Source organism: Pseudomonas sp. FW507-12TSA, assembly GCF_058781435.1.
This window is the reverse complement of the sequence record NZ_JBYSWT010000016.1, coordinates 1-54723: the sequence shown is the minus strand read 5'-3', so window position 1 is coordinate 54723 and position 54723 is coordinate 1. Positions and strand designations below refer to the sequence as shown.

The 54723-nt window shown below is 58.6% G+C and carries 59 protein-coding genes and 1 pseudogene (1 of these 60 only partly in view); 26 read left to right on the top strand and 34 right to left on the bottom strand.

Features of this window, described 5'->3' with window-relative positions:
• The 5 genes from arnD to AC3WK8_RS16585 form a co-directional block, all read right to left on the bottom strand.
• Nucleotides 1-491, bottom strand: the 5' portion of a protein-coding gene (gene arnD / locus AC3WK8_RS16605) for a 4-deoxy-4-formamido-L-arabinose-phosphoundecaprenol deformylase (RefSeq protein ID WP_103325285.1). The gene continues 394 nt to the left of window position 1, outside the view; only the first 491 of its 885 coding nucleotides appear in the window; its start codon is at nt 489-491; the stop codon falls past the left edge of the window.
• Nucleotides 491-2497, bottom strand: a complete 2007-nt coding sequence (gene arnA, locus AC3WK8_RS16600; RefSeq protein WP_103325284.1) for a bifunctional UDP-4-amino-4-deoxy-L-arabinose formyltransferase/UDP-glucuronic acid oxidase ArnA — start codon at nt 2495-2497, stop codon at nt 491-493. The genes arnD and arnA overlap by 1 nt, the downstream gene beginning before the upstream one ends.
• On the bottom strand, nt 2494-3513 hold the full coding sequence (gene arnC / locus AC3WK8_RS16595) for an undecaprenyl-phosphate 4-deoxy-4-formamido-L-arabinose transferase (RefSeq protein ID WP_085597620.1): 1020 nt from the start codon (nt 3511-3513) through the stop codon (nt 2494-2496). Before arnC ends, arnA begins: the two co-directional genes overlap by 4 nt.
• A 5-nt stretch (nt 3514-3518) precedes the next feature.
• Entirely contained in the window at nt 3519-4658 is a 1140-nt protein-coding gene (arnB, locus tag AC3WK8_RS16590; RefSeq protein WP_085597621.1) for a UDP-4-amino-4-deoxy-L-arabinose aminotransferase, read from the bottom strand.
• 495 nt (nt 4659-5153) lie between these two features.
• Entirely contained in the window at nt 5154-5366 is a 213-nt protein-coding gene (locus AC3WK8_RS16585; protein ID WP_085597622.1) for a FecR/PupR family sigma factor regulator, read from the bottom strand.
• A gap of 348 nt (nt 5367-5714) precedes the next feature.
• Here AC3WK8_RS16585 and AC3WK8_RS16580 point away from each other — a divergent pair, with 348 nt between their 5' ends.
• On the top strand, nt 5715-6170 hold the full coding sequence (locus AC3WK8_RS16580) for a glucosaminidase domain-containing protein (RefSeq protein WP_085597623.1): 456 nt from the start codon (nt 5715-5717) through the stop codon (nt 6168-6170).
• Nucleotides 6164-6634 carry a hypothetical protein gene (locus tag AC3WK8_RS16575; RefSeq protein WP_085597624.1) on the top strand — a complete coding sequence of 157 codons (471 nt, stop codon included), beginning with the start codon at nt 6164-6166 and terminating at the stop codon, nt 6632-6634. Before AC3WK8_RS16580 ends, AC3WK8_RS16575 begins: the two co-directional genes overlap by 7 nt.
• 67 nt (nt 6635-6701) lie before the next feature.
• On the opposite strand, the gene AC3WK8_RS16570 is transcribed toward AC3WK8_RS16575, so the two are convergent.
• Together AC3WK8_RS16570 and AC3WK8_RS16565 are read right to left on the bottom strand one after the other, a co-directional pair.
• Nucleotides 6702-8147, bottom strand: a complete 1446-nt coding sequence (locus tag AC3WK8_RS16570; RefSeq protein ID WP_103325283.1) for an alpha/beta hydrolase — start codon at nt 8145-8147, stop codon at nt 6702-6704.
• Entirely contained in the window at nt 8144-8806 is a 663-nt protein-coding gene (locus AC3WK8_RS16565; protein WP_103325282.1) for a helix-turn-helix transcriptional regulator, read from the bottom strand. Before AC3WK8_RS16565 ends, AC3WK8_RS16570 begins: the two co-directional genes overlap by 4 nt.
• 226 nt (nt 8807-9032) lie before the next feature.
• Between AC3WK8_RS16565 and AC3WK8_RS16560 the strand changes: the two genes are divergently transcribed.
• On the top strand, nt 9033-10442 hold the full coding sequence (locus AC3WK8_RS16560; protein WP_103325281.1) for an MFS transporter: 1410 nt from the start codon (nt 9033-9035) through the stop codon (nt 10440-10442).
• A gap of 78 nt (nt 10443-10520) precedes the next feature.
• Nucleotides 10521-11141 carry a class I SAM-dependent methyltransferase gene (locus AC3WK8_RS16555; RefSeq protein WP_085597627.1) on the top strand — a complete coding sequence of 207 codons (621 nt, stop codon included), beginning with the start codon at nt 10521-10523 and terminating at the stop codon, nt 11139-11141.
• Nucleotides 11142-11144: 3 nt separating this feature from the next.
• Here AC3WK8_RS16555 and AC3WK8_RS16550 read toward each other — a convergent pair whose 3' ends face one another.
• The 9 genes from AC3WK8_RS16550 to AC3WK8_RS16510 all read right to left on the bottom strand — a co-directional run bounded on the left by AC3WK8_RS16550 (nt 11145) and on the right by AC3WK8_RS16510 (nt 18929).
• Entirely contained in the window at nt 11145-12131 is a 987-nt protein-coding gene (locus AC3WK8_RS16550; protein ID WP_146043267.1) for a hypothetical protein, read from the bottom strand.
• The gene (locus tag AC3WK8_RS16545; RefSeq protein WP_207255077.1) at nt 12079-13695 is read right to left on the bottom strand and encodes an AAA family ATPase; all 1617 of its coding nucleotides are present in this window, start codon (nt 13693-13695) and stop codon (nt 12079-12081) included. The genes AC3WK8_RS16550 and AC3WK8_RS16545 overlap by 53 nt, the downstream gene beginning before the upstream one ends.
• Nucleotides 13696-13913: 218 nt before the next feature.
• The gene (locus AC3WK8_RS16540; RefSeq protein ID WP_103325278.1) at nt 13914-14453 is read right to left on the bottom strand and encodes a copper chaperone PCu(A)C; all 540 of its coding nucleotides are present in this window, start codon (nt 14451-14453) and stop codon (nt 13914-13916) included.
• The gene (locus AC3WK8_RS16535) at nt 14453-15058 is read right to left on the bottom strand and encodes an SCO family protein (RefSeq protein ID WP_031321714.1); all 606 of its coding nucleotides are present in this window, start codon (nt 15056-15058) and stop codon (nt 14453-14455) included. The genes AC3WK8_RS16540 and AC3WK8_RS16535 overlap by 1 nt, the downstream gene beginning before the upstream one ends.
• A gap of 79 nt (nt 15059-15137) precedes the next feature.
• On the bottom strand, nt 15138-16142 hold the full coding sequence (locus AC3WK8_RS16530) for an alpha/beta hydrolase (RefSeq protein ID WP_146043265.1): 1005 nt from the start codon (nt 16140-16142) through the stop codon (nt 15138-15140).
• Complete coding sequence (locus AC3WK8_RS16525; protein WP_103325275.1) at nt 16139-16555, bottom strand: NUDIX hydrolase; 417 nt, start codon at nt 16553-16555, stop codon at nt 16139-16141. The genes AC3WK8_RS16530 and AC3WK8_RS16525 overlap by 4 nt, the downstream gene beginning before the upstream one ends.
• Nucleotides 16556-16681: 126 nt before the next feature.
• Nucleotides 16682-17338, bottom strand: coding sequence for a LysE family translocator (locus AC3WK8_RS16520; protein ID WP_103325274.1), 657 nt, complete (start codon nt 17336-17338; stop codon nt 16682-16684).
• Between the two features lie 82 nt (nt 17339-17420).
• A complete protein-coding gene (locus tag AC3WK8_RS16515; RefSeq protein WP_103325340.1) occupies nt 17421-18230 on the bottom strand; it encodes a helix-turn-helix transcriptional regulator in 810 nt (269 codons plus the stop codon).
• Between the two features lie 93 nt (nt 18231-18323).
• Nucleotides 18324-18929 carry a TetR/AcrR family transcriptional regulator gene (locus AC3WK8_RS16510; RefSeq protein ID WP_178088022.1) on the bottom strand — a complete coding sequence of 202 codons (606 nt, stop codon included), beginning with the start codon at nt 18927-18929 and terminating at the stop codon, nt 18324-18326.
• A 98-nt stretch (nt 18930-19027) separates the two neighbouring features.
• Here AC3WK8_RS16510 and AC3WK8_RS16505 point away from each other — a divergent pair, with 98 nt between their 5' ends.
• Together AC3WK8_RS16505 and AC3WK8_RS16500 are read left to right on the top strand one after the other, a co-directional pair.
• A complete protein-coding gene (locus tag AC3WK8_RS16505; protein WP_085597635.1) occupies nt 19028-19252 on the top strand; it encodes a DUF1272 domain-containing protein in 225 nt (74 codons plus the stop codon).
• Entirely contained in the window at nt 19249-20085 is an 837-nt protein-coding gene (locus AC3WK8_RS16500; RefSeq protein WP_103325271.1) for an alpha/beta hydrolase family protein, read from the top strand. The genes AC3WK8_RS16505 and AC3WK8_RS16500 overlap by 4 nt, the downstream gene beginning before the upstream one ends.
• Here the strand turns inward: AC3WK8_RS16500 and AC3WK8_RS16495 are convergent.
• The gene (locus AC3WK8_RS16495; protein ID WP_085597637.1) at nt 20082-20546 is read right to left on the bottom strand and encodes a GNAT family N-acetyltransferase; all 465 of its coding nucleotides are present in this window, start codon (nt 20544-20546) and stop codon (nt 20082-20084) included. The genes AC3WK8_RS16500 and AC3WK8_RS16495 overlap by 4 nt on opposite strands.
• A gap of 504 nt (nt 20547-21050) precedes the next feature.
• Here AC3WK8_RS16495 and AC3WK8_RS16490 point away from each other — a divergent pair.
• The 7 genes from AC3WK8_RS16490 to AC3WK8_RS16460 all read left to right on the top strand — a co-directional run bounded on the left by AC3WK8_RS16490 (nt 21051) and on the right by AC3WK8_RS16460 (nt 27140).
• Nucleotides 21051-21536, top strand: coding sequence for a MaoC family dehydratase (locus AC3WK8_RS16490; protein WP_085597638.1), 486 nt, complete (start codon nt 21051-21053; stop codon nt 21534-21536).
• A gap of 109 nt (nt 21537-21645) precedes the next feature.
• Nucleotides 21646-21954 carry a hypothetical protein gene (locus tag AC3WK8_RS16485; RefSeq protein ID WP_085597639.1) on the top strand — a complete coding sequence of 103 codons (309 nt, stop codon included), beginning with the start codon at nt 21646-21648 and terminating at the stop codon, nt 21952-21954.
• Between the two features lie 9 nt (nt 21955-21963).
• Complete coding sequence (locus AC3WK8_RS16480) at nt 21964-22659, top strand: SDR family NAD(P)-dependent oxidoreductase (RefSeq protein ID WP_103325270.1); 696 nt, start codon at nt 21964-21966, stop codon at nt 22657-22659.
• Nucleotides 22656-24011, top strand: a complete 1356-nt coding sequence (locus AC3WK8_RS16475) for an ANL family adenylate-forming protein (protein WP_103325268.1) — start codon at nt 22656-22658, stop codon at nt 24009-24011. Before AC3WK8_RS16480 ends, AC3WK8_RS16475 begins: the two co-directional genes overlap by 4 nt.
• A gap of 23 nt (nt 24012-24034) precedes the next feature.
• A complete protein-coding gene (cmlS, locus tag AC3WK8_RS16470) occupies nt 24035-25747 on the top strand; it encodes a chloramphenicol-biosynthetic FADH2-dependent halogenase CmlS (RefSeq protein WP_103325267.1) in 1713 nt (570 codons plus the stop codon).
• A 95-nt stretch (nt 25748-25842) separates the two neighbouring features.
• On the top strand, nt 25843-26673 hold the full coding sequence (locus tag AC3WK8_RS16465) for a class I SAM-dependent methyltransferase (RefSeq protein ID WP_085597643.1): 831 nt from the start codon (nt 25843-25845) through the stop codon (nt 26671-26673).
• Between the two features lie 8 nt (nt 26674-26681).
• Nucleotides 26682-27140, top strand: coding sequence for a MaoC/PaaZ C-terminal domain-containing protein (locus AC3WK8_RS16460; RefSeq protein WP_103325265.1), 459 nt, complete (start codon nt 26682-26684; stop codon nt 27138-27140).
• 41 nt (nt 27141-27181) lie between these two features.
• Here AC3WK8_RS16460 and AC3WK8_RS16455 read toward each other — a convergent pair whose 3' ends face one another.
• The 5 genes from AC3WK8_RS16455 to AC3WK8_RS16435 form a co-directional block, all read right to left on the bottom strand.
• Nucleotides 27182-27637, bottom strand: coding sequence for a GNAT family N-acetyltransferase (locus AC3WK8_RS16455; protein WP_207245026.1), 456 nt, complete (start codon nt 27635-27637; stop codon nt 27182-27184).
• Nucleotides 27638-27682: 45 nt separating this feature from the next.
• Entirely contained in the window at nt 27683-28666 is a 984-nt protein-coding gene (locus AC3WK8_RS16450; protein ID WP_085597644.1) for a fatty acid desaturase family protein, read from the bottom strand.
• A 48-nt stretch (nt 28667-28714) separates the two neighbouring features.
• Nucleotides 28715-29758 carry a GNAT family N-acetyltransferase gene (locus tag AC3WK8_RS16445; RefSeq protein WP_256592284.1) on the bottom strand — a complete coding sequence of 348 codons (1044 nt, stop codon included), beginning with the start codon at nt 29756-29758 and terminating at the stop codon, nt 28715-28717.
• A 126-nt stretch (nt 29759-29884) separates the two neighbouring features.
• A complete protein-coding gene (locus tag AC3WK8_RS16440) occupies nt 29885-30007 on the bottom strand; it encodes a hypothetical protein (protein ID WP_256578597.1) in 123 nt (40 codons plus the stop codon).
• A 517-nt stretch (nt 30008-30524) separates the two neighbouring features.
• Nucleotides 30525-30794: a hypothetical protein gene (locus tag AC3WK8_RS16435; RefSeq protein ID WP_103325260.1), complete on the bottom strand. Its 270-nt coding sequence runs from the start codon at nt 30792-30794 to the stop codon at nt 30525-30527.
• Between the two features lie 320 nt (nt 30795-31114).
• On the opposite strand from AC3WK8_RS16435, the gene AC3WK8_RS16430 reads away from it, so the two are divergent.
• From AC3WK8_RS16430 to AC3WK8_RS16415, 4 genes are all read left to right on the top strand, one after another.
• The gene (locus tag AC3WK8_RS16430; RefSeq protein ID WP_103325259.1) at nt 31115-31696 is read left to right on the top strand and encodes a hypothetical protein; all 582 of its coding nucleotides are present in this window, start codon (nt 31115-31117) and stop codon (nt 31694-31696) included.
• A 195-nt stretch (nt 31697-31891) separates the two neighbouring features.
• Entirely contained in the window at nt 31892-32296 is a 405-nt protein-coding gene (locus AC3WK8_RS16425; RefSeq protein WP_103325257.1) for a DUF2251 domain-containing protein, read from the top strand.
• Nucleotides 32297-32703: 407 nt separating this feature from the next.
• Nucleotides 32704-33870, top strand: a complete 1167-nt coding sequence (locus AC3WK8_RS16420; protein ID WP_146043264.1) for a site-specific integrase — start codon at nt 32704-32706, stop codon at nt 33868-33870.
• 266 nt (nt 33871-34136) lie between these two features.
• Nucleotides 34137-34424 (top strand): AAA family ATPase, encoded by a 288-nt coding sequence (locus tag AC3WK8_RS16415; protein WP_310650573.1) that lies wholly within the window; start codon nt 34137-34139, stop codon nt 34422-34424.
• 23 nt (nt 34425-34447) lie between these two features.
• Here the strand turns inward: AC3WK8_RS16415 and AC3WK8_RS16410 are convergent, their stop codons facing one another.
• The gene (locus tag AC3WK8_RS16410; RefSeq protein ID WP_103325256.1) at nt 34448-34744 is read right to left on the bottom strand and encodes a helix-turn-helix domain-containing protein; all 297 of its coding nucleotides are present in this window, start codon (nt 34742-34744) and stop codon (nt 34448-34450) included.
• Between the two features lie 84 nt (nt 34745-34828).
• On the opposite strand from AC3WK8_RS16410, the gene AC3WK8_RS16405 reads away from it, so the two are divergent.
• Entirely contained in the window at nt 34829-35275 is a 447-nt protein-coding gene (locus AC3WK8_RS16405) for a hypothetical protein (RefSeq protein ID WP_103325255.1), read from the top strand.
• A gap of 300 nt (nt 35276-35575) precedes the next feature.
• On the opposite strand, the gene AC3WK8_RS16400 is transcribed toward AC3WK8_RS16405, so the two are convergent.
• From AC3WK8_RS16400 to AC3WK8_RS16390, 3 genes are all read right to left on the bottom strand, one after another.
• Nucleotides 35576-35857 carry a hypothetical protein gene (locus tag AC3WK8_RS16400; RefSeq protein WP_103325253.1) on the bottom strand — a complete coding sequence of 94 codons (282 nt, stop codon included), beginning with the start codon at nt 35855-35857 and terminating at the stop codon, nt 35576-35578.
• Nucleotides 35854-36255 (bottom strand): hypothetical protein, encoded by a 402-nt coding sequence (locus AC3WK8_RS16395; RefSeq protein WP_103325251.1) that lies wholly within the window; start codon nt 36253-36255, stop codon nt 35854-35856. The genes AC3WK8_RS16400 and AC3WK8_RS16395 overlap by 4 nt, the downstream gene beginning before the upstream one ends.
• 188 nt (nt 36256-36443) lie before the next feature.
• The gene (locus AC3WK8_RS16390) at nt 36444-37385 is read right to left on the bottom strand and encodes a DNA-binding protein (protein WP_256592283.1); all 942 of its coding nucleotides are present in this window, start codon (nt 37383-37385) and stop codon (nt 36444-36446) included.
• A gap of 344 nt (nt 37386-37729) precedes the next feature.
• Here AC3WK8_RS16390 and AC3WK8_RS16385 point away from each other — a divergent pair, with 344 nt between their 5' ends.
• Both AC3WK8_RS16385 and AC3WK8_RS16380 read left to right on the top strand, forming a co-directional pair.
• Nucleotides 37730-38131, top strand: coding sequence for a hypothetical protein (locus tag AC3WK8_RS16385; protein ID WP_103325250.1), 402 nt, complete (start codon nt 37730-37732; stop codon nt 38129-38131).
• Nucleotides 38128-38445 carry a hypothetical protein gene (locus AC3WK8_RS16380; protein ID WP_103325248.1) on the top strand — a complete coding sequence of 106 codons (318 nt, stop codon included), beginning with the start codon at nt 38128-38130 and terminating at the stop codon, nt 38443-38445. The genes AC3WK8_RS16385 and AC3WK8_RS16380 overlap by 4 nt, the downstream gene beginning before the upstream one ends.
• Nucleotides 38446-38747: 302 nt before the next feature.
• Here the strand turns inward: AC3WK8_RS16380 and AC3WK8_RS16375 are convergent, their stop codons facing one another.
• Nucleotides 38748-40466, bottom strand: coding sequence for a UvrD-helicase domain-containing protein (locus AC3WK8_RS16375; protein ID WP_103325246.1), 1719 nt, complete (start codon nt 40464-40466; stop codon nt 38748-38750).
• A gap of 3 nt (nt 40467-40469) precedes the next feature.
• Nucleotides 40470-42281 (bottom strand): ATP-dependent nuclease, encoded by a 1812-nt coding sequence (locus AC3WK8_RS16370; RefSeq protein WP_103325245.1) that lies wholly within the window; start codon nt 42279-42281, stop codon nt 40470-40472.
• Between the two features lie 437 nt (nt 42282-42718).
• On the opposite strand from AC3WK8_RS16370, the gene AC3WK8_RS16365 reads away from it, so the two are divergent.
• From AC3WK8_RS16365 to AC3WK8_RS16350, 4 genes are read left to right on the top strand one after another with little or no spacing between them, the layout of a single operon-like run.
• Nucleotides 42719-42922 (top strand): hypothetical protein, encoded by a 204-nt coding sequence (locus AC3WK8_RS16365; RefSeq protein WP_103325243.1) that lies wholly within the window; start codon nt 42719-42721, stop codon nt 42920-42922.
• 49 nt (nt 42923-42971) lie between these two features.
• Nucleotides 42972-46784, top strand: a complete 3813-nt coding sequence (locus AC3WK8_RS16360) for an NACHT domain-containing protein (RefSeq protein WP_103325241.1) — start codon at nt 42972-42974, stop codon at nt 46782-46784.
• The gene (locus AC3WK8_RS16355; RefSeq protein ID WP_103325240.1) at nt 46771-49071 is read left to right on the top strand and encodes an AAA family ATPase; all 2301 of its coding nucleotides are present in this window, start codon (nt 46771-46773) and stop codon (nt 49069-49071) included. Before AC3WK8_RS16360 ends, AC3WK8_RS16355 begins: the two co-directional genes overlap by 14 nt.
• 2 nt (nt 49072-49073) lie before the next feature.
• Nucleotides 49074-50009: an HNH endonuclease family protein gene (locus tag AC3WK8_RS16350; protein WP_103325238.1), complete on the top strand. Its 936-nt coding sequence runs from the start codon at nt 49074-49076 to the stop codon at nt 50007-50009.
• Nucleotides 50010-50092: 83 nt separating this feature from the next.
• Here the strand turns inward: AC3WK8_RS16350 and AC3WK8_RS16345 are convergent, their stop codons facing one another.
• Nucleotides 50093-50653: a hypothetical protein gene (locus AC3WK8_RS16345; RefSeq protein WP_146043263.1), complete on the bottom strand. Its 561-nt coding sequence runs from the start codon at nt 50651-50653 to the stop codon at nt 50093-50095.
• A 94-nt stretch (nt 50654-50747) separates the two neighbouring features.
• The gene (locus AC3WK8_RS16340; RefSeq protein ID WP_103325235.1) at nt 50748-51716 is read right to left on the bottom strand and encodes a DNA-binding protein; all 969 of its coding nucleotides are present in this window, start codon (nt 51714-51716) and stop codon (nt 50748-50750) included.
• A 201-nt stretch (nt 51717-51917) separates the two neighbouring features.
• On the opposite strand from AC3WK8_RS16340, the gene AC3WK8_RS16335 reads away from it, so the two are divergent.
• Both AC3WK8_RS16335 and AC3WK8_RS16330 read left to right on the top strand, forming a co-directional pair.
• A complete protein-coding gene (locus AC3WK8_RS16335) occupies nt 51918-52502 on the top strand; it encodes a hypothetical protein (RefSeq protein ID WP_143494838.1) in 585 nt (194 codons plus the stop codon).
• 9 nt (nt 52503-52511) lie between these two features.
• Complete coding sequence (locus AC3WK8_RS16330) at nt 52512-52862, top strand: PAS domain-containing protein (protein ID WP_085600215.1); 351 nt, start codon at nt 52512-52514, stop codon at nt 52860-52862.
• A 215-nt stretch (nt 52863-53077) separates the two neighbouring features.
• Here the strand turns inward: AC3WK8_RS16330 and AC3WK8_RS16325 are convergent, their stop codons facing one another.
• The 4 genes and pseudogenes from AC3WK8_RS16325 to AC3WK8_RS16310 form a co-directional block, all read right to left on the bottom strand.
• Nucleotides 53078-53512 (bottom strand): alpha/beta hydrolase family protein, encoded by a 435-nt coding sequence (locus AC3WK8_RS16325; protein WP_256578805.1) that lies wholly within the window; start codon nt 53510-53512, stop codon nt 53078-53080.
• Nucleotides 53490-54002 carry an alpha/beta hydrolase gene (locus AC3WK8_RS16320; protein WP_256578806.1) on the bottom strand — a complete coding sequence of 171 codons (513 nt, stop codon included), beginning with the start codon at nt 54000-54002 and terminating at the stop codon, nt 53490-53492. The genes AC3WK8_RS16325 and AC3WK8_RS16320 overlap by 23 nt, the downstream gene beginning before the upstream one ends.
• A 39-nt stretch (nt 54003-54041) precedes the next feature.
• Nucleotides 54042-54422: an NAD(P)H-binding protein gene (locus tag AC3WK8_RS16315; protein ID WP_256592289.1), complete on the bottom strand. Its 381-nt coding sequence runs from the start codon at nt 54420-54422 to the stop codon at nt 54042-54044.
• A 62-nt stretch (nt 54423-54484) separates the two neighbouring features.
• A pseudogene (locus AC3WK8_RS16310) lies at nt 54485-54691 on the bottom strand (paraquat-inducible protein A); the annotation flags it as partial.
• Between the last annotated feature and the right edge of the window lie 32 nt (nt 54692-54723).

Sequence of the window (54723 nt, the reverse complement as noted above, 5' to 3'; positions counted from 1 at the left end):
TGTTGCTTGGCTTCGATGACCCGCTCATCGGCTCGCCAACCGGCGGATGCCGAGCAGCTCACCGCTTGCCCGAGAATATCGTTGAGGCTGTCGACGCCACGGCGGATCTGTTCGATCAGCTGGGCCTGGCTCCAGCGCCCGGTGTTGGCCTGCCAGCCGTGGTGATCCCAGGCGTGCAGGCCGACTTCATGTCCGGCAGCCAGGGCCTGGCGCATCAAGTGCCCCAGGTCCCGGCCAATGGGTTTGCCTGGCCAGGCGGTGCCGGCCAGGAGAATGTCCCAGCCATACAGGCCGGCAGCATTGGACCGCAGCATTTTCCAGAGGAACTGCGGACGGATCAGGCGCCACAGGTGGCGCCCCATGTTGTCCGGCCCGACGCTGAAGAAGAACGTGGCCTTGACCCCGGCCTCATCCAGCGTTTCGAGCAGCCGTGGCACCCCCTCCCGGGTGCCGCGGTAGGTATCGACATCAATGCGCAGACCTGCCTGCATCAGCGTGCTTCTTCTTTGGTGCGATCGGCGATTTCCAGCATGGCTTCGCGCAGGAAGAAGTCCAGGGTGTTGCCGATGGTCTGGCTCATCTCCACGGTCGGTTCCCAGTCCAGCAGGCGCTTGGCGTTCTCGATGCTTGGCTTGCGGTGCTCCACGTCCTGGTAGCCGGCGCCGTAGAAGGCCTTGCTTTCCACTTCGCGGAAACCGGCGAACGGTGGGAAGTTGCCACGCAGCGGGTGGGCCTCGAACTGACGCAACAGCTCTTCGCCCAACTGGCGGATGCTGGCTTCGTTGTCCGGGTTGCCGATGTTGATGATCTGGCCGTTGCAGCAGTCGTTCTCGTTGTCGACGATGCGGGCCAGGGCCTCGATGCCGTCGGCGATATCGGTGAAGCAGCGTTTCTGCTCGCCACCGTCGAACAGGCGGATCGGGGTGCCCTCCACCAGGTTGAGGATCAGCTGGGTGATGGCCCGGGAGCTGCCGATACGCGCCGAGTCCAGGCGGTCCAGCCGCGGCCCCATCCAGTTGAATGGACGGAACAGGGTGAAGTTCAGGCCCTTGGCGCCGTAGGCCCAGATCACGCGGTCCAGCAGTTGCTTGGAGACCGAGTAGATCCAGCGCTGCTTGTTGATCGGGCCGACGATCAGGTTGGAGTTGTCTTCGTCGAAATTCTTGTCCTGGCACATGCCATAGACTTCCGAAGTCGACGGGAAGATCACCCGCTTGTTGTACTTCACGCAGTAGCGGACCAGCTTCAGGTTCTCTTCGAAGTCCAGTTCGAATACCCGCAGTGGGTTACGGGTGTATTCGATCGGGGTAGCGATGGCCACCAGGGGCAGCACCACGTCGCACTTCTTGATGTGGTACTCGATCCACTCGGAGTGAATGCTGATATCGCCTTCGACGAAGTGGAAGTTCGGGTGGCTGCGCAGGCGCTCGATGGCGTCGCAGCCGATGTCCAGGCCGTAGACTTCGTACTTGTCGTCGCGCAGCAGGCGCTCGGACAGGTGGTTACCGATGAAACCGTTGACGCCGAGGATCAGCACCCGGGTACGACGGGGCTTGCGGCCGGACTCGGCGCCGCGCAGCAGGGAACCGTCCACCAGGCCCAGTTCGTTGGCCAGTTGCGGGCCGCTCAGGTACAGGCCGTTGGCGTTGCGCTGGCCGGAGGTGATGACCAGGGAGTCTTCGCCACAGGCGATGCGCAGCGGATCGACGCTGATGACCCGGCCTGGAGCCTGGCCTTCGTTGCCCTTGGCCACTTCGGCGCTCCAGACGATCAGCTTGTGCTCGCCGACGGCGCAGAAGGCGCCAGGGTAGGGCTGGGTCACGGCACGCACCAGGTTGAACAGTTCTTCTGCCGGGCGTTTCCAGTCCAGCTTGCCGTCCGCAGCGGTACGCCGGCCAAAGTAGCTGGCCTTGGATTCGTCCTGGACGGTTTCGCTGATCTTGCCCTGGGCCAGTGCCGGCAGGGTGTCGCGCAGCAGGCTGGCAGCGGCATCACGCAGCTTGTGGTGCAGGCTCAGCGCCGTGTCGCTGCGCTCGATGGCTACGCGTTCCTGGGCAATGATCGCGCCGGCGTCGGCGCGCTTGACCATGCGGTGCAGGGTGACGCCGGTCTCGGTCTCGCCCTTGATCAGGACCCAGTTGGCCGGTGCGCGGCCACGGTAGCGTGGCAGCAGGGAGCCGTGCAGGTTGAACGCGCCCTTGCTGGCGGTGGCCAGCAGTTGCTCGCTCAACAGGTTGCGGTAGTAGAAGGAGAACAGGTAGTCGGGATTGAGCTTGGCGATGCGCTCGATCCACAGCGGGTGGTTGGCATCTTCCGGGGCATGCACGGCGATACCCTTGCGGGCGCACAGTTGCGCGACAGAACCATAGAAGGTGTTTTCCTTCGGGTCATCGGCATGGGTGAATACCGCGGCGATCTCATAACCTGCGTTGAGCAGGGCTTCGATGCCAGCACAGCCAATATCGTGGTAGGCGAAGACGACAGCTTTATTGCTCATTGGGAAACCTGATCAGTATGGGTGGAAGTTAAACCGTCGACAGTCACCGCCGGGGCCGGGACCGCCGGGTGGCTGCGCAAGATTTTTTCGATGAAGAAGCGTGGGCGTGCCCGCACATCGCTGTACATGCGCCCCAGGTATTCACCCAAGAGGCCCATGCCGATGAACTGGCCGCCGGTGAACACGAAGAGCACCGCGAACAGGACGAAGGTGCCGTCGCCGGCCCAGGTGGCGCCGAAGATCAACCGCAGGACGATCAGCATCAGGGCGAACAGTGCGCCCAGGCCGGCCATGCCGAAGCCGATGATGCTCAGCAGGCGCAGGGGCGTGGTGGTCATGCAGGTGATGAGGTCGAACATCAGGTTGACCAGGCGCATCGGGCTGTACTTGGAGTCGCCGTGCTCGCGCTCGGCGTGCTCCACCAGCACCTCGGTGGTATGCCGGGCGAAACTGTTGGCCAGGATCGGGATGAAGGTGCTGCGCTCGGTGCAGGCCAGCATCGCGTCGATGATGGTCCGGCGATAGGCACGCAGCATGCAGCCGTAGTCGCTCATGGCTACCCCGGTGGAGCGCTGCACCGCCAGGTTGATCAGCTTCGACGGCCAGCGGCGGAAAGCCGAATCCTGGCGGTTGTTGCGCACGGTGCCGACCACGTCGTAGCCCAGTTCGGCCTGGGCCACCAGGCGTGGAATCTCTTCCGGTGGGTTCTGCAGGTCGGCATCGAGGGTGATCACCACATCACCGCGGCACTGCTCGAAACCGGCCATGATCGCTGCGTGCTGGCCGTAGTTGCGGTTGAGGATCACCGCCACCACCGGGCTGCCTTCGCGTTCGGCGGCGGCTTGCAGGATGTTGGCCGACTCGTCGCGACTGCCATCGTCCACCAGGACGATTTCAAAGTCGTGCTTGAGCAGGCGACAAGCCGCTTCGGTACGTCGCAACAGCTCGGGAAGGCTCTGTTCTTCGTTGTAGACCGGGATGACGATCGACACGAACTGAATTGGGTAAGGTTTCAAGGGGGTCAGTCCAGGAGGTTTTCAATGGCGCCGGCGACCCGCTCGACATCATCGAGGGTCATGTCCGGAAACAGTGGGATCGAGCACAGTCGCGCGGAGTTCCACTCGGTATGCGGCAGGTGCACATCGGGGAAACGCTGGCGGTAGTAGGTATGCATGTGGGTCGCGATGAAGTGGATGCCGGTACCGATGTTCTGCTCTTGCAGGCCCTTCATGAAGGCTTCGCGATCCAGTCCGCAACGCTCGGCATCGATGCGCAGGATGAACAGGTGCCAGCTGTGCTGCTGCGGATACTGCGGCAGGTGCAGCGGTTGCACCGGCAGGCCGGCCAGGCGCTCCAGGTAGGCCTTGGCCAGGACTTCGCGACGGGCGTTGATCTGGTCCAGGCGCTGCAGTTGCACCAGGGCGATGGCCGCGTTCATGTCCGCCAGGTTGTACTTGAAGCCGGGCTCGATCACCTGGGCCTGGGGCTTGCGGCCATGGGTCAGGCGGTCGTAGGCATCCACTCCCAGGCCATGGAACTTGAGCATGCGCACCCGGTTGGCCAGGGCCTCGTCATCGCTGACGAACATCGCGCCCTCGGCGCAGGTCATGTTCTTGATCGCATGGAAGGAAAAGATCGCCGTGCCCCGGGCGCCGATCTCGCGGCCGCGGTAGGTGGTGCCGGCGGCGTGGGCGGCGTCTTCGATCACCGCGATGCCGTGCTTGTCCGCCAGGGCATAGAGCGGGTCGAGGTCGAAGGCGGCACCCGCGTAGTGCACCGGAATGATCGCCTTGGTCCTGGGAGTGATCGCGGCCTCGATGGTCGCTGCGTCGCTCATCAGGGTGTCGGGATCGACATCGACGAACACTGGGGTCGCCCCCAGCAGGCAGATCATGTTGGCGGTGGAAACCCAGGTCTGGGAGGGGGTGATGACTTCATCGCCGGGGCCGATGCCCAGGGCCAGCAGGGTGATGTGCATGGCGCCGGTGGCCGAGGACAGGGCCACGGCATGGCGGGCACCGACACGTTCGGCGAAGAGCTGTTCGAGTTCCTGGTTTTTCGGGCCGGTGGTGATCCAGCCGGAGCGCAGAACCTGCTCTACAGCGGCCACTTCTTCGTCGCCAATACTCGGACGCGAGAAAGGAAGGAAAGCCTGGTTCATGGTTACCTCGGGTCTACACAATGCTAAAGCTGGGGGTATGGGTGGAGCGTGCGAACAACGTTCATGGAGCGCGGGAGGCGGTGGTCATCGGGCACATCCGGTTGATTGGGCCAGCGTGGCGTTCCATGCAGCAAATGAGTAAAGACGATGTTCGTGAAAAGTAAATGTGGATCAAGGCGTTACCCGTGCAAGTTGCCAAACGACTGCACCAGGCCCCTTGTTCGTCGGTGGCTGAGATTAAGCGCAAAAATGTGAAACGAATATGAAAAAGAAGCCAAAACTCCGTTTTTCTGCGAGCTAGACAGCTAGGGTTCAGTTTGTTTAAAAAGTGTTGGGCAAATGGCCGTAGACCGCCGGTTTCAGCGGCTTTGCGGTGAAATCCGAAGCGCATGGCGAAGGCTGTTTCTGAACCTCGCGATGGTATCAATCTGGACAACCAGGCAACTTGGCGCCGCCATCAAGCGACTGCCCGGCAGCGCGATCAACGCGCCCTGGTCAAGGCGCCGTGGTGGTGGGCGAGAGTTGCCCGGTCAGGTCCCAGACTTCCAGCATCCTGGCATATTCCAGGGCATGGCCCGGGTCGCCCTGCAGCCAGTCCTTGAAGGCCTGGCGCTCCTGGGCAGTGCAGTCGGCCTCGCGCAGGCGCATGCACCAGTGCGCGGCCTGCATCATCACGTATTCGTCTGCTTCACTGGCAGAGTCAGTCATTGCTTCGATCCTTGTTCAGGTGGTGCTCAGCGCGTCCTTGCAGGACGACATCCCAGCAGTATCGGATTGAAACTCGCCCGGGGCCAAGATCGGCGTTCGGTTGCGTCCGCGAACCCTGGTACGGGGTACTGCAGGAGGAGGACAATCTAAGGCAACGAGCGAGAAAAAATCGTCAAGACAGCGACCATGGGAGGCCTTGCCAGTCGATGGGAGCCAACAACTGTGACCTGGGCCACAGCCTGCGGGTTCAGTGCAGTTGAGGCCGCAGGCAGCGGCCAGTGGTTGCTTTATACTGCGCGCGGCAAATACCCATGAAATGGAATCCACCGATCAAGCGAGGGAAGCAACGTGAGCGCCAAGCTGTGCAACAACATCAGTGCCGTCACCTTTGTCAGCAAATACAAGGTGGTGTGCCAGCCGATCGCCGATCAACTCGACCTTCCGGTGGAGAACATCCTTGGCCTCGCGGCCCAGGAGAGCCAGTACGGCACCGGGCGGATCGCCCGTGACCTGAACAACTTCTTTTCCATGCACGCACCGGCCCCGCTGCAGATCGGTGCCGAGGCCCCCCGGGGCAATGCGGCGATCAAGGTGGCCAAGTTCGCCTCGTTCCAGCAGTCGGCCCAGTCCTTCGCGCAAAGCTTCGGCGCCTCGGTACGCGGCAAGCGCGAGCCGATGGAGTTCGCCCAGGCCCTGGTACGCAGCGGCTATAACAGCGGCGATGCGGCCACCGGCGGGCGCAACGGCTTCGCAAAGTACCTGGCGGACATCATCATTGCGGTCAGGGGACGCATGGCATGCTGAACCACGATCTGCTGTCCCGGATGCTCGGCCTGGCCTTGGCTTGCGCTGCCTTCAGCGCCTGTGCCTCGGCTGGTTTGCAGCCTGCCCAAGTCCAGCATTCCGGCCTGACCCGCGAGCAGGCGCAGCAGGTGCTGCTGGTGGCCCTCAAGCACCAGGATTACCAGATGGATCGGCCCGGAGTGTTCGTCGATGGCAACCTGCAGGATGAAAGCGGCAAGCCGCCGCACCCGGGCTACTTCGACTTCAGCCTGGGCTACGAGGATCCCAAGGCCGGCGCCACCGAATACTGGGGGCTGTTCTCGGTCAGCACGGCCACCGGCGATGTCTGGGAAATCAACAGCTGCAAGCGCCTCGATGGCGGCGAGCTGCGCGCCCTGCAGGGCCAGATCATGGGCCGTACCGGCAAGACCCTGGTGGATGAGGAGCCACAACGCCGGGGCTTGGGTTGCGAGGACGAGAAGTAGTTCGGCGGGCGAGCAGGCTGGACGGCTTGCCCCCTTGGCGTTGCTCCCGTCTGGTGTACCTGGCGGGCTAGTCCATATCCGCTTCGATACGCTGGATCAGGTAGGGATAGAAGGGATTGGAGGTCAGGCGCATCAATTCATCCATGGGCAGGACCAGCACCCCCCGTTCGCCACGGGCGGCCAGGGTCCCCAGGTGCACGCCAAAACTCTCGGTGCTGGTGGGCTGGGTGCCATACAGCGCATCGTCCACGGGGAAGGGCAGCGCCACATGGGATAGCGAGAACACTTCCGGCGGGTAGGCCAGGTCCAGGGGCTGCCGGCTTTCTTGCCAGCTGCCGGCAGCGGTGCTCAACAGCTGCACCGTGCTGTTGCCGGTGCCTTGGTTGCTCAGGATCCGCGTGCTGTAGTTGCGTGGCGGCGGTGGTAGCAGTCTGGCCGCGGAGGTGGCGCTGGCTGGATCCAGCAGCCCCTCGAAGTCCCGGGCGCGGTTGAGGTCCAAGAGCACCAGTTCGCTGCCGTTGGCCGGCAGTTGCCGATACAACCCGTTGACCAGCGCCGGCGTGCTGACGGTGGAGTCCACCAGCGACTGGAACGCCAGGATCGGCGGCATCTGGGCCAGGCGCGGGTCGTCCGCCAAGGCCTGCAGCTGGCTTTGCAAGGCGTCGGTGAGCAGCCAGGACTGGCGGGCACCGTTGACCGGGAACGAGTTGTACTTGAACGGGTTGTATTCCGGGCGCAGGTTCAGCCAAGCCGTCTTGCTGAAGGCCGGGAACACCGCCGGCCAGGCAGCCACCCCGGCGAAGCGCGCGGAGGCCGCGACCCCGATCATCGGCGAGACCAGTACCAGGCGCTGGGCCTTGGGCAATTGCGGATCGAGCAGGGCATCCAGGGCGTACTTGACCGCCAGGGCGCCACCGTTGGAGTAACCCACCAGGTGCAGTGGCGCCGGTGCCGGGACTTCGACCCGGGCGGTGCGCAGGGCCAGGCGCGTGGCGGCCAGCCAGTCTTGCCAGCGGGCATCGGTCAGGCCCGCTGGTACCGTGCCGTGGCCGGGCAGGCGCAGGCCGATGGCCAGGTAGCCGTGCTCGACATAGCGCTGGGCGATGTGCCGCAGGCTGTAGGGCGAGTCGGTAAGGCCATGCACCAGCACCACCACGCCCCGAGGCTGCCCTTGCGGGCGCAACAGGTAGGAGCGGTTCCAATCGGTGGCGAACCCCGGGGGGTAGACCCGGCTGTCCTGGCGGTAGCGATTGAACGGTGGCACCCGGGTCGGATCCAGGGTGGCGCTGACTGCTTGCTCGACCTCGGCGAATACCCGGTCCTCGGCCTTGAGCCAGCCGGCCCAATCGCTGCGGTCGAGCTCCTCGGCGTCCAGTTCGTGAGGGACATACAGGTGCCAGGGTTGCAGCGCCGGGCCGCGTTCGCTGTCGTAGATCCGCCAGGCCGAGAGGGCCAGGGCCGCGACCGTGAGCACCAGCGCGCCTTGTTTGAGCAGCCAGGCGAGCTTGCTCATGAGTCGGCGCCCGGGGCGCTGATGCGGTATACGCAACGCCGGTCACCGGTGATCAGGTGTTCCATGCGCTGTACTTCGCCCAATTCGCCGATGGCCGCCTGGAACACTTGCAGTTCGGAGCGGCAGAAACCCTGGCATTGCCGCGCGGCGACACAGATCGGGCAGTGGCTTTCGATCAGCAACCAGTCATCGCCTGCGCTTTCCACATGGGCCATGTAGCCGGCCAGGTCACGGATTTGCGCCAGGGCGCGGACCCGTTCCTCCAGCGTCGACAGCGGTGCGCAGGTAGCCAGGTACTCGGCACTGTTGATCCGCTCCATGTCGCTGACGATGCGCTCGACGCCGTCGGCACCGAATACCGCGCGGATCGAGTCGATCAACTGCAAGGTCAGGTTGGCGTGGGTATCGGGGAAGCGCGCCTGGGCCTGTTCGGTCAGCACCCATTTCTGCGAGGGACGCCCGGCGCCCTGGGCCGGCATCAGCTGGCCGGCGATGAGCTGGCTATCCACCAGTTTCTGCAACTGTTGGCGGGTGGCCTCCAGCGACACCTCCAGCAGTGGCGCCAGGTCGGCGGTTTTCAAGGGACCGCGGGTTTTCAGCAGGAACAGGATTCGCTCGGCGGTGGCGCCGGGGCTTTTCTTGTCGGCCGGGGAAGACATGGAATGCATGCTGGACCATTGACCAAGGGACGATTGGGAAAATTCGGCTACCTGCGCAACGCGTGCAGCCGAACAAGCATAACAGGCTATGCGGGCCTGGCCTGGAGATTGTCCGTCGGGGTGGGCGATAGGAGCGGGGATTGGTCGATGCTGAAAAAACCAATTATCAAAGTAATTGCTTGTGTAATACAGTGCGCCTTCTCGAACAACCAGACAGGAACAAGCCATGGCATCGACAACGGGCTGGTCGGCACTGCTACTGGGCAAGAATGGGCTGCGCTCCGCTGCCCTGGCCGGGGGCGTCGCGCTGCATGCAATCAACATCTACCTGGTCACCACTTTGCTGCCGTCGGTGGTGCAAGACATCGGCGGCCTGGACTACTACGCCTGGAACACCACGCTGTTCGTGGTCGCCTCGATCATCGGCTCCGTGCTCTCGACCCGGGCCCTGGCGGTGCTGGGCCCGAAGCTGGCGTATGCCCTGGCGGGCGGGGTGTTCATGCTGGGCTGCGGTTTGTGTGCGCTGGCGCCGGACATGGCCTGGCTGATTGTCGGGCGCAGTGTCCAGGGGCTGGGCGGTGGCCTGTTGTTCGCCTTGCCCTACGCGATGATCCGCCTGGTGTTCGATGAACCGCTATGGCCCCGGGCGATGGCGCTGATCTCGGCCATGTGGGGCATGGCTACGTTGATCGGGCCGGCGGTGGGTGGGGTATTCGCCGAGCACGGCAGCTGGCGTGCGGCATTCTGGGTGCTCTTGCCTTGTACCTTGCTGTTCATGCTGCTGGCCGTCGCCCTGTTACCGGGAAGGAGCCGAGAACCGATGCCACGTACTCCAATCCCCGGCCTGCAGTTGGTGCTGCTGACGGTCATGGTCCTGGCTATTTCCGTTGGCAGCGTCAGCGCCTCGGCGCTGCACAACGTCCTGGGGCTGGCCGTGGGCCTGGGCCTGTTGCTGGTGGTGGGGGCCATGGAGAACCGCTCGGCAAAGCGCCTGTTGCCCCGTGGCAGCTTGAAACCCGGCAGCCTGTTGCTGCCGCTGTACCTGTCCATGGCGTTGCTGGTAGTGGGCATGACCAGCGAGGTCTTCGTGCCATTGTTCCTCCAGGTGCTGCATCACCAGACGCCGTTGCTGGCCGGTTACATCGCCGCCTTGATGGCCGCGGGCTGGACCTTGGGGGCGCTGGCCAGCTCCGGGCTGGGGGCGGGCGCTGCGGCCCGGGCGGTAGCCAGCGCGCCGTTGCTGGTGGTGGCCGGGTTGCTCCTGGCCTGCCTGGCCATGCCCGCCGCCAGCAGCCTGGCGAGCCTGGGGGCAATCTGCCTGGCTATGGTGCTGGTGGGGGTCGGTATAGGCCTGGCCTGGCCGCACCTGCTGGCGCGGGTCCTGGAGAGCGCCCCTGCCGACCAGAAGGAGCTGGCCGGGGCTTCGATCACCACCGTGCAACTGGTGGCTACAGCGCTGGGAGCGGCGCTGGCGGGGATGATCGTCAACCTGGCGGGGCTTGGTAGCGGTAATGACCTGGCCGGGGCAGCCCGGGCGGCGAGCTGGTTGTTCGGCTTGTATGCCGGGCTGTCGTTGCTGTTGTTCGTCTCGGTGCGCCAGGTACGCCGCGACCTGCCTGTGGTCGCGCAGCTCTAGTCGCGAGGCTATTGCAGATTGTGGCGGGAGCTTCATCGGAGTTTAATCGACGCCTTTTCTTGTGATTGCAGGTTCGCCATGGATGACTCCGCCCGCCATATCGTCGACTTGTACCAGCGCCATGCCACGGCCTGGGATCAGGTTCGCCGCGCCAATACCCGTGGCTTTCAGTCCGAGCTGGCCTGGTTGCAGCGCTTTCGCCAGCTCATGGGCGCTGGGCGGCAGGTGCTGGACCTGGGCTGTGGTGGCGCCGAGCCGTTGGCCGGTTACCTGATCGAGCATGGCTGCGAGCTGACCGGGGTCGACAGCTCCAACGCATTGCTGGAACTGTGCCGGCAACGACATGGCGAGCAGCGCTGGATCCACGCGGATATGCGCGACCTGGCCCTGGGGGAGGATTTCGCCGGCATCCTGGCCTGGAATAGCCTGTTCCACCTGGCGCCGGACGATCAGCGAGCGATGTTCGCGGTGTTCGAGCGCCACGCCCGCCCAGGTTGTGCACTGATGTTCACCAGTGGCCCGGCGGCGGGCGAGGCCATTGGTGAATTTGAGGGGCAGGCGCTGTACCACGCCAGCCTTGACCCCGGCGAGTACTGCACGCTGCTCGACACCCATGGCTTCGAGGTGGTCCGGCATGTCAGTGAAGACCCCGACTGCTGCGGGTTCACGGTATGGCTGGCGCGGGGCCTGGATTATTAAGGCTCAGATAATCCCTTGTTGCCGGGCGATGCTGTGCAGGCAGATGCCCAGGGCGCGCCTTTCACAGTCGTCCGGATTGAAGCCGAGGATAAATGCCGGGCGCCGGACCAGTGACTGGACGATCTTGTCGCTTTCGTCCAGGTCGCGCTGGCGCTTGAGCATGTCGCTCACTTCGGGGGTGTACCACTGGTAGCGCTCCTCCAGGTAAAAGAACCGGGAAAACTCATCCCAGGCGCCGTTGCCTGTCACCGCCAGGCTGATCTCGCCATTGGTAACGCCGTGGATAGCCAGGGCCGAGCCCTTGATACCGAAGCTCATGTCCAGGGCGACGGCAGGGTCGAAGGGGTGGGGAAGATCGGCACCCGGAACTTCATCGCCCTTGATCGACGAGTTGCACTGGTGGCAACTGGGGACCAGGTTGTGCAGCGACACCGCCAGGTAGGGGTAGATGGATTTGGGCAGGAAGTGATCCAGGGGTGGGCGCATCTCCAGCTTCTTGGGCGTGGCCTTGCTCGTGGCCTGGCCGTGGTAGTTCACATGATTCAGGTGGCAATAAGGACAGATGCGCAGCCCGTGGCTGCCCACCAGCTTGTAGGCGTTCCAGCCGACATCTTTGTCGATGAACTTGTTGTAGTCGAATACCTCGCCAAGGGTCTTGAGCAATTTCTCCATATCCGGCGCCCGATTGGAAACCTTTCTCGGGCGAGACTTCAGATAACGGGTAAAGGCCGATGCGATGCTTTCGACCTGCCGGACCACGTCCCGTAGTTCGGCGACGCTACCGACCAGGAGCGCATTGCGGTTCCTCAACAACAGCTTGTGCAGCGAAGCGGTGAAGGGCGGGTATCCGGTAAAAGATGCCTTCCATTTCGTCATCTCCTCGTCAAACCGCTGGCCCAGGGTCGCCAGGTGGCTGTTGATCGTGGCGGTGGATGCCTCAAGCTTGAGCATTGGCACGGCCCCCCAGGACATCCAGCTGTTGCTGTACATGGCGCCGGAGTTCGTCGTTGGCCAGGGAGTCGGCGATGTGCCGGGCCTGGCCCAGTGCCTGGAGGCCCAGGACCTCGCCGTTGAGCACTGCGGCGAGCCGCTCCAGGCGTTGATGGTTGAACTCGCCGGTGAAATCCTCGACCTCGAATACCTCGCTCAGGGTCTGCTTGGGGGTGTAGCCAAAGGCATTGGTCAGCCGTGCTTTATCCAGATCGAACAACCGTCCGGCAGGGGTATCGGCCGCGACGATCAGCGAGTGGGTGGAAATCAGCACATGGGTGCGCTTGGCCAACTGGCCGAAGTGGCCGATGAAGTCCAGCAGGTCGAAGATGTAGATGCGCTGCCACTTGGGGTGCATGAACATCTCGCCTTCGTCGATGCACAGCAACATCGATTGCTCCGGGAAAGCCTGTTCGAACTCTCCAAAGGCCCTGGCCACCGCGCAGTAGAGAGACATCATGCTGGCCTGGCCGGAACTCAGCTGGGTGAAGGAGAACTGCAGCAACCCCAGGTTGCTCAATTCGGCATAGCTATGGGGGTATTGGCGGATGTGTTCGCCGACCTGCTGATCCAGGTAGCCAAGCCTGGACTTGCGGCTCCAGGAGTTGAGGTCGGCGAACAGTAACTTGACCATCACCAATGCATACCTGGCCTTGGTCAATTGCTTAAGCAATGCAGGGTGCTCCGTTAGCTGCTCGAGGACAAATTCCGGGTCGCTCAGGGCCTTGCTCAGCCACGGGTGGTGATCCTGGACCAGCTCCTGCAATTCATCGATCAAGTCATACAGGTTTTGTGCCGTGAGGCTTTCAGCCCCTTCCAGAATCGCATAGGACCAAATGAACTTCGCCTCGGGCGAGGCGCTTTTCTCCAGTTCGAGCAGCTGTTTCTTCAGTTCCGGGTCCAGTGCCTTGTGTGCCGAACTATCGGGACGATAAACCGTCAGCAACTCCACCAGCGACACCGTCTTGAGCTTCAGCGTGACCTGGGCTTGGTCGACAAAGGTGACGCGTTGCTTGAGGTGGGGATAGGCCGTGAAGGCCGCCACCAGTTCCGACTCCACATACTCACCAAACCTGGGGCTGATATCTTTTATACCCAGGCGACTGCGCCGGAGTCTTTCAAAGGGTGAGGTGGTATAGAACACCGTTGAAAAGTCTGGTACCGAGACCTTCTGCCCCTGGTCAATCTCAAGTTCCGAATGCAGTTGAACGTCCTTGAGTGAGCTCCCCCGGGAAAGATGCAGCCCCTGCTCATCTTCCCAGAGCAGGCTGAGCTTCTCCTGCGGCTGCCACTTGGCCAGCGCCCGGCACAGTTCCAGCAACAGGGCGGTCTTGCCGCTGCCGTTCTCTCCATAGAGGGTGGTGAACGATGCCACTTTCAACGGCGACCGGGCTTGGCCAGCACTCGTTGAGCGGCTGATCGTCAATCTAGGTGAGGCCTGCTCGAGCAAGGCAGAGGGTGGATGAACCACCGCCTCGTAGACATCGGTCAATGGCAGGACGGCGCAAGTTCCGGAGTTACCAACGAAGAACAGCACATGAATGACGGGGCGATTTGACGGCATATTCAATCCTTGGTGGTTATGAGCCGCGCCAAGGATCAGCTCCTCGGCACAGCGCTGGCAGCCTTCCTGGATGGCATTGGGCTAGCAGTTCGCGCGGCGCGCGCGCAGGTTCGCACAAGGGCAGGGCGGAGGGGAAGAGGTTCAGCACCGTGGTAGGCGCAGACACAAAAAAGCCGCTGGCCTTGGCGGGACAGCGGCTTGTTTCAAGCAGTGCAGGCTCAGTGCTGCATCTTGCCGTGGTCCATCGAGCCATGATCCATCGAACCATGATCCATCGAGCCATGGCCCATGGCGCCGTGGTCCGGTGCGTTGAGAGCACGAGCCTCGGCGTCGACCTTGATGGTTTCCTTCTCACCCTTGGCGTTTTCCACGGTCAGGGTCAGCGGTACCTTGTCGCCGGCCTTGATCTGGCCTACCAGCTCCATGAGCATCACGTGGTAGCCCTGGGTGTCCAGGCTGACCTTCTGGCCGGCCGGCAAGGCGATAGCCTGCACCTGCCGCATGCTCATCACGTCGTTGTGCATGCTCGATTGATGGATCTGCACGTTCTTGGCCACCGGCGACTGCACTTGCACCAGCTTGCTCTCGCTGCTGGCCGTGATGTCCATGAAGGCGCCACTGGCGTGCTGGCCGGCGACGGTGGCGCGGACCCAGGCGTTGTCGACCTGGGTCGCAGCGCTGGCGGCGTTGGCCAGGCCCAGCAGGGAAGCCAGCAGCAGGGCAGATTTGAAACGCAATGAACGGGGTTGCAGAGTCATTAACAGACCTCCATGACGGTGAGCAGATCTTCTGCGCACTCCTGGGCGTTCAGGGACTGGGACAGGCCCAGGCGCAAGGTGCCGCGGGAGTCGAAGACGAAACTGGTAGCGGTGTGCGAAAGGGTATAGGTGTCGCCGCTGGGGATCTTTTCATAGAACACCCCGAATTCCTTGGCCGTGGCCGCGGTTTCTTCCAGGGTGCCGTACAGCGCCTCGAAGCTTGGATCGAAGGCCTTGACGTAGGCATCCAGCACCGCGGGAGTGTCGCGCTCGGGATCCAGGGTGATGAACACCACCTTGAGGCGATCGCCGTCACGGCCCATCAGCTTCTTGGCCTGCGCCGCGCGGGCCAGGGTCGTGGGGCAGACGGCCGGGCACTGGGTGAAACCGAAGAAGATCATCGGCATCAGGCCACGGTAGCTGGACAGCGATTTGGTTTCGCCCTGGGAATCGGTGAGCTTGAAGGTACGGCCGAGAATCTGATTGCTCAGGTCCTTGCCGTATTTGAAAGACAGCCGGGGACTATTGTCACAACCGGCCAGCAGGCCCAGGCCGAGTACTCCGGCGCTGGTGAGCAGCGTGCGGCGAGTCAGTAGAACACTCATGAAATAACGCCCTTTGAACAGCCAGACAGGCAAAAAACCCGCGCATGGTAACAAACGGACGAAGGACGCGGCGGGCTAATTAGACCAAAGCCTGCGGCCATCGGTCGCACTCCATGGCCGTTGCCGGGCACTCAGCCGCGCTTGTCGCCAGGGGTGGCAACTGGCGCAGCCAGAGGGCGATGTCCTCTACCACGGTGGGCATGTGGCTTTGTCCGTGGTGATCGTCGAAGCGATGGCCCAGGCCGGGATAAGGCCGAAAATCCACTCCCGGGCGGGCGTCCCGGCGCAGTTGCTCGACCATAGCCATGACCGCCGGCACCGATACCGACTGGTCGGCCATGGCCTGGATGAGCAGCGCGGGGGTATGGCTGTCTTGCAGCAGGGCCAGTTGATCAAGTCGCAGTACCTCTTGCCACCAGCGGGCACCGTGGCCACTGGCTCGCAGGTCGGCCGGTGGCTGCCCTTGCACCTGTTGGATGAAGGCCTGCAAACCCTGGCGCGCTTCGGCTTTTTCCGCCACCGGCAGATCGCTGCTATCGACGCTGTGCAACAGGTCGTCGGCAAACCACTGGCCACCGCCGTTGAAGGCCACGGTGGCATCGACGACACCCGGGCGTGCGGCCAGGGCATGGGCGATCACCGCGCCTTCGCTGCCGCCCAGGGCTATTACCGAGGCGTAATGGCGTTGTTGGCGCAGGTGCTGGATCACCGCTTGCAGGTCGTCCGTGCGCTGCGTCGGACTGTCGTGCTCCAGGTAGGCCTGCGGGCAATCCGCGCGTTCGGCGTCCTGGCTGTAGGGCAGGGTCGCCTCGAGCCCGTACTTTTCCACGGTCAGTACATCGGCCTCGGGCATCGCCTGGGCCAGGAGGGGGATGCTCGTTATATGGCTCACGCTGTTGCAATCCGAACCCTGGAGGATCACCAGCAGCGAGCTTGACGGCCCGGATGGCTGGCGTTGCTGCAGGTAATAGCTGATTGACGAGCCATCGGGCCGCAGCAGGTGCTGTGGCGCTGGTTCCCCGGCCCTGGCCAGCCCGCCAAGGCCCAGCAGCACGACGAGGATCCAGCGATGTGTACCGATCAAGACTCCACCGCAGCGATCTGCACCAGCGCCCGTACCGCGGTGCGGGTGGCCTGGGTCAGCGGTTGCGGCAGGCGATCGAGCTCGAACCAGGCGATCTCGCTGTGCTTGTGCGGTTCGAGGTTGCAAGGCGCCATGGCGGGCGCCGAAGCCAGGTACACCGGCGCCACCCAGTGTTCGCCGCGCTGCGGATCGATCTGGTCGACCACGCACAGCAGACTGACGCCTTGCAGCGTCAGGCCCAGCTCTTCGAGGATCTCCCGGCGCATGGCCTGTTCCACCGGCTCGAGCCAGTCGACCTTGCCTCCCGGCAGGCCCCAGTGCCCGGCCTCGGGGTCTCGCAGGCGCTTGACCAGCAGCAGTCGGCCGTCGCGCACGATGGCGGCGCCGCATCCCGGGCGGGGCTCTTGTGGCATGGCGGTTCTCCTTGGATGGATGGGGCGCGCGCTGGCGGCGTTGAAGGACAATATCGGTTAGCGGTATGACAACCATGCTGGGCTTTGTTGTTCATTTGTAATCGGCTGCGGCCAGACAACGACCAGTCAGCAGCGCAGCCCGACTCCCCACAGCCAGCAAGTGCGCACCAGCATCGCGCCCAGTACCCCCAGGGCCAGCAGGATGAGCATCGCCCCGGTGCAGCGCTCGAGCCAGGGCAGGACCCGGGAGAAGCGCAGGCGGAGCCGGCCATTGCCGATGGCCACGGCCACCAGCACATCCCAGGCCAGTACCACGCTGAACATCCACAGGCCGTAGGCCAGCTTCCAGCCGTTGTTGAGCCCAGCACCGACCAGCGATGCCAGGCTGGCGTAGAACAGCGCGTTCTTGGGGTTGAGGATGCCTGACAGGAAACCCATGCCCAGCCCGCGCCACCAGCCGGCCCGGTCCTGGCCATGGGACGTCACCGTGGTCAGCGAGCTGCCGCCGGCATGGCAGATGAACAGCCCGCCCACATACAGCAAGTAGGCACAGCCGGCCACCTGGATCACCAGGAACAGCAGGCCGTCCGGGCGCAATACCGAGACCCCGGCAAATGCCAGGACGATGAATACGCCGTTGGCCAGGGCGATTCCCAGGCAGGCCCCGGTGGCCGAGCGCCAACCGGTGGCCATGGACATGCGGGCCACCAGGAAAAAATCGGGGCCGGGGGAGAGCAGGGCAAGAAAATGCGCGGCAGCCACCAGCAGGAACTGTTCGAACATGAGCAAGACTTCCACAGAGCAAGAGGGGGGCAGGAAGTCTGCTTGGCGCCACGGGCCGGGTATTGAAGAAAATTGCGCGGCCTCAGGCCTTGTACAGCCCTGGGGTGACGCCGACATGGGCCTTGAACACCCGCTGGAAGTGCGCCTGGTCGGCGAAACCCAGGCGTTGGGCCAGGGCCGCAGGAGCCTCGCCGGCTTGTAGCGAGGATCGGGCCTGGATGATCCGCTGGTTCAGCTGGAAGGCGTGGGGCGTCATTCCGGTGGCGCTGCGAAAGGCCCGGATCAACTGGTAACGGCTGATGCCGGCCAGTTGCGCCAATTCTGCCAACGGGCTTGTGGCTTGCGGGGCCTGGCGCAAGAAGGCCACGACCCGGCGGACTCCGGCGCTGGCCTGGGCAAGGTCGGCGGCCAGGGTGAGCGTCGGTTGTTCCCCGGTCGAGAAGCCACCGATGAACTCAATCAGCGCTGCTTCCTTGTCCTGCCAGCTGGCGGCGGAAAACAGCAACTCGTTGAGCCGGCAGAAGCCTTGATAGAGCCGCGGGGTGTCGTTGAGCAGGACCTGGCGCCTGGACCTGGCCGCAGCGCCGGGCTGTTCCTGGCGCAGGGCCTCCACCCAGGCGGCATCCAGGTGCAGCATCTGGTAGCTCCAGGCCGTGCCTGGGTGGGGGTTGCAAGCGTGCACGCAATCGGCCGGAACCCACACCACGCTGCCGGCGCGGATCAGCGTCGGCCCCGCAGAGGCTCCCGTGAAGATGCTTTCGCCACGGTCCACCGCGCCGATGGAGAGCGTGGGATGACTGTGGGCCTTGTAGTTGGCGCGGCTGTCGCAGGCCCTTCGACTCTCGACGTAGGGCAGCTGTGAATCGCGCCAGAACTGGGTAGTGCAAGACATCATCAACAGGGCCTGGGCAGGGGGCGGGCGATCAAGACTAACGTCGATCGGCGCCCGGCAGAAGCTCGCTCGCCGAGGTTTCCGAGGCCCAGGTCAGCGGCCATTGGGCTTCAGGCTATCGAAGAAGTCGCGGATGATCAGTTTCATTTCGCCCGCGGCCTGGGGCTTGTCCCGGGCATCCTTGATGCTGATGGCCGCCTGGGTGAGGAAGCCGTAGACCAGGTTGGTCAGGTTGTTCGGGTCGTAGGGCTTGACCCGTCCGGCGGCATGCAGCTCATGCATCAGCTTGGCGATGTGGTGCAGGGTGTAGCGTGAGTCGATGGCTTTCCAGTCTTCCCAGCCCAGCACGCTGATCACTTCCTGCAACGACAACAACCGCTTGCGCTGACGCATCACGGTATCGATGAACGCCGTGGCCAACTGTTGGGCCCGCGACCAGGGATCATCTGTCGCCGGCACCTGGTCCAGGGCCTGGGCGATCATGCGCATCTGTTGCTCATAGCACTGGGCGAGCAATTCCTTCTTGTTGGCGAAGTGGTGGTAGAACGCCCCCTTGGTCACCCGCGCCTGGCTGGCGATGCTGTCGATGGAGACCCCGGTGTAACCGTGGGCGATGAACTGCTCACGGGCGCTGTCCAGCAGGGCATCGCGGGTCAGTTCGGAGTTTTCCTGTTGCCGGCTCTTGACATTCATACTCATGCCTTTTTACATACTGTCGGTATGTGATGCTAGCACGCAGCGCTCGCAAGTACAGGGCGCTGTTTCATTCAGGTTCGTCCAGGAATGCAGAGGTATCCATGCTGAAGATGAAAACCCGTTGTCAGGCCTGCGCCAGCGCCTTGAGCGATAGCGGCGGGGCGTACATCTGCTCCTATGAATGCACCTTCTGCGAGCCTTGTGCCGTGCGGTTGGCCTATTGCTGCCCTAACTGCGCCGGCAACCTGGTGCAACGGCCCTTGCGCACTCGCAAGCCCACCCGGGTGCTGGTCGATCGCTTGTTCAAGCGGGGAGTGCGGACATGAGCCGAGAGGTGGAGATTCAATGCGCCGACGGTGTCTTGCTGCCGGGTGATTACCATGATGCGCAGGGGCCGGCGCAGGGAGTGATCCTGGTGTCCGGCGCGTTGGGCGTACGGCGCGGCTTCTACCGGGCTTTTGCGGACCTGGCCGCCCAGGGTGGCTTCGATGTGCTGCTGTACAGCTATCGCGGGGCACAGGATGAGCTGCCATCGAATGTCCGATGCTCCCTGGCCGACTGGGGCGTACAGGATATCAGCGCCGCCATCGAGTTCTGCAGTGCCGAGCGTCCGGCCTTGCCGCTGTACTTCATCGGCCACAGCATCGGCGCCCAGTTGCTCGGGTTATCTCCTGCGGCGGGGCAGTTGCGTGCAGCAGCCTTTATCTGCGGGTCGTTCCCCTATTGGAAGCGCTGGACGGGTCTCGAACGGCTGCGCATGGGCTTGCTGTTCGGCCTGTTGATTCCGCTGGTTGCCAGGTTCAGCGCGACGTTTCCGGCACGGTTGCTGGGCCTGGGCAACCAGAATTTGCCCAGCCGGCTGATGCTCGAGTGGTCACGCTGGGTTCGCGAGCCCGACTATCTGCTGGCCGAGCGTTTCGGCCTGGCCCGGCGGGGTGGTTACGAGGGCCTGGCGATCCCCCTGGTCAGCTGGGTGTTCGATGATGACAACTATGTGCCCTGGGCCGCCGCGCAGCGGATGCATGACGCCTACCCAGCGGCCGCGCTGCAGGTCAAACGCACTCCACGCACCGCCGGAGCGGTGGGGCACTTCGGCTTCTTCCGCAGTGCGGCTTTGCAGGGCGAACTGCTGCAGCAACTACGGAGTTGCTCAGGCTAGGCAATGCCAGCGGCGGGCTGCGGCAAGTCGATCACCGCCAGCATATCGTCACCATCCTCGTCCATGCCGGTTTCTACGAAACCGAAACTGGAATAGAAGTTACCGGCTATCGGGTTGCGGGGGTGGTAGCAGATCTCGATCTGCGCCAGGCCCTGGATTTGCTGCAGTTCCTCGAGCAGCAGGCCCAGGGCCTGACGGCCAATGCCGCGGTTCTGATGCTGTTTGTCCACCATGAAGCGCCAGATGGAGACTTTTCCCGGGCTCTCGGCGCTCCACAGGAACAGGCCTACGGGTTCGTCCCCATGGTAGATGGCGCGTGCGCTGCAAGTGGGGTTATAGCTGGCCTGGACCAGCGACCAGAGGTTGGATGCGACGTAGTCTTCCTGTTCCTCGAACACTTCAAGGTCGCAGATTCGTTCGTAGTTGGATTGATCGACTGCGGTGAGCTGTACCTTGGACACCTTGGATTTCTCTTTGGCTGGCGGGGGAGCAACATACCAAAGGTTTAGTTCTGCCGCGCAACTATTGGTGATGAAAAGTGCGGGCTAGAGCGACAACAGTCGAGCTGGCAATACGGATAATTAGTACCTTCTGATATATCTAATTTTCCCTGCTTGGTAAATTTTGCCATGCTTGGGCCAGCATACCGTTCATCGAATAATCATGCGTCCATAAGAAAAAAACAGCCATTGCGCATCGGGCTGATCTAAACAAAGATGGGCATTCAACACCCTCGGCTAGTACTGAAACGATACATCTTGTTTTGTGAAATTTTTCCTTGACATGCCTGTAATTCCAAGCGGAAGGTATAAGCAAGAGGTCTGGTCCTGGCTCTTTTGTAAATCTAAATTTTTAGCTTCACTGAGTATGTAGAGCTTAATTAACCATATAGTTAAAGTTTCACCAAGGGACTGTATGCGACCTGCCCAAGGGGTTGGTTATTAATGGATAAAGGAAATATCAAGATGAAGCTGTCGACGTTTTCCACTCCTATTAATGAGCGTTATTTTGAAGACTATATCGAAGGCTCGGTATTCGAGTATGGTCCATTGGACGTCGGTGAATCCGAGATCATAGAGTTCGCCAGGCAATTCGATCCGCAAATGATGCATCTCGATCCACAGGCCGCGGCGAGTGGTCCTTTTCAAGGGTTGATTGCCAGCGGATGGCATACGCTGGGCCTGATGATGCGCCTGTTCGTTGATAACTACCTATCCTCCGTAGCCAGTCGTGCCTCCCCTGGGGTCGATGAGATACGCTGGTTCAAGCCTGTCCGTCCTGGTGATCAACTGCGGTTGCGGATTTCGATCCTGGAAACCAGGCGCTCTCGTTCCAAGCCCGATCGGGGCCTGGTTATCTCCCTGCTCGAAGGCATCAATCAAGACGGTGAAGTCGTGGCGAGCGTCAAGCCGATGAACTTCCTGGCACTACGCGACCCTGTCGCTCAATAGAATTCCTATTTCAAATCCTGTTATTGGGTACAAGGGAGATTATTCCTTGTCGCTGACTCGACATTACTAACCTGAGCATTCAACTAATGCACTATAGTGAGGTGAGAACATGCCAACCAGAGCAGATATCGATAGTGTCGTGAACCAATCATTGGCCGAGAGCATTGCCAGTCAAAGCAATGGCCTTTCGGTTGAAGACATGAGCAAAGTAACCATATATGGAGTGGATGGCCTGTTCGACTCCCTGCAGTTGGTGACATTAATGATGCGGATCGAAGAGTTGATCGCCGACAAATATGATTTGTCTGTATCGCTGACGTCGGATCGTGCTATTTCGCGGAAAGTCAGTCCTTTCCAAAATCCATCGACGCTGGTCGAGTTCATCATGGAAGAGATCCCCGCTCTAGAAGTTAGCTAGGAAGCCTTCATGCTGATCCTCGTTACGGGAACACGTACCGGACTAGGTCGAATGTTGGTCAAGCATCTGATCGGGAAAGGGCATACGGTCATTGGTTGTAGTCGCAGGGAAGGACCCAGGATGCCTCCCGGCTACACACACTTCAATGTTGACCTGACTGAATCAAGGTCTGTTTCAGCAATGTTCCATGTAATAAGGAAGCGCTATGGCTTTATCGATGCGTTGATCAATAACGCGGGTGCATCCGTCATGGAACCATTTCTGCTGAGCGATTTGGACAATACAAAAAAACTCTACGATTTGAATGTGTTTTCAGTGATGCAGTGCTGCCGCGAGGCGGTGAAGTTACTCAAGAACAGTAGTGGTTCGGGGGCAATACTGAATATCTCTTCAGTCGCCACCTTGTTTTCCCTGGAAGGGCAACTCGCCTATGCAACCAGCAAGGCAGCGATAGAGCAGTTCACTCGTTCTCTAAGCCGGGAAATCGCCCCCTTGAATATTCGCGTGAATACCCTGGGATTGCCCCCGCTGCGAACAGCGCTTACCAGGACCCTGGACAAGGACAAGATCGAAGCACTCATTGCCCGCCAGGCCATCAAGCGACCCTGTGAGTTCCAGGATGTGGTCGGGCCGGTGGAGTTCCTTATTTCCGAGGCGTCGGGCTTCGTATCAGGCGAGACGCTCTATCTAGGAGGGGTCAGATGATCAACGCAGGTTGGCTGCGCGGCCTGGAAGCTAGAGGTGTTCGTCGAGCACTGGTTGATGGGGAAGTCGCGCTTTCGTACATGCAGGTAGCGCAGAAGGTCAGGGATCTGGCCACGCACTTCATTCAGTCCGGCATCGCGCCTGGGCACGTGGTGGTACTGCATGGGAATTATTCGGCCAATGGAGTCCTGGCCTTGCTGGCCCTGGCTGCCATCAAGGCCATCGTTGCGCCGGTTACGAACCTGACGCCCTCGGTCGAGGAAACTCTGAAGGTTTCCTGTGATGCAAGTTTCATGATCAGGGCCTTTGAGGAGGTGGTCGTCGAGCCTTGCTCCGGCCAGTCCCGGCACCTTTTGTACTCCTCTCTCAAAGCCCGTGGGGCCGCTGGGTTGATCCTGCTTTCCAGCGGCAGTACCAGCAGACCGAAGGCGATTCTGCACGACCTGGACAAACTGATCGCTGAAAAGGACAAAGAGTCCCGGGGGCGGCAGCTTGTGGTCATCCTGTTTCTGATGTTCGACCACATCGGCGGCGTGAATACTTTAATCAACATATTGTTTTCCGGTAATTGTGCGGTCGTGGTCAGGGAGAGAACACCGGATGCCGTGTGCCGGGAGCTGGAGTTGCAGCAGGTGCAGGTCTTGCCTGCCAACCCGACATTCCTGAACTTGTTGCGCCTTGGGGATTTCCACCAACGCTACGACTTGTCGGCATTAAGACTCATTACCTACGGCACGGAAGCCATGCCAGCCCAGCTTCTGGTCTATTTGCGAAAAATATTTCCCCGGGTGCGGCTGCTCCAGACATTCGGCACCTCTGAAACAGGAATAGCCGGGACACAGAGCGCTTCTTCGCAAAGCACGCGTTTCAAGATCGTCGATGAGAGTTTTGAACATCGCATTGTCGATGGCGAACTCCAGTTGAAGTCACCGAGCCAGTTCCTTGGTTATCTCAACGTCGAAAATACTTCGCTGACAGAAGATGGTTGGTTCCGCACCTGGGACCTGGCCGAGTCGGGCAGCGATGGAGAGATACAGATCCTCGGGCGGATGAACGAGGTGATCAACGTCGGCGGAGAGAAGGTCCTGCCGATTGAGGTCGAGTCCTTGCTTCTTGCATGTCCACTGGTCCAGGACTGCCTCGTATACGGGATCAGCAACGCTATTACCGGCCAGGCGGTAGGGGTGAATGTAAAACCGGCATACCCCATCAGTGCCGAGGGCTTGAGAAAGGCAACCATGGATTTTCTCGCAGGCAAGCTGGAGCGATTCAAGATGCCCGTAAGAGTCAGGATGGTTGATGAAATTGCTGTTTCGGAGAGAGCGAAAAAGAAACGCAACGTCGAGCGTTAATTGCGACTTGAAGGAGAACAGGAATGTTACCAGGCAATGTAGTCATCATTGGTGGTGGACCGGCCGGGTCTGTGGCGGCACTGACTCTGCTTAAGTTGGGACACAAGGTCACGATCTATGAAAAAGAGACTTTTCCCCGGTACAGGATTGGCGAGTCATTTCTTCCTGGGACCATGTCGATATTCAACAGGTTGGGCCTGCAGCCACTCATCGACGAAGCCCGGTTCGTCAAGAAACCCTCCGCGACCTTTCTCTGGGGACAAAACCAGCCGCCATGGACTTTTTCCTTTTCAACCCCGAAGAGCACCGCTGAATGGGTTTTCGATCATGCCATCCAGGTCAAGCGAGAAGTGTTCGACCATTTACTCCTGAAGGAAGTCATGGCCCGAGGTGGGACGGTCCACGAGGGGGCGGCGGTAACCCATGTCGATTTAAGCGATCCTGAGAGGGTCATTCTGGAAGTGCGCCAGGGCGATGCATCCTCGACGGTTTCTGGTGACTATCTGATCGATGCTTCAGGTGCCAACAGCATTCTCGCCCGGCAACTGAAAATTCGTCGTTATGACGAGTTCTATCGCAATCTTGCTGTGTGGTCGTATTTTTCCTGCCCGGATCCGTTTCAAGGAGACCTGCGCGGTACGACCTTCTCGATAACTTTCGAAGATGGTTGGGTGTGGATGATTCCGCTCGAGGGGGATATCTACAGCGTTGGTGTGATCGTCGATATCAGCAAGGTAGGAGAGATAAAGGAGGTGGGGCCGGATGAGTTCTACAGGCGCACGCTGGCCAAGTGCATACGCGCCAAAGAGTTGCTGGGCGATTCGGAGCAGATCGATCAGGTCAGGGTCGTTCGTGACTGGTCATACGACACCAGCACCTTTTCCAGCGGGCGTTTCTTTCTTTGCGGTGACGCTGCCTGCTTTACCGATCCGTTGTTTTCGCAGGGCGTGCATCTCGCGTCCCAATCCGCTGTTTGCGCGGCTTCAGCGATCGATTATCTGTCCCGGCATCCAAGCGAAAGCACACAGGTCCATGAGTGGTACAAGAGCACCTATGGCGAAACCTATGAGCAGTACCACGAATTCCTCGCCTCTTTTTACACCTATGCCTCTTTCACCGAGCCCGATTCCGAGTTCTGGAACAAGCGCAGGATAGTGGAGAGCGAGGATGATCGTTTCAATCGCCGTCAATGGTTCGACCAACTCACTGACAAGGCAGGAGGGGAGGAGTGGGCGATCTCGGACTTCAAGGACCGGGCATCTACGATGATCGCCCTTGGACGACACCAGCGCAGTGAACTCTCCGATGAATTTTCCGATGCGGAGCTGACGCCAATGAGGGTCGGCTGGATTGGCAAGTTGTTGAAGCAGTTGTCCAGCATATCCGAGTTCAGCTGGAACGGCGGGACGGTCACCTTACAGGATTACTACAAGGTCAATCCGCTGGATTTCAGGCTTGAACCCAAGGAAGTGCTATCAAACGGCGAGAGGCGCATGACCAAATATGCTGCCAACTCCAAGGTCAGGGAAATATTTTCCGACTTGATCAAGGAGAAGTTCGACTACAAGACCTTGATCAGCCGATTGAATGCAGCTGGTTACTCCGAACATGCCTTGCAGATGGTCATACGCCTTTTCGAGGCAGGCCTGTTGTCCGGGAAGAACATGCTGGGAGAAAAAGTGCATATACAAGACCGTCTGAGATTCGATGGCGTAGGCATTGAGTACGAAGTTTGAATCAAACTACCGATCGTCATGTGTTCCCGAGCGCGGTGCCCATGGGGAATGACGACTGATCTGTTTCGGACATTTTCAATATCCCGGAGAACCAGATGAAGCTCGATCAAGAGTTTGAGAAACACTATTCCAGGCCAGACCTTGAACAGAAGATTTTCTCTGCACTGCGCGTCAGCGGGAAAGATCCGCAAAGGCTGAATCTAGAGGACCTGGCGCCGGTGGATGAAATTCACATCGGCGGGCGTCAAGCGACTGCCGACCTGGCCGACAAGTTGGGGCTCCACGAGGATATGAAGGTCCTTGATGTCGGCTGCGGGTTGGGTGGGGCAACACGCTACTTTGCCAGTACCTTCGGTTGTGAAGTCCATGGCATAGACTTGGCTCCCGACTATATCAATGCGGCCTCTACACTGGCTGCCCGTATAGATGGAGGGCTGAAGGTCAGTTATCAGCAGGCTAGCGCCCTGGCGCTGCCATTTCCCGATGACTTCTGCGATGTGGTGACCATGCTGCACGTGGGGATGAACATCGCTGACAAGCCGCGGCTATTCGAGGAAGTCCGCCGAGTACTGAAACCTGGCGGCAAGCTTGGGATCTACGATGTGATGCGGGTCGGGGAGGGGCAGATGCTCTATCCGGTTCCCTGGGCATCGAATCCTAGTACGGACTTCGTCGCCCCTCTGGCTGAATACCTCGGGTATCTGAAGCAGGCGGGGTTCACGGTGATCAGTGAAACGGACCGCTGGGAGTTCGGCGTGGCGTATTTCGATGATTTGAGGAGCCGGAACCTGGAGCAGGGGGTATCGCCACTTGGACTGCATATTTCATTCGGCGCCACTGCCATGCGGCAGATGGTCAATATTTCAACGCTGATAAAAACACGGGTACTCAGTCCCGTTGAACTTGTCTGCAAACTAGTCGAATGAGGCCGGCCATGACCGATCATGGAAACTTGTATTTCGAAGACTTTGCCAAAGGACAGGTCTTCGTGTTGGGCAGTGCGCAGGTGACGGAAACAGGCATCATCGATTTTGGTCGTGAATTCGATCCACAGGCATTCCATATCGATCCTGTCGCGGCGCTGGATTCACCCATGGGCGGGCTGGTCGCCAGCGGCTTTCATACGCTTGCCCTGAGTTTCCGACTCTTCATCGACTTGGGATTGCTCAGGGCTTGTAGCGTGGGCGGCGCAAGCTTGAATGATGTGCGCTGGCTAAAAGCGGTGCGTCCAGACGATCTCATCAGTGGAGCGGTAACGGTTCGCGACGTGCGCAATATCCCCTTGCCCGGTAATCGGGGCCTTGCGCAGTTTTCGTTCGAGATCATCAATCAGGCACAGGAGCGTGTCTTGTCCTACCTGGCCACGATTGTACTGAAGGGGCGAGAGTCCTAGCGGTTGGGTCGAGCCAGGTAACAGCGCAGGCGAGGGTGGGGTTACATCAGGGCCAACTCCATATCCCAGCAGTCCAAGCCGGGTCCATGGCCGTCGGGCGTCACTTTGCGCAGCACAAAACCCAGCCCGGCATAGAAACCCTGGCTGTGCTGGCTGGTGCTGATGCGCACCGCGCGGGCCAGGCCTTGCTCGCGAATGGCTCGTAGCCGGGCTTCGGTCAGCAGGCGCCCAATGCCCTGGCCGTGCAGCGCCTGGTCGACCATGCCCCAGCACAGGCTGGCGGTGCCTGTTTCGGGGCGCAGGGCATGACCACCACAGGCCACGATCCGCCCGTCGCGTTCGATGACCAGCAGGTTGGCTGTCGAATGTTCGAGGAAGTGCAGGAAGTCCGGGCGCTCCAGGGGATCGAAGAAGGCCGGGGTATTGCTGTCGAACAGTTGCAGGCAGGCGTCCAGGTCGTGGTTGGTGAAAGGACGTATGCAGGTCATGGCGCTCATGCTCGGCGAAAGATCCCGGATATTCGGGATCTTTCGCCGGTGCGGTCAAGTGCGGTGATCGAAGAAGTGCCCCATCAGCTTCAACAGCGGCCGGCGACGGTTGGTCCAGGCGAAATCCCACTCGCTAACCTGCGAATCCCCTGGATGATGCTCATGCTCGTGCAGCAGTTTGTGGGCTTCGGCCAGCCGGTACCAAGGCACCGAGGGGAAGGCGTGGTGCACGATGTGCAGGTTGAAGTTGAGGATGATGAACCGCGACCAGAGCGGCAGGTTCTTGCAGTCGTGGGACACGACATCCTGTTCCCAGTACTGCAGGCGGTCGGCGTCCTTGGCTTGCAGCGGCGCCTCGGCGTGGTGCGGCAGGTTCAACAACTCCACCATGAAGAACAGAAACAGCCAGATGATCAGGTAGAACATCACCAGGTCAGCCAGGTGTCCGAAGTACAGCGCGACCCCGGCCACGGCGAGGTAGGCCACCAGGTACAGGCGGGCGAAGCGGATTTCCTTGAGAATCCGCGGCGAGTTGTCGCCCTTGGCCCGGGCGATGAACGGTGCCCGCCAGTTCAGCAGGAAATGGTTGGCCGCGATCATCGGGATCCAGTGCTTCCACATGAACTCCAGGGTTCGTTCCTGCTTCTTGGTCATGACCGAGAACTTCTCGATCATGCCGCGGTTTTCCGGATCGTTGAGGGGGTGGGAGGTCCAGGTGTGGTGGGCCGTGTGGAAGCGACGGCGAACCAGGAAGGGCAAGGCGATCAGCCAGCCGTTGCAGTGCCCGATGAAGTTGTTGACCCGACGGTTCTCCGAAATTGCGCCGTGCAGGGCCTCATGCAGGATCAGGTAGATCTGCAGGGTGGCGACGCCAGCCAGCACCAGGCCGAGCAACTGCAGCCCGGTGGATGAACTGAGCCAGAGGTTCCAGGCCAGTACCAGGACCAGCATATCGGCGACCCACAACATTACGGTCCAGGGCTCCTTGGCGCCGTCGGGGATCTGTTTACGGACGTTAAGCCATTGTTCTTTTGTCACTTGCTTGACTCTCCAATAATCATCCGAAGGGATGCAGGGCTCGATGGATCAGTTGTCGATGCGCGGAGCGTGGCCGGGCCGGATGCTGCACAGGTTGTCGCCCAGCCTGGCGTAGGCCTGGTCGAAGAAGACGACTTCCTCATCGAAACCATGGCTACGCGGGGCCTGGTCGAACTTGTGCCACACCAGGTTGATGCAGTCGTAGCGGGCGCCGCCTTGCAGGTGCCAGGCCGGCAAATAGGCGGTCACCGCATAACCCTGCCGCATCAGGCCACCGAGCAGTTCCAGCTTGTCGGCCAGTACATGAACGCTCACGTACTCGATGTCCTTGTGCGCTTGTACAAGTGCCTCGAGCTCCTGCAGCACCTCGCGCTCCGAGGGATAGTTGCCCGAATGCCCGGACACCATCAGCGCATTGGCCTCATGGTCCTGGGTGTACAGCATCTGGCCGTGGCGCTCGGTCCCCGGGGCACCGCTCAGGTAGGTATTCGGATAGGCGCCCAGTACCGGTTCCATTTGCAACGAGGCGTACAGGTACTGGCTGATGAAATCGCTGCCCGAGGACTTGGCATACCAGGGGGCGATATGGACGAAACCGTCCTGGGCCGGCGGGTGGATTGCGGTCAGGTGATATTCGCGGATGCCGTCGACCTTGTTCGGGCCACCGTCATGGCCCACCAACACTGCCGGCTTGATCTTGCCCATCACCGAATGGATGGCGATGTTGCGGGGGGTGTAGTAGCCCAGCTCCATGGCGTCGGGCCGATGATCTTCCAGGCAGAGCCTGATCAGGTTCGAGATCGCACCGCCGCGGCGTGCATCCGGATGGATCACCCCATGGCCGACTTCCCAGGACTGGTTCCAGGGACGCCGGGTGATGCAGACGCAACCCAGCAGTGCGCACTGGTTCTCGACGACGAACCAGCGCTGTTGATCGGAGTTCATCGCGTTGCGGATATACACCGGGCTCTGGCACGGATGGGTCGTGTGCCCATAGATGGACTGAAACAGCTCGGCAAGGCCATCGATGTCTTCGAGGGTGCCCGGGCGAAATTCAAATGCATCGGCTTTGGAATCGATGTTCAAGGGCATGGAAACAGGCGTTTCCAGATAGCTTGTCGTGGTCATTGCACACCAGGTGGCTTTGTTCGAGGCACGTGAAAGCGGTGACTGCCTTGGGCATGTCACGGCTCGTGGATAGACGCTTGAAGTGTTGGGCTAACGGCCGCCATCGCGTCGTGAAAGACGCAGGCAAGAGGTGAGGGCGGTCAACGACAGCTCGCTGGGTTGCATATCAACCGCGCTGTACTGGCAATGGGCGTCATCCTTGATGGGGTACATCTGTAGCTCCTGTCCATGATTGGATAGCTGTGCCGGCAACTGGACTCCTTCCAATTCGCCGCGGCTGCACTATAGGTTGCCGACACGCATCGGCATATGTGACCAGCCGGTCGCTGTCCCGATAATCCCTGTCTTTTTGGTCACTTTTAGTCGCTTCGCTGCAGCATGGGAAAAACTGCAAGTGAATCAAGGTGTTGAACTTCAGGGAGGGGCAGGGGGAATGCCCCTCGGTAAGGTCGTTGCCAGCCAGGAACCTGCTACGCGAATTATTCGCACAACAAGGGGCCAAAGGCAGCGTGCGCGGGTAGGGCACGTCTAATAATCAGTCGACTGAGCCGTGAAGTAAAAAAGGGTGAGAGGAGTAGTTTCAGGAATATATTGGCGTTAGATTGATAGCTAATATAGAAGGCGCTGTTAATGCATGAAGTGCAACTTTGAAGACTTATTTGGTTGCGCTGACTCACCGGAGCTTATAACAGGCTCTGGTGCGTGTTCACGCACCAGAGCGCCCTGATAACTACCACTGGCCGCTTGCAAGGCAGCCGACAATTTCCCAGCCGCTATATTCCCACCAGGAATATCGTTCATCGGAACAACTCCTGGCCAAACTAGCCAACTTGATTTCGCCAGCTGCTTTTTGGGTTCCGAAAGGAGTTTCGGCAGTAGCGGTAACCTGGTTGACGGTTAGGGGAGGATTGATAGTGGTCGGGTGCACGGAAGCGTTCGCGACACTTGCGGTGAAAGCGACGGCCGCTGATATAGCGATAACAGTTATGAGCTTTTTCATGTTCGATTCCTTTCAGTTATCTGACATGAGGCTTATGCATTAGCCTGATCTGCTTTTTATCAATGATCCGAAACAGATCGGGCACTCGCGCAGGGGGCGCCATGGAAGGCTACCACCATGACGCCTTGCCCACAGTCGCTCAAGGGAGCTATTGACAAGCAGGTAGAAGCCTGAATTTTTCATGGATAGAGTTAACCAAGCTGGGACAATTCATTCAGCTTAGTTTCCCGGTGGACGAACTTGATAAAGATCGGATCAAAGCTATCCTCACCCAGTAATTTCATAATGCGTGTTGAATATTTGGGCAGGAGCCAAGAACCATGACAGGGAAAGATTTGGTTGATGCAATAACAGGTAACCCATTACTGATGGGCTTGAAGGACTGTCCTGCAGTGCCAGCTCAAATGAGCTGCGCTGTCTACGGAAAGGTGCAAGATGACGTTGGAGATGATGTCATCAAGAATGATTCGAAAATGAAATACCAAATTGAACAGGCACTGTTATTTCGCGGTGATAACTCACAGACAGCTGTTTGGCACTTTCTTGTTACGGGATCAGCAATCCATCACTTTGTCGTTATCCCGTGGTACAAGTCGTCAGTCGGCACAGTGTATACGGTGTTCATGGCCTACGAGAACCAATACTCGGTGGACGCATATGTCAAGCATCTCAGCCCGGCCCCTGGCGCGGACAAAGGATACAAGGAGCATTGGAGGTCAAGTGGGCTAAGTACGATGCTCTCTGGCTTGCTAACTAATAGCAACGCCTGGGAAGAGTATTTTGGCCATGTTGGAGAAGCCCAGGCAGATGCAATTCATTACTATAAATACAAAATCACAGCATTAAGCACTGCAGTGTCCAATGTGAATCAATTTAAGAAACTCTGCGCTAAGGCTACTTGACCAAGGCGAGAGCCTGAATACCAAGGAAGGAACTTCAGGTATTGTCGCTCGCATGAGTGATGGGCACTTCGCTGGCCGACCATTTATTCTAGGTGATGGAGGACCCAGGCCAATCTCTGTCCGGAGATTGCCTGGGTTGTTCCGAGTTGCCATCATGGGCGCCTTCGAATACTCCAAGAGACAAGGAAAGTTGCAATGCCCATTTATCTGGCAGCTGAAAGCGAATTGAAGGTAGGCCACGCCCTGGTGTTGGAGGCTCCTGCCGAGGAAGGTTCCTTCGTCGTGGTTTTTGAAGATGATGGTGACACCGGTTACTTCTACGCATTGGATACCGCGGCCGAGGGCAACCCGATCCACGATGCGCTGCATATCTACAATGCCGGCGATGTCAGTGACAGCCACAAGCCATCGACGATGAAAATCGGCTGGGCCGTCGATCACCGCAAGGCGGTATTGCTGATCAATGATTTTCCTCATGCGGTGTTTGATTTCGATGCCAAGCAAGGATATTGCAGATCGGGATTTCCACCGCAGGCTGGCAACGGCTGGTCCGAAGGCGGTCACCAGTGGGACGACGCAGCACTAGATCTGTTTGCTTGATCAAACGCCTGGCATCGCCAGGCGTTTCACATAGAGGTACGGATGGAAGCTGGAAGGTCAGAAGCAGGCTCTGAAATCTGGTCTGCACTGGCCCTGATATCCTGGTATAAAAATGCGCATAATGTATATTATGTTAAATTATGTATATGGCTTGAAGCGCTGATCCCGCTTACCCGCTTCTAACGTCCTGTGGCTCCTGCCAAAAAAAGAATCGGTTGACTGACAAAAAACAATCCATAGTTATCAACTGGTTAGCTATCTACAGCTGCGAAGCTAGGCGTTCATTAACGTCATATGCAAGCTAAAAAAGGATACTGCGCAACGGTAAAATGAGCAGTCAAAAAAAGATACTCAAATGCTTTTGCTACACTCATCCAATCACGGACCAAATGTACGTTGGGTGGCCTATGTCACAAGAATACATCCTTCAGCCCCTGTTCGCTGGGCCAGAATGTATGGTCTGGTCTGACGACGAATATTTTCGAACGTACCCCAGCGTACGATCCTATATTAGCGTTTTTAAAGGATTTGACGCTTTCAAGGACTTCAGCAACGCTAGGCTATTTCTATCCCAGCACAATCGATCGCAGGGAACCTTCGGCAATTACCGTGGTTTTATTGAGCGCTTACTTTTATGGAGTTGGATTTATGCTGGCAAGGCTTCATCAGTACTTACTTCTCAAGATTTTAGAAAATTTCTTACCTTCTGCGAAAAGCCGCCTCCTGCTTGGCTAGGCAATGCCCCCAAAGCACGATTTATTGACGATGAGGGAGAATGGATTGTTAATGAAAGTTGGCGACCAATGGACTCGCGGGGGCTAAACAAAATCAATGCCCCTCACAATGGATCGCTGAGGCAGATTCAAAGCATTTGCAGCTCTTTTTTTAGCTTTCTACATCTTGAGGGGTTATCGACGGCGAACCCTATTAAGGGGTTTAAACCGCAGCACGGGCGCCCCTTTTCGAGAGGCCAGCCACCTAGAAGCCTAGTTGATCGCGATCTCCTGAAAGTGGTTCTTTCCGAGTTAAAGCGACAGGCTTCTCTATCGTCTGATGGCGAGCGCGCCCTTTTTGCCATAGCAGCGGCTTTGCATCTCTATCTGCGACCGTCAGACCTGGCAATTAATAACAATAGATACCCACTAATGAATGTTTTCAGTTTTGCTGACGGGAAGTGGTGGTTTGTGCATTTTAATCGAGCCCCTCCTCAAAAAGTTCCAGTTCCGTCTAGTTTTCTCCCATACCTAAAACGCTATCGCGTCAGCAGGGGACTTCCTCCTTTGCCCGAGGCAGATGAAAGGTTGCCGCTCTTAGAGGCTTTACATGGCCGCTCCGGCATCTGTATTCGCCAAATAAATGGAATCGTCAAGGCTGCCCTGATTGAAGTTCATCGAGCCTTATCAATAACAGGCCTCAATGAACCTGATTTGCAGGTAATAAAATCACTTTCACTTCGGTGGTTCAGAGACACCGGTGCAAAGTTGGATACTCTGAAGAGGTCGCCTCTTGATCTTCAACATGGCCTCGGCAGTCTCAGCCCTGCCTACGTTTACGGTAGGTACTATGCAGGATGAACCATGGGTCGGTAACTGGCTAAGCAGTGGTAGATTGATTCATCCGCAAGCTCCGGCGTACTCAATCAGTTCATCCTCGATGAGCGCGGCAGATGGTGTGAGCGCATTTCGGATAGTAATGGTGACAAAAGGCCGTCATTGGTGTTGGAGTCCTGCAAGCGCTCAGCTAGAGATCCCGATCTCCATCCCCAACAACCTGCCCTGAGCCACTACAAGGAAGAGGTTAGGCAGATCTAGTACCTGGAGATCGCGACCTCCGCAAGCTCATGCCTGTTCGAATCGACTTGGCAAGCACCACTACCCTGCTGGTCGGCGCTAACAACAGCGGTAAGTCATCCGCTATGTTAGCGCTACGTAAGTTCCTGCTCTCAAAAGCGACCGCATTTCGTCTCCAGAATCTGACGCTTTTCCACCTCGCAGTCATTGATACCATGGGCGCCGATTGGCAGGCTTCGGGTGAAACCTTTGAGACTCCCACGGCTAATGAGCGATCGCACTGGTTAATCGCCCTTTTCCATCGCGGGCTAACGCAACGATTGCCTGGGCGGCAGTAGTATCCATAGCGTGCTGGTGAGTTTCATTTGCTTCGGTTAGTAAATCCAAATGCTTGCAACTCATCTTCCAAGCGAGCGAGAAGCGCCCGGCTATCCCGGTGCGGCTCCTTAAAAAGGTAGGCCGCAATCAGCACAGTGGCGGGATGAACCTCCAATACACCCGCCAACTGCTCGAGCTTTTGAATTGTCTGACCTTTCTGTCCTCTTTCCAGCGTACTTAAGTATGTGCGGCTACTGACCGTCGAAAAGTCCTCCTGGGTCAGTTCCCGATGCTTGCGTAGCTGCTTGAGGGCAAGGCCAAAGGCCGCATTCAGTTCCATTTTGCCAAATCCGCAAAAGGAACGATGAGGCCCGCTTGAGCGCTATAGGACTACAATCTATAGAGTTCATTTCGAGGCTCAGTCATGTTTATCACCTATCATCATCTTGAGATGCACCTGGATCCGCGGTTCGATTACTACCCGGCCCAGTTGTGGGCTGCTGTCGAACAGGACCTTCAATGGCCATGGTTTTACGTGCAAATTGCTCGGCGGGATAAGCGTGAGGTGATAGCCAGCACGCTGCTGCTCCAGTACGCACATGACTTGGCGTGGATTATCGAAAGCCAGTCGAAGCACGCATGGGTCGAACAGGTGCAAATCGTAACCCCAGCCCATCTCAACGGGCACTCCAGATGGCTGATGGAGCCGTTGCAGGAGGTGTGCGTAGTGCAGGACGAGGCTGGTGTATCAGGCCTGCTCTTCAAAGTGGAAAACGACGTCCGCTATTCACTGCATCCCACGCGAGACCTAGAGAAACTGCTCGTGATCAACGTATTGTTCTCGGCTGAGTCGGATTTGGGGCGACGTTGAGGAGCAGTCGCGGCTGGTCATCTCGACCGGAATTTCGTGAGCGCACCCTAGCAGTATCTTTGATCGTTGCTTGCCCAACCTGGTGTGTGCAGGTAAACGGGGTCACGGTAATAATCTGGGGTATTCGCAAGAGGAGACGGTTGCCCGTTAACAGGTCCCACAAGCCAGTCAGGTGGTTCGCATCAAAAATGTCCACGATGGGCAAATCTAGTCGCTTGACTCACTGGGTGAGAGCTTGCGCTTCAACGACCCATCCCAGCCCATCGAGCAACGCGGAAGGCAGCTCGATTCGGTCGCTCATCAGTAGCGGTACTCTTGCGGCGAAAAACGCCCCTTGGGACCAAACAGCAACATGGCCGTAAGCCTTTCCAGGTAGGCCGCCGCCTCCCTGGGAGCATACTGCGCAAAATACACCCGCTGCGCCGCAGACAGGGTGGCGTGGTGCATGAGGCACGCCTTCACCATCTCTGCCAATACATAGCCACGGACGTCATAACGTGCATCGACGGCGCGTAGGACGGTGTCATAGCAGGCGTAAAAAGTCGATTGCGCACTGACCTGCCGTTGGGTATCGCGACTCATCCCTGGCTCCCGGCCTGCCAAGAGGTCAGAAACTGCAACACCTGATCGACTTGGCCCTGACTGACCAGTTGCTCCGCAGTCTGCTGGTCGAAGGTTGGTAATGGCTCGAAGCGAAACCACGTGATCGCCGGCTGGATGGCAATCCCGTTCTCGGCTACCGCCAAGACCACCCGAAGGACATCTGCGATAAACCGCTGCGCCGCTTCGACATCTGATGTTCTGGCCGCATCTGGTTGGCTGCGACGATAGACTGCGACCTGGTCAGCAAGCACGTCAGGTCTGAGGGCAAAGATCTCGACGTAGCGCTCAACTGAGTAGGGTGTGCCGTTCGCGGTACAAAGGTAGTCGATCAACTCGGCGGTCGATAGCGCCGCTGGTTGGGGTACCCCCTGATTCATAGCTCATTCCTCCCACTACATTTCATACTAAAGCATGCCCGCAAACCGGCGATGGGCAAAGCCCCTGTTGGTCGCCAGAACCATCTACGTGGACGCACCATTTTCCGATCCATCAAGCGCTTTTCATGCCTCCTCAGCGCCGTACCTACTGATGTAGCCGCGTCGGTCCAAGTACAAAGCGTCGACGCTCAGTCGCGCTTGTTAGTTGAACGTCGCGGGCGACTGGCCAGCACCTCAATACGGGCTTCGGCCGCCACCGCACGTTCACGAGCTCCGGCCAGATCCTCTCGGGCGGCCTGCAAGGCGGCCTCTAGGCGATTGATGTGTTCACCCGCCTCGCTAGCGCGTTGCTGGATCTGCGCCAACTGCGCGCCGAGCAATTGCCCCTGGCTACGTGCCGCCTGCAACTGGTCACGGGTGTCTGTTAGGACAAGCTGATGCTCCTCCATACCGCGCTGGGCAATGCTGAGCCGGCCTTGGGCGTCCTTAAGTTGTGCGCCCAGTGCTTTGCTCTCCTCCCGGGCTCGATCGATCTCGCGATAGGCGCGGTCTTCGACGTCGCGGGTGTAGCGCTGCTGCTCGCTACGCGCTTGCTCAGCCTGCTTACGGCTTTCCTGCAACAGATGGTCGACTTCGGTCAATTGCGTACGCGCCTCGTCACGCTGCGCTTGCAGTTCATCGCGCTGGTTGCGCAGGTCGTCGATCTGAGCCTGGCGTTGGGTCAGTAACTGTTCCAAATCAGCCAGACGGACTTCTGCGCCCTGCCTCGCTGCCACAGCTTCCACCGTCTGCTGACGGGCCTGTGCGACTTCCAGACGCGCGCGAGCCTCCAGCTCGGTCAGCGCCTCGCGCTCTTCTAATAGCACTTGACGCTGGCCGGCCAACGCCTGCTCCGCCACGCCCTGGGCCAAGGTGGTCGCCTGCTGCCAAATAGCAACGAAGGCCTGTGCCACCTCCGCCGGCAGTCCGGGTAGCCGGGTTTCGCCGCGCAGGCGCCCGGCCAGCTGTTCCCACCACTGATCGAGCAAAGCGCCGACCCGCGCCGGGCTGCCGCGCCCCAATTCCAGGCGTACCCGCTCCACCGTCGGCCGTTCGCCACGGGCCAGCACCGCGTCCGCGGCGGCAAACACCTCGTGCTCCGGTACCCCTACTGCAGTGATCAGAACTGAAAAGGCCAAAAAGCGGTAAGTCAAACCCCCAAATCGACCCTACCGCACATTCCCTAAACATTAGTTCCAGTCCGCCCACCACCATCGCGTGGTCTCAGTCGTTCCGCCTGGCCCTCTCTGTGTCTACTGTGTCATCGGGGGATGCTCCTAGGCCGTTGCGTGAAAGCTCCACATCCGTGGCGTACATACGCTTCCGCTGAACGACCGCCCTTGCCACGTCGACCATAAAAGCCACACAGCTATGGCTTTGCTTACTGTTGATTTGGGGGCATGCTGTTAACGAAAGGTCGCGAGGGGAACAAGTCATGAACCAAGAGGCATTTCAGTTAACCGCGCTGTCAGCTGCTGAATTGGCTGATTACCTACGCAACACGAAAGGGACAACCTCTCCAGGGGAACGTTACGCCAGGGCTTTTGGCCTCAACCCAGCTGAGTTTGACGTTTACCTCGCTACGTATCGCAAAAGCCAGTCAGATGGTGCAACCACGACTGACTCCGAAGCAGCGCTACGCTTCATAACAGATGTCCTACGTGTGGTTCTGACGGTGACTGAGACCGGTGCGACTATCGAGCAAGCAATTAGCTGGTTCCGCCAAGATCAATTGTTAACTTTCGAGGGGCGAACTGCGGAGCAACTAGTCAGTCAGGGCCAAGTTGAGCAGGTGCTGCAATTTCTGGCCTCCTGGCAGGCCGGGAGTCAAGGATGAGTAACGACGCCTACCTACAGACCGGCCAGCAACCGAACTATCACTTATGCTATCGAACCATCCTTTGCGCCATGGATGAGCGATACGACATACGCGGCTATGTACTGGCGGAAATGGTGAAAACATGTCTGAAGCACCGAGCCTGTCTATCTGCGGCCCAGCGCGAGCGCTTTATACGATATGCGCAACCGGAGGCGATCATCTATCTCGAATATCTAACGGCCAATTTATTGTTTGGCCCACAGGGACGCTTTTCACCCAAGGAGTATCATTATTCACAAACAACAGATATCAATCAGTTTCGAGGCCCTTGATGAAAAATGAAAAGAGCTAGTGCACAGGACATCGGACAGGATCAAACTCGTACTTATTCGGGAGCCGATTAATCGGAGTATCATCCGCGAGCTGTAAGAAAGGGGTAATGGTACAACCTTGATCAACCAGCGCCGTTTTGCACTAATCTGGAACCCGTTCACCATTATCCGCCAGACAAAGAAGGCGAGGTGGTTGGGCCTGGGCATTTTGTCTTTCACTCTAGGTTAGCGGATCGCAACGTCCGATCAGCCGCACATCAGTAATGATGCGATGGTCCCTGGCGGCATCCCCAATCTTGCGTTCAAATCAACGGGCAGCGATTTCGCCCAGTCGGCGTCAAGATAGTCGCCTTCTTCATTGCACGAGTGACAGCGACACGCATGGCTAAACGGGCCTGACGCACGCGATCCGGGGTTGCTTCGGTCGGCAAGAAACGCCCCTTCATCACTCCCTCATAAAGAATGACCTCTGTGAATTCCTTTCCCTTCGACTTGTGCATGGTCATCAGATGGAGCCCCTTCCAGTCCCTGGTGACAGCTTGAAAGTGGTCCTGAATAAGAGCATCCCGCACCAGCTTCTCTGCTCCTGAATAGCCTTCAGCTGAGCGCCACATCTCGCTCAAACGGCTTCGAAGTAACGATCCCTTCCCAAGCAAGCGCACATACCGACCATCTATACCGATCTGCTTGAAAACCTGCTCGGTGCTTGAATCCAGAAATTGTCGTGCGGCAACCCAGTCAACTTGGGGGTCGCCAGTCAATTGCAACTCAAGACGCTGGACTGCAATAAGCTGTGCGGCAGCAAGAACCCGCTTGTGCGGCGCTCGACGAAGTGCTTGCCCACCGAACAACTGCTCCAGAGCGAGTACCAATTCCAAGTGAGCCTTGCTTGGGGCTTTCTCGCCTTTCCTGCCACGCAGATGAGCACATAGGTTTCTAAGAAGTCTTTCAGTAATGAGTTCAGCATTCGCGCCACCTTCCAGCAACGCGGCGATCGCCGTAGCAGAGAGTGCTGCTGCCTCCTGGTCGAACGCCACCTCATGGGAAAGCCTGGGCAGATTGTCCGCATCACTCGAAAGGTACGCAGAAACCTCAGCCATGAAGCTTTTGCTGGGAACCAGAATGGCTAGTGACCAATCACGTCCGTCTCTATTCAACCGTGCTATAGCAGTCAGAATGGCAAATTTGAAAGCCCGATGGAGCATCCCCTTGCGCGGCGCATAGGGTGTAACCGACACATGGGTGTAGGCTCTGCCCCTATTTACTCCTGCCAGCAGATCGTTGCCGAACTGGACGATGTCGGTCCCTGTGCTCCGGTGATTTTCCATTCCAAAAGAAAAGGAGGCGGGGCGGTAGGCTTGTTCGAACTCTTGAATCCTGCTAGCACTGGCACCGCGGAATTCGAAGATTCGTTGTTCCGGATCAGCTAAAGCCAGCACCTGGCTATGCCGAGTCAACGCCCGAATGAAACGCCACTCATCCTCGTTCGTGTCCTGGAACTCGTCGAGTATGATCAGTGGATAGCTGTTGCCGTAGATGCGCTGCAGCGACCGGCTTCTCTCCAGCAACATGGCCGCATTGCTGGCGAACAGGTCGAAGTGCAACAGTCCCTCCTCCTCGAGCAGCCTGATTTTCTCCAAGGCTATCTGTTCTTCGCTCAATGTGGACAATCGCGCAGCAGCCTCTGGCGGAGGAAGAAGTGATAAGGCTCGCCCGTTGCGGAGCAAGTAGCCATGGCTGCGCAGCAAATTCCACGTGAAGCCATGATAGGTGTTGACCTCGAGCCGAGCCTGCTCAAGTTTCGGCAGCATTTTCCCGGCCTGTTCCGCAACCCTCGCGACCGTTGCTCTGGCGAAGCTCAGGAACAGCACCTGCTGATACTCTGTGAGGTCTAGTCGGCCTAGAAATGCTTCAGCTTTGAGCAATGCGACTGTGGTTTTCCCTGAGCCAGGGCCGCCCATCACCACCAGATGTCTGGGTGACTCGATAACATCCCGTCGAGACTGATCAAGCACCATCATCTGTTAAGGCCCAACCAAATCGAGAAAGTCATCATCCAGTTCCGAAAGTTCAGGCTCGGGCTTCTTGGGAACAATTGTGGCTGTAATGCTCTCGAGGGTGCTGACAATGAATTCCGGGAGTTGATCTCGGGTCATGGCGGTACAAAGTAAGCTGGCAGCAGCACCATCGCCTTTCCAGCGCTTCAGCAGCACCCCTAGAATCGCTGCTACCTCATCCTTCGTGGCATCAGGGCCCGGGGCCTTGTCCTTTAAGTCTGAAGGCCAAGCACCGCTGTCGACCAGAGACGCAACCCAGCCACGCAACACTTCCTCATCGGTTCCTTTGAGAACGACGTTCTCGAAACCTTTCTCAGGCGCTTGATAGGGGTAGTCGACCGACGCCTTAATAGCCTCCAATTGCTCGGGTGCCTGCTCGTCGAAAACGGCATAGACCTTCTTCCCGAGCCTGCGGTAGTAGGCACCCATCGGAGCGATCAGCGAGTCAGTCGTCGCATCGATGATTGGGATGCCCAATGCCTCAAGCGGCATGAAAGACTCCGGCTCCTGCTGATGAAGCAGTCGCGCTACGGCGGGCCAAGCGTCATATTCCGTCCGGCCTTCGGCAATCAGCACCCGACGTGCCAGAAGGGCCTCACAAACACGCAGCCGCATGTCTTGCCGGTACATTTTTGCTTTGATGCCCGGCGGCAGCCCTGCAGGCATAGCACTCAAGTTTCCATCGTTTCGGCTGATAACGATTACCTGCTCGGGGTCGAACTCTTCGAGCACGTAAGGCGAATGCGAGGTAAACAGCGCCTGGGCTGACTTGCTGCGCACACCGTTGATGATGCGTTTTTGAATATGCGGCGGGATTGCTATCTCTGGCTCCTCCATCGCAAAAATCACGTTCTGCTTTAGTTCCGCGATCAGTGACAGAAGTGCCAGTACCATCATGTTAACAGTACCGGTGCCTTGGCTCTGGAATGGTGCTGCATGCGCTTCGCCATCACTGCGCTGCGCACCGGTTGCCATGAAGACAGTTAACGCTTTTCGCAGAGACTCGCGAGTCAGTTGCGTAACACGCATTTGGGGATCGCTACCATCATCGCTGGGCATGTAGCCGCGGATCGAGGCCTGTACATCCGCCAGGATGTCGTTGATCCCGATCTCCGGATCAGCTGCAACCTGCAACTGTCGAAGCTCAACCAAGAGCCCTTCCCAGATTTTGAAGTTCTTGTCGTCCTGTAACCGCAAAATGATGTCCAAGAGCGAACCACGCTCAAGGCTCAACGCACGACTGCCGGTTCGGATCGTGCGCAGATACAGAAATCCACAGACACGCTTATCGGCAGTTCTGAAGAAATCGTAGGACCCATCCTGTTTCATCGGCGAACAGAAGTAAGTGGCACCAGTGAAATCATCCTCATCGGCATCGTAGCTGCCGATAAAAACGACGCGCAAACAGGCCTGAACCATCTGCTCGTCAGTACTCTCTGCTGGCGGGCCTCCGAGCAGATCTCCCGCGCCGTTATCCCACCACTCGATGTGATCCCTAAAACGCATTTCCTGATCCATATTCAGATCAGTGATGACCACTTCTATGGTTATGTTTACTGGCTGCCCCTGCAGATCGACATACTCTCCCGCATAAAAATCGTGCTCATCTATCACTGGCCTACGGGAGAGTCGCTCGGGGCCTAGTACGAGATCAAGCGCCTCTAGGAGCGTAGACTTACCAATGTTGTTATCACCAACGATGACGGCATGTTTGGGCAACAAAACATCCGCACGCTTGATGCCACGGAAATTCTCAATCTGCAGCCGTGCAACCCGCATATCCGTCCGCTCCCGATCCTGTGTAAGCCTCAGACAACAAGGCCAATAGCTATCACACAGTAGTCGAGAAATTGGCCCAATGCCTTCCGTGGGATTGCTTTTGCAGAGCGCGCGCGTTGCGCTCCCTACGAAGCAGATTCGGCATCGTAACCTTGGCAGCCACTGATCCCATCCGACTTGATAAAAGGCCTACTAGGTTAAACGGCGTGACTGGCACATATGCGGAGGCGGCTTGGCATCATCCACGGCTTTTCTCTGAACGCTACTGAGCAGATTTTCAGCAGAGTGGACCTTCTCGGGCGCGATGCCACCCTCTATAGTGGCCATTTGCGAGGCGACGAGGGCTGACCTGATTAAGTTGGCGTCGCCCAGCCCAATTGTCTTGAATAGCAGCGCGCGTACGCGAGCTCACTTCTATTTTCATCAGGAGTTGGATGATGCAGCAGTTCTCTTTGGTCCATGAAGGCATTACCCACTACGCGGATTATGAGGTGTGCGACGACACCCTTCTGGTTTATTTACCAAACGGTGAAATCCGCCGGACCGAGCTTCGTGGCCTGGATGCAGAATCGGCGGCTAGGCCCCATTTGCGCTCATATGTCAAAAACACGCAGGCGCATGGCGAAATACCAGACAACTGATAAGGCACACCGCTAAAAAAACTTTGAATCTTCATTGCAGGGATGCCAAATGCCTCAGGTACCGCTCAATCGGGGTTTCCGCCTTGTTCCGGAAACCTATCAGAAGGACGATATTCCAATTGGAGAACTGTTGCTTGCAAGCGCTTCGTCTGACGTCAAGACATGGCCACAGTTGTTCGATGAGTACCGCGTTGTCATTCTCGCCGAAGCTGGCGCCGGAAAGACCTACGAGTTGGAAGGAGCCGCACGACGACTAAAAGACCAGGGTAAAGCAGCGTTTTTTATCCGTATCGAAGACCTTTCGGAGCAGATTGAGCAGGCCTTCGAAGTAGGATCGGCAGAGGCATTCATCAGCTGGCTAGCAAGTTCCGACGAAGGTTGGTTCTTCCTCGATTCTGTGGATGAAATTCGCCTTACAGCAGCGCGGGTATTCGAACAAGCATTGCATAATTTTGCCGGTCGAGTGGGATCGGCCTGCAATCGCGCGCACATTTATGTGTCGAGCCGCCCGTATGCCTGGCGCCCGCAGCGAGACCGTACACTGCTTGAAGCAATTTTGCCGTTTCATGCTGACATGACCACGCTTGAGGGTGAACAAGATGAGCCCAATGTCAGCCTGGTCGCAGACGAAGTCACTTCACAACGGCTTACCGCGCACACCAACGAAGAGCCTCTCCCCACACTCAACGTTTACCAAATGACCGCGTTATCGGTCGAGGACATCCAGACTTTCGCGGAGTGCAACGAAGTTCCGAATAGCTCGACGTTCTTGCATGAACTGGAGCGCAGTAATCTGTTCACGTTGGCACAACTGCCGTTCGACTTGCGCGACCTGATCCACGCCTGGAAAACCGATCAGGTGTTGGGGAGTCGGTTGAACATCCTGGAGCAAAGCGTTACCCGGCAGTTAAGCCAAGCAGAATTGTGTACACCTTCGCTGACACTCACACGTCTGCTGGACGGCGCCCAATTGCTTGCCATCGCAGTAGTCCTGACTGGCATCGCTAACGTGCGGTTACAAGCTACAACTACCGGTGACGGCATCGACCCGATGGTGTTGCTGCCCGAATGGTCTGCGGCCGAACGCCATGCTCTGCTCACCAGCGGGCTTTTTGGGGAGCCAGTCTACGGAGAGGTGCGTTTCCGCCATCGCGAGGTACGGGAATTACTCGCCGCGCACTGGATCCAGCAGCACCTGGGTACCGAGACTAATCGCAACGAAATCGAGCCCTGGATGTTTCGTTCACGCTATGGACTGACAGTGCTGAGTGCACGCCTGCGCCCTCTGCTGCCGTGGTTGATTCTGTTCGACGAACGCATCCGTAATCGCGTCATTGCGCACTACCCAGAAGTCGTCGTTGAGGGTGGAGACGCCGCAGCATTGCCACTCAAGGAGCGCGAGGCAACCCTAAAGCGGGTGATTGAACAGATCACAGACCCGCTTGCGTCGCTCAGAGGGCTGGATAACAGTGCAATCGTGCGAATTGCTACCCCCGAGCTGGAACCCTTCACACTCCAGCTCATCGAAGAGCATTTTGAAAATGACCGGGTGATGTTCATTTTGGGACGCCTGGTGTGGCAAGGAAAGATGACTCAGAGCCTTGCGCCGCTAGGCCGTATTGCTGCGGATCCACAACGCGGTCACTACGCTCGTCTGGTTGCAGTTCGCGCAATCGGATGCTTGGCGGACAACGAGCGCCTCAACGAGCTTTGGCGGGCCATTCTGGACAGCGAGGGGGAAATACCCCGCGCGGTCTTTGCTGAGTTGGTCGCGTATGCACCGCCAAAGAAGGTCTCAATTGCCCTCATTCTGGAAACACTCGCCCGATCAGTGGGCTACAAGCGTTACGACTCCAGTGGACTCGCTGGCAACCTGACGGATTTCGTCAACCGCTTGGCTGGCTGCGCAGAACCCACATCAACCGATGACTTGCACGCGTTTGCCAGCGGTTTGCTGAGTTACCTCCAGAAAAAGCCGCATCTGGAGCGTGGGGAGTGCGAGCTTTCGAAAGCGTACTACTGGTTAATGCCAATCGCCTTGCGATGCGTAGAGCACTTGATCGTTAAGCGGGCTCCAGCCGCCATGTCCTCCACGACCCTGAGTATTCTTGCGATGCAATGGTTCGGTAGCGAACTGGGTGACATCAAAGGCGCATTGACGACCCTGGTTCCTGCGTGGCCAGACCTGAACGACGCATTGTTCTGGTGGTGCATCGCGAAATGCCGCGCGCAGCAGGCACGCAGAGGGCAGAGTCTCAAGGACGACTGGTCGGCTGAATGTTCATGGCACTTTTGGGCATTTGATGCGGACAGCTTCCCCAGGGTGTTGGGCTGGGTGCGGCAGCGTCCGTTAGAAGATGACCAGCTTGTCGCGCTGGCGAGGGCCTATCGCATCTTCACTGAGCATGACAAGCCACCACTCTGGCGTGAACAATTACTGGCCAGTACCCATGGCCTTAAACCCTTGCAAGAAACCTTGCAGGCACTGCTCAACCCGATACCAAACCCCACCCTCGTGCGCTTTCAGGAGCAGGAAAGAAAATACCGTCGTCAGCATGCACGGCAGCAAAAGCGAGAAAACACTCAGTGGATGCACTTCATCGAGCGCCTGAAAGCCAATCCCGATCTAGTGCGTCACCCGCCTGGCTTACAACCGAGCGAGGTGAGTAACTTTCAGTTTCATCTGATGGAACATATTCGTGAAGGCTCCGGATCGTCCACGCAGCTCGATGGCAGTAATTGGAGCGCACTGATCCCGGAGTTTGGCCTGGCGGTTGCCGAAGCCTATCGGGATGCCGCCGTCGCTTTCTGGCGTGCCTACCAACCCACTTTACGCTCAGAAGGCGCCGAGCCGAACAGTATTCCCGCAGCGGTCATGTTCGGGTTGACTGGCCTCGCGATCGAATTGAACGACCAGGACCACATTACCAAATTAGACGCGCGGGAAGCGGAGTCGGCCCTGCGCTACGCGCTTTTCGAGCTCAATGGCTTCCCTTCCTGGCTCGATAGCCTCTGCCGACAGTATCTGCCTGAGGCGACCGCATTTTTCTACCGCGAAATTGAGTGGGAATTGACCACCAGCCAGCCCGAGCAACGTCCATTCTATGTCCTGCACGATGTGGTCTATCATGCGCCCGTGCTGCATTCGACGCTGGCCCCGTTGCTTAAGCAATGGCTGATGAACCATCAGGTACAGAACCCTGAATGCCTGCGCTACAGCCGGCGCATCATCGGGAGTGACAACTTACCAGCGGCCGAAATCGCCGGACTGGCTTTGGACAAGATCGCCGACCCTGCGACGCCGCGCGAACAATTGCCCATTTGGTACGCGGTCCGTACCGACGCCGACCCGACATTGTCGCTCCGAGCCTTGAGAACAGCCCTGAAAAAGTTATCTCCAGCAGCTGCCGAGCGGTTCGGCGAAACCTTCAGCGTAGAGTTACTGGGAGGTCGGCGGAATGCAGTCCTGAGTATTGGCGGTTTCAACAGTCCAACTTACCTGAAAGATCTGTACCTCCTGATGCACAGCGTTATCCGAGTGAAAAACGACCTTAATCGTGCCGGAGGCGGGGTGTATTCCCCAACGGTACGTGATGATGCTCAGGACGCGCGCGAACGCCTCTTCGGCATGCTCCAAGAGCAATCTTCTGAGATCACCTACCGCGCGATCCTTGAGCTCGCCGAAAAACACCCTGTTCAGCATTTTTGCACCTACATGCGCGTGTGTGCTGTCAGCCGGGCAACCACCGACGGAGATATGCAGCCATGGCGCATTGAGGACGTCGCTGACGCTGCGCGTCGTCTCAATCGGACCAGCACCCTCCTCTCCCCGGCATTGGAGGTCGACCATGCAGTACGTTGATCGCCCCATGACTCCTCCAGCCGCACTCAGCTCCCCCCAAGCCCAGACGTCACGAAAAGCGATGCTGGAGTTTTGGCAGCGGGAGCCTCAGCGACGGGCGCAAACAAGCGTGCCGGCCATCGGATTTAACCCGGAAGAGCCGCACCTGCTGGAAGCGCTGGCCGACATGAGCGGGCAGCGCTGCGTTTTCTGTGAAGCCAGCGCTAAGCTGGTTATTCATCGCTTCCGTCCGCCAGGTAACGCGCTGCCAGTTGCGCGCTCCAGTGACGCGCATCTTTATTACGTCTGGCTTGCCGACGCGTGGCAGAACCTGCTGCCCATCTGTCAAGGCTGCACGCCGATTGAGCCGCAGTTTCCAGTTCGCAGAGCGCGCTGCCGGCCACCAGCACTGGACCAGGTTCAGGCGTATGTCAGCAGTGGCAAAGGGCTTTGGCCTTTTGGCTCGCCCGAAGAGGAGCCCTTGCTGCTGGATCCCACTCAGGAGCGACAGTTTGCCAAGCACTTGATCCCCACACTCGACGGTGAACTGCTGGCAGGCACAACTCGTGGCGAGCAAACCATTGCCATCTTCGACCTCAATCGCTCGGAGCGCCGCGATCAACGCTATCAGGTCTATCAAAAGCGCTTGGAAGCACTTTACACGTGTGTGCTTTCAGGAGAGCTCAAGAACATTGACCCGCTGGTTGATTTCAAGAGCCTGGAGTTCGGGGGTACGTGGTACTTGCTGCTCCGGCGCCTGCTCGAACATCTGTCGGTCAAAGGCATCGGGCGGAAGTTGGCTGTCGAGCGCGTGCGCCCTGCCCTTTACAAATGGGCTGCGACCCCCGATGCCGCCGCGCTACTGGAACAGGCGCGCCACCTGCTGCAGCGTGAAGACGCGGACCTTCGCGTGCATGGCACGCAGGTGCGGCGCCTGCCCCCGGCAAAAGACGCCGTGATTGCTATTCAAATTCGTAACTTCAAAGCTATTGAGCGTCTGGACCTCCGGCTCAACGAGCCATCGGCAAGCACCGCGGAGCACCATGGAACACTGGCTCCCTCGTTGGTCATTCTGGGTGAGAACGCCACCGGAAAAAGTTCTATTCTGGAAGCCATAGCCTTGACCCTGGTCCCCACGGCGGTACGCAGCGCACTCAATGTGCCCTGGGCTGACATGGTAATTGACCCTGCGCAGCTCGGCGTTGATCAGTTATGGGAGATGGCGACGGCCCACGTTCGAATCGAACTGACCAATCAACGCTGGGTTCAGTTGAGCATCGACCGACAGCAGCCCACCCACGACAGCGATCTGGGCAACCAGCAGGTCCCTGTCTTTGCCTACGGTGCTTTTCGTCGATACGGTCAGACCAGTCAGCGTGCAACTGCACATACCCATGTACGCAGCCTGTTTGACGGTCATCCGCTCTCCAATCCTGAGCCTTGGCTAAGCAGGCTTCACCAAGATCGCTTTGACATGGTGATTCGCACACTGCGCGATGTCTTGGCAATCGATGGTGAATTCGATGTCATTCAACGCATGCCGGGCACCGGCGCATTGTGCATGGTCACCACTGTGACTGATTTGGACGGTTCAACACGCTTCAACCACACACCACTTCACGCCGTGTCCTCGGGCTATCGGTCGATGTTGGCAATGGTCTGCGACATCCTCAAAGGACTGATGAGTCCGACAGTTTATCCTGGATTCGAGAATTTTCAGGCAGCACGCGGGGTAATCCTGATTGATGAAATCGAAGCCCACTTGCATCCGCGCTGGAAGGTACAGGTGATGTCCCGTCTGCGCGCAGCCCTGCCGAACATGACTTTCATTGTGACCACACATGACCCGTTGTGCTTGCGCGGCATGGCAGACGGTGAAGTCGCGGTAGTGCAACGCATCGCCACTTCGGAGGCTCGGCTGGACAGTCAATTCCCGATGGCCATCGAAAGCATCGCCGGTCTTCCGGCGGTAGCGGAGCTTCGCCTTGAACAGCTACTCACTTCAGATTTTTTCCAGATGCTCTCCACAGACGACGCTTATACCGATCGCCATCTGGCCAATGTTGCCGACTTGATGGCCAAGCTTAGCCGTGGCGACCTTTTAAGTATCGAGGATCAGCAGATGTTGAGCGTTTTCCAACGCGACATCAGCAGTGCCCTCCCCATCGGCTCAAGCGAGGCACATCGCCTCGTGCAGCAGGCTGTCGCCGAATACCTGGCCCGGCGGCGCGCCGCGAGTAGTGAGGCATTGCATGCGTTACGACGTAAAGTCAAGGACGAAATCCTCGCCGCGTTGGAGGACTTGTGATCATGCGTCAGGTCCGGCGTGCGCCTACTCCCGCCTCCCTTCAACTTGGGGCCGCCGGTAGCGATGAACTTGCGCGGGTACGCGTGCACCGCGCCACCCCCGCGCCGGCTGATAAAAAGAAGAAGAGCTTCGAGTACACGGCCTACAAGGGGGATGATGTCCGCCGTGCGTTAGAGAAAATGTTTCACGGTAAGTGTGCGTACTGTGAGACCATTTATGCCGCTTCGGCGCCGGTCGATATCGAGCATTATCGGCCCAAGGGGGGTGTCACCGAGGCAGCGACGCATGGCGGCTACTGGTGGATCGCCATGCAATGGGAAAATCTGCTGCCCTCATGCATCGACTGCAATCGCAAGCGCGGTCAGGTAATTGTGGAGGCATCCTCAAGTTTGGCCGTTTTGGCCGCCAGCACCTCTCCGCCGTTGACCCAAGCAGGAAAGAAAAACAGCTTCCCCTTGGCCGCCGGTGGGGTACGAACCACTGCCGAAGGTACAGACTTTTCCCTGGAGCAGCCATTGCTCCTCAACCCCTGCAATGACGATCCGGCCGCTCACCTGCTGTACAGCGTGGATCCAGCGCACCCCACGGGGTTGATCGTGCCGACCGGTACCCCAGCGCAGCAAAAGCGCGGTGCTGTCTCAATCCAGGTGTATGGATTGAATCGCCTCAAACTCCTGCAAGACCGCAATCGCGTGCTGCGTAGCATGGAATTCCTTGGCGACCTCATCATTGACCTGGCCACGTCGATCGACGCATTGGAGGCACCGGATGCCGCGCTTCAGCTACAAGGAACGCCCGCAGCCGGTGTTGCCACACGGCTGCGGCTGTTACGTGACCGCATGCTGCAGGAACTCAAAGCCGCAACTGCACCAGAAGCTCCCTATTCGGCAATGGCCCGGACTTGGCTGGAGGGTTTCAAGCGCCGCTTAGCCATCTGAGTCTCACCGCGGGCGCTGTGGCGGTCTGACTAACTGCCCCGGTACCCCCGCGCCTCCAATTGCAGCGCCACCTGCGCACTGACTCAGCGGGCCAGCAGCAAGATCACTAACATAAGCCCGACAAACAACAGGCCAGCGCTCGCCAGTCCCACCCGTTTGATCAATTGATCCAGTTTACGGTCCAGCCCCTGCACCTGACGTTCGAGCGTGTCGAGTCGAGTGAAAGCTGACTCACCATTGGCCTGATTGGTACCGGATTCCAGGTCGGTTGAACTGCGATCACTGTGCGTGGCGATCAAGCTCCCGCCTGCCCCGGTAGAGCCGATAGTGATCATCATCAGCAGCATCTTGACGTTATCTGCCCAGGGCGAGCCTTCCAATGCTTTTTTGAACACCAAGTCGTAGGAAAATTGGATCATCACGCCATAAGCAATCAGAAAGAAACCTTTGAGAAAGCGGTCGTCGCGATTGTCCACTAAAAAGATGAAGACGGTAAAAGCGCCCATCAAGTACGCCATTGCGGACACATCAATCCCGAAGAGGCGGTACGTAGTCCAGCTCTGGAGGACATTGAGCAACAGGGCCAGGAGCAAGCCCGGTTTGGTAGACAGCCAGTGCCACAGGTTCTTTTTTACAGATGACAACTACCCTACTCCCTCTGTTGGCGGCGAGAACTACCCGCCTGATTGATGGCAGGTTCATACGCACTGAACCGGATACATTGCGCATGATTTTGAATCACTCGCGGCTTTTCACTGAGCGCCGGGGTCGGCTACCCAGCGCCTCAGCACGGGCTTCAGCTGCGACTGCCCGCTCACGGGCTGCGACCAGTTCTTCGCGCACGGCCTGCAATGCGGATTGCAGGGAATTAACCTCTTCACCCGTGTCCCTTACTTGTTGCTGAGTCTGCTCCAGCTGCGCGGTCGCTAATTGAGCTTGGCTACGCACTACCTGAACCTGCTCGCGAGCATCGGCCAAGGCCAGTTGATGCGCCTCCGCGCTTCGCTGGGCCGCATTGAGCCGGCCCTGGGCGTCCTTGAGTTGTGTGCCCAGTGCCTTGCTTTCCTCGCGGGACCGATCGATTTCGCGATAGGCCCGGTCTTCAACGTCACGGGTGTAACGCTGCTGTTCGTCTCGCGCTCGCTCCGCCTGCTCGCGACTATCGAGTAGCTGTTGCTGAAGCTCAAGCAACTGGTGGCGACCATCATCGCGCTGCGCCTGGAGTTCGTCCCGCTGGCGGTATAGATCGTCGATCTGTGCCTGGCGCTGGGTTAGTAATTGTTCCAAGTCGGCAAGGCGGGTTTCGACGCCTTGCCGTGCGGTGACGGCCTCGGCGGCCTGCTGCTGTGCCCTGGCCACCTCCAGGCGGGCGCGGGCTTCCAGCGCCGCCAGTGTCTCGCGCTCCTCAGCCAGCACCTGACGCTGGGTATCCAGGGCCTGTTCGGCGACACCTTGCGCCATCAGGGTGGCCTGCTGCCAGATGGCCACGAAGGCCTGCGCGACCTCCGCCGGCAAGCCGGGCAGGCGGGTTTCGCCGCGCAAGCGCCCGGCCAGTTGTTCCCACCACTGATCGAGCAAGCCACCGACCCGCGCCGGGCTACCGCGCCCCAACTCCAAGCGTACCCGTTCCACCGTCGGCCGCTCACCGCGGGCCAGAACCGCGTCCGCGGCGGCAAACACGTCGTTTTCTGGTACGCCTACTGCCATGCCCTACCCTCCACTCATTAAGGTCTGATAATTAAATCTTATCCGATCTTATAGATTAAGAATCTAATTTTTAATACGTTCATCGTATAAAATTATACACAATGTAAAGTCTCTTGGTGCGGTGCTGATCGTCCAGTGACAACCGAGGTAGTCCGATGCTCCTCTTTTCCACCACGCGGGCGGTCAGGAAGACACTGCTTCATGTCATTAATGCCGCATGCTCCGCAAACACTGGCTTGCCGCACTCGCTTTGGGGGCTATCGCGATAGAACCCGTTTTGAACTGCTGACCTCCTGCTCGGCGGAGTACTTCTGGGAATCGCTTGGGCCAGGCAGACTGAGTTCAAATACCTCGATATCGTTGTCGGCCTCACTCACCGAGCTTCTACAACCTCATGCGCCAGCCCGTTTAAGTGAGCTCTTTGCCCGGGTACACCCGGATGATTGCGCCGCTGTAGAAGCCTTGGTTTACGGCAAGGTGGGCAGCCTGTCCCAAGTGTTTGAATGCCGTATCCGCACCAGAATGGATGAGTACGCGCGGCTCAAAGGCTACCTGGGCGCAAGCAATGTCTCATCGCTTTCATCCCATGTGATCTGTGTTGCGCTGGCGGCCAGCGAGCTGCGCTTCGAGCTTTCGCTTGAAGTCATCCGTGACGCCCTCTGGGAGATGCAGGTAGTGGAAGGTGACCTCCTCAATCCCAGAAACACGTTGTGGTGGTCACCTCAGTTCATTGGTCTGCTGGGTTTCGAAAACGTTGAGGAGTTTCCCGAACGGCTGGAGAGCTGAGCATCCCGTCTGCATCCGGATGACCAGCAAAACAGCTTCGAGACATTTGCTGCTTACATGGCGGATCTCAATGTGTCCGCCCCACTCGACCTGTTTTATCGACTGAAATTGAAAAATGGTGATTACCGATGGTTTCGCGCACGAGGTCTGGCCCAGCGCAACAGCAGCGGTGTACTTCTACGTGTGGTGGGGTCGCTGGTTGATGCGCAAGATGAGTACGAAGAGTCCGAGCTTCGACGACTGCAAGCGCTTCAGCATGAATCACTACAGGGCAGCCTGCAGAAGATAAACACGATTGTCAGCTCGATCGAGGGCATCGCGACTCAGACCAACCATCCTGGATCGCTCCTCTGGCGGTAACCGCCAGACGCTGAAATATTGAAATCAGTATAAGGACGAAGGGCAAGTCTACTTTGCCTATTCCGACTGGAGACTTGCTTGATCTGTTGGATTTTTGGTAAGCCTTTCCTACGCAGCTCAAACTGAGCAAGGCTGCTTCGATACTGCGCTATAGGAAGGGGGAAATATTTTTGCCTAAATCGGCAAAATAAGCCTGCGCGCTGGTCCGCCTAGCTTTACTGCAAATGCTTGCGCAGGAACGGCATGGCCTGTGCCAAGGGCTCAGGTTTGTTATACAAGTCGTAATGCGACCAGCCTTCAGCAACGTAAATCTGCTTATCGGCCGAGGCTGCCCGACCGTAGATTTCCCAGCCATCCCGGTAGGCCCCATAAGCGCCCGTCTTATCACCGATGACCAACAGCAGCGGCTGGGTCAACAGCACCTCGGCATGCAGGAACGCATCCCAGCCGAATGCGGCGCTGTTGAACGAAAACAGGCCACTGGTGGCGCCGTTGGGCTGTTGTCCACGCGCAGTCTTGTAGTAATCGGTCGCTTCGAGCACATCGATATCGGTGATGCCCGCATTGCGTCCCTCCTCGACCGAAGCTGGCAGATAGTTGATGACATGCCGGACGCCTCCCTGAGCTTCAGCGGTGCGCTGGGCAGCCATGGCTTGAAGAGCTGCGACCGGATCGAAATTGCTGAAGCCTTCGGATCAGACGCCCGAAGTTGCCCCCGGTGATCGAGACCAGCGCTTTGATCCGGTGGTCGGTGATAGCAGCGTGCACGGTATAAGCGCCCCCACCGCAGATGCCGATAGCACCTATCCGCGCAGGGTCGACATAGGGCAATGTGACCAAATAGTCGATGACAAAACGGATATCGGACACACGGATCGACGGGGCTTCGACAAAGCGCGGCTCACCGCCACTCGCGCCCTGGAAGCTGGCATCGAAGGCAATCACTACGAAGCCCTCCCTGGCCAGGCCCGCGCCGTAGACATTGCCCGAGGTCTGTTCTTTGCAACTGCCGATCGGGTGGGAGCTGACAATCGCCGGGTATTGCTTGGAGGCGTCGAAACCTGGTGGCAGGTACAGGTCTGCCGCGGTTTCCCAGCCCAGATTCTGGTATCGAAGGTGCTTGATTGTGATATCGCTCATGGGATTCTCCGCTTGGTTCGTATGCACAGGGGCAGTGATTTACATGAACGCGGGCTTGTCGCCGTCGCTTCCCGGCTTGTTGACACCTACGTTGTCACGCAACAACCAGTTGGGCGTCTCGATAATATGGACGATCAGCGCCGCGACACTCTTGCGCGAAATCTCGGTACCACGGAAAGGCTCATGCCGGCCGGTGGTCTCGTAATCTAGTTCATCATGGTCGCTGAGCCAGGCCGCACGCAGAATGGTGTAGTCCAGGTCGCTGGCTTCGATCAGGTCGGCCGACCGCCGGTATGGGCTAAGATACTGGCCGATTTCACGATGATTCCACTCGCCGAACTTGCCAGGAATTTCGTCATAGATGCCCAGGGAATTGACGAAGATGAGGCGGCTGGGCCCTGCTGCGTGCATGGCGCCGATGATACGGTCAGTCTGATCATCGATTTCACCTGCCAGGTTGGCGTAGACAATGCTCTGAAAATGCTGACGGTCATGATCGGCAGCAGGTTGGCCGGGATGTAGAGCAACATGGCGCTGATCAGCAAGGCCCAGGTCCGCCTGATGCTGTCCGGGCGGCGCACATGCAAGAGCGCCCGGCAACGACTGCAACGCGCGGGTTGCTGGCCGTCGATGGGATTGAGTTGATGACATTCGCCGCAGACCTGGATGCCGGCATCGATTGCACGCATCGTTACCTTCCTCGAGCGTCGCCCCCCGGGCT

Coding starts and splice junctions, on each gene's coding strand:
- AC3WK8_RS16320 (WP_256578806.1), bottom strand. CDS start 54,002: ATGAGCGATATCACAATCAAGCACCTTCGATACCAGAATCTGGGCTGG.
- AC3WK8_RS16480 (WP_103325270.1), top strand. CDS start 21,964: ATGCTGATCCTCGTTACGGGAACACGTACCGGACTAGGTCGAATGTTG.
- AC3WK8_RS16405 (WP_103325255.1), top strand. CDS start 34,829: ATGTTTATCACCTATCATCATCTTGAGATGCACCTGGATCCGCGGTTC.
- AC3WK8_RS16460 (WP_103325265.1), top strand. CDS start 26,682: ATGACCGATCATGGAAACTTGTATTTCGAAGACTTTGCCAAAGGACAG.
- AC3WK8_RS16440 (WP_256578597.1), bottom strand. CDS start 30,007: ATGTACCCCATCAAGGATGACGCCCATTGCCAGTACAGCGCGGTTGAT.
- AC3WK8_RS16505 (WP_085597635.1), top strand. CDS start 19,028: ATGCTGAAGATGAAAACCCGTTGTCAGGCCTGCGCCAGCGCCTTGAGC.
- AC3WK8_RS16430 (WP_103325259.1), top strand. CDS start 31,115: ATGACAGGGAAAGATTTGGTTGATGCAATAACAGGTAACCCATTACTG.
- AC3WK8_RS16340 (WP_103325235.1), bottom strand. CDS start 51,716: ATGGCAGTAGGCGTACCAGAAAACGACGTGTTTGCCGCCGCGGACGCG.
- AC3WK8_RS16400 (WP_103325253.1), bottom strand. CDS start 35,857: ATGAGTCGCGATACCCAACGGCAGGTCAGTGCGCAATCGACTTTTTAC.
- AC3WK8_RS16575 (WP_085597624.1), top strand. CDS start 6,164: ATGCTGAACCACGATCTGCTGTCCCGGATGCTCGGCCTGGCCTTGGCT.
- AC3WK8_RS16445 (WP_256592284.1), bottom strand. CDS start 29,758: ATGCCCTTGAACATCGATTCCAAAGCCGATGCATTTGAATTTCGCCCG.
- AC3WK8_RS16545 (WP_207255077.1), bottom strand. CDS start 13,695: ATGCCGTCAAATCGCCCCGTCATTCATGTGCTGTTCTTCGTTGGTAAC.
- AC3WK8_RS16385 (WP_103325250.1), top strand. CDS start 37,730: ATGAACCAAGAGGCATTTCAGTTAACCGCGCTGTCAGCTGCTGAATTG.
- AC3WK8_RS16415 (WP_310650573.1), top strand. CDS start 34,137: ATGCCTGTTCGAATCGACTTGGCAAGCACCACTACCCTGCTGGTCGGC.
- AC3WK8_RS16350 (WP_103325238.1), top strand. CDS start 49,074: ATGCGTCAGGTCCGGCGTGCGCCTACTCCCGCCTCCCTTCAACTTGGG.
- AC3WK8_RS16465 (WP_085597643.1), top strand. CDS start 25,843: ATGAAGCTCGATCAAGAGTTTGAGAAACACTATTCCAGGCCAGACCTT.
- AC3WK8_RS16375 (WP_103325246.1), bottom strand. CDS start 40,466: ATGATGGTGCTTGATCAGTCTCGACGGGATGTTATCGAGTCACCCAGA.
- cmlS (WP_103325267.1), top strand. CDS start 24,035: ATGTTACCAGGCAATGTAGTCATCATTGGTGGTGGACCGGCCGGGTCT.
- AC3WK8_RS16335 (WP_143494838.1), top strand. CDS start 51,918: ATGTCATTAATGCCGCATGCTCCGCAAACACTGGCTTGCCGCACTCGC.
- AC3WK8_RS16380 (WP_103325248.1), top strand. CDS start 38,128: ATGAGTAACGACGCCTACCTACAGACCGGCCAGCAACCGAACTATCAC.
- AC3WK8_RS16490 (WP_085597638.1), top strand. CDS start 21,051: ATGAAGCTGTCGACGTTTTCCACTCCTATTAATGAGCGTTATTTTGAA.
- AC3WK8_RS16365 (WP_103325243.1), top strand. CDS start 42,719: ATGCAGCAGTTCTCTTTGGTCCATGAAGGCATTACCCACTACGCGGAT.
- AC3WK8_RS16425 (WP_103325257.1), top strand. CDS start 31,892: ATGCCCATTTATCTGGCAGCTGAAAGCGAATTGAAGGTAGGCCACGCC.
- AC3WK8_RS16540 (WP_103325278.1), bottom strand. CDS start 14,453: ATGACTCTGCAACCCCGTTCATTGCGTTTCAAATCTGCCCTGCTGCTG.
- AC3WK8_RS16560 (WP_103325281.1), top strand. CDS start 9,033: ATGGCATCGACAACGGGCTGGTCGGCACTGCTACTGGGCAAGAATGGG.
- AC3WK8_RS16395 (WP_103325251.1), bottom strand. CDS start 36,255: ATGAATCAGGGGGTACCCCAACCAGCGGCGCTATCGACCGCCGAGTTG.
- AC3WK8_RS16525 (WP_103325275.1), bottom strand. CDS start 16,555: ATGCCACAAGAGCCCCGCCCGGGATGCGGCGCCGCCATCGTGCGCGAC.
- AC3WK8_RS16435 (WP_103325260.1), bottom strand. CDS start 30,794: ATGAAAAAGCTCATAACTGTTATCGCTATATCAGCGGCCGTCGCTTTC.
- AC3WK8_RS16510 (WP_178088022.1), bottom strand. CDS start 18,929: ATGAGTATGAATGTCAAGAGCCGGCAACAGGAAAACTCCGAACTGACC.
- AC3WK8_RS16555 (WP_085597627.1), top strand. CDS start 10,521: ATGGATGACTCCGCCCGCCATATCGTCGACTTGTACCAGCGCCATGCC.
- AC3WK8_RS16485 (WP_085597639.1), top strand. CDS start 21,646: ATGCCAACCAGAGCAGATATCGATAGTGTCGTGAACCAATCATTGGCC.
- AC3WK8_RS16410 (WP_103325256.1), bottom strand. CDS start 34,744: ATGGAACTGAATGCGGCCTTTGGCCTTGCCCTCAAGCAGCTACGCAAG.
- AC3WK8_RS16515 (WP_103325340.1), bottom strand. CDS start 18,230: ATGTCTTGCACTACCCAGTTCTGGCGCGATTCACAGCTGCCCTACGTC.
- AC3WK8_RS16325 (WP_256578805.1), bottom strand. CDS start 53,512: ATGGCTGCCCAGCGCACCGCTGAAGCTCAGGGAGGCGTCCGGCATGTC.
- AC3WK8_RS16360 (WP_103325241.1), top strand. CDS start 42,972: ATGCCTCAGGTACCGCTCAATCGGGGTTTCCGCCTTGTTCCGGAAACC.
- AC3WK8_RS16370 (WP_103325245.1), bottom strand. CDS start 42,281: ATGCGGGTTGCACGGCTGCAGATTGAGAATTTCCGTGGCATCAAGCGT.
- AC3WK8_RS16565 (WP_103325282.1), bottom strand. CDS start 8,806: ATGTCTTCCCCGGCCGACAAGAAAAGCCCCGGCGCCACCGCCGAGCGA.
- AC3WK8_RS16500 (WP_103325271.1), top strand. CDS start 19,249: ATGAGCCGAGAGGTGGAGATTCAATGCGCCGACGGTGTCTTGCTGCCG.
- AC3WK8_RS16550 (WP_146043267.1), bottom strand. CDS start 12,131: ATGTACAGCAACAGCTGGATGTCCTGGGGGGCCGTGCCAATGCTCAAG.
- AC3WK8_RS16535 (WP_031321714.1), bottom strand. CDS start 15,058: ATGAGTGTTCTACTGACTCGCCGCACGCTGCTCACCAGCGCCGGAGTA.
- AC3WK8_RS16355 (WP_103325240.1), top strand. CDS start 46,771: ATGCAGTACGTTGATCGCCCCATGACTCCTCCAGCCGCACTCAGCTCC.
- arnB (WP_085597621.1), bottom strand. CDS start 4,658: ATGAACCAGGCTTTCCTTCCTTTCTCGCGTCCGAGTATTGGCGACGAA.
- AC3WK8_RS16570 (WP_103325283.1), bottom strand. CDS start 8,147: ATGAGCAAGCTCGCCTGGCTGCTCAAACAAGGCGCGCTGGTGCTCACG.
- AC3WK8_RS16585 (WP_085597622.1), bottom strand. CDS start 5,366: ATGACTGACTCTGCCAGTGAAGCAGACGAATACGTGATGATGCAGGCC.
- AC3WK8_RS16420 (WP_146043264.1), top strand. CDS start 32,704: ATGTCACAAGAATACATCCTTCAGCCCCTGTTCGCTGGGCCAGAATGT.
- arnA (WP_103325284.1), bottom strand. CDS start 2,497: ATGAGCAATAAAGCTGTCGTCTTCGCCTACCACGATATTGGCTGTGCT.
- AC3WK8_RS16475 (WP_103325268.1), top strand. CDS start 22,656: ATGATCAACGCAGGTTGGCTGCGCGGCCTGGAAGCTAGAGGTGTTCGT.
- AC3WK8_RS16520 (WP_103325274.1), bottom strand. CDS start 17,338: ATGTTCGAACAGTTCCTGCTGGTGGCTGCCGCGCATTTTCTTGCCCTG.
- AC3WK8_RS16455 (WP_207245026.1), bottom strand. CDS start 27,637: ATGAGCGCCATGACCTGCATACGTCCTTTCACCAACCACGACCTGGAC.